At 33.5% G+C, this 57671-nt stretch carries 60 protein-coding genes, 3 pseudogenes and 1 other annotated feature (1 of these 64 running past the window's edge); of the genes and pseudogenes, 10 read left to right on the top strand and 53 right to left on the bottom strand.

What is annotated here, in order from left to right:
- A protein-coding gene (locus tag ACQVV1_RS00315; RefSeq protein WP_063223325.1) for a GAF domain-containing sensor histidine kinase crosses the window boundary here: on the bottom strand, positions 1-646 show its 5' portion. 473 nt of this gene lie to the left of the window's left edge; only the first 646 of its 1119 coding nucleotides appear in the window; the start codon lies at positions 644-646; its stop codon lies off the left edge, out of view.
- Positions 647-804: 158 nt separating this feature from the next.
- Complete coding sequence (locus tag ACQVV1_RS00310; protein WP_063223324.1) at positions 805-1698, bottom strand: mechanosensitive ion channel family protein; 894 nt, start codon at positions 1696-1698, stop codon at positions 805-807.
- A gap of 253 nt (positions 1699-1951) precedes the next feature.
- On the opposite strand from ACQVV1_RS00310, the gene ACQVV1_RS00305 reads away from it, so the two are divergent.
- Entirely contained in the window at positions 1952-2401 is a 450-nt protein-coding gene (locus tag ACQVV1_RS00305) for an NUDIX hydrolase (RefSeq protein ID WP_063223323.1), read from the top strand.
- A 36-nt stretch (positions 2402-2437) separates the two neighbouring features.
- On the opposite strand, the gene ACQVV1_RS00300 is transcribed toward ACQVV1_RS00305, so the two are convergent.
- The 10 genes and pseudogenes from ACQVV1_RS00300 to asnB all read right to left on the bottom strand — a co-directional run bounded on the left by ACQVV1_RS00300 (position 2438) and on the right by asnB (position 10834).
- Positions 2438-2986, bottom strand: a complete 549-nt coding sequence (locus ACQVV1_RS00300) for a cysteine hydrolase family protein (protein WP_242251838.1) — start codon at positions 2984-2986, stop codon at positions 2438-2440.
- Between the two features lie 111 nt (positions 2987-3097).
- Positions 3098-3352 carry a hypothetical protein gene (locus ACQVV1_RS00295; RefSeq protein WP_431168416.1) on the bottom strand — a complete coding sequence of 85 codons (255 nt, stop codon included), beginning with the start codon at positions 3350-3352 and terminating at the stop codon, positions 3098-3100.
- A gap of 66 nt (positions 3353-3418) precedes the next feature.
- The gene (locus tag ACQVV1_RS00290; RefSeq protein WP_242251835.1) at positions 3419-3907 is read right to left on the bottom strand and encodes a hypothetical protein; all 489 of its coding nucleotides are present in this window, start codon (positions 3905-3907) and stop codon (positions 3419-3421) included.
- Between the two features lie 259 nt (positions 3908-4166).
- On the bottom strand, positions 4167-4814 hold the full coding sequence (locus ACQVV1_RS00285) for a nitroreductase family protein (RefSeq protein WP_242251834.1): 648 nt from the start codon (positions 4812-4814) through the stop codon (positions 4167-4169).
- 98 nt (positions 4815-4912) lie between these two features.
- Positions 4913-5788: a D-amino-acid transaminase gene (gene dat, locus ACQVV1_RS00280; RefSeq protein ID WP_242251833.1), complete on the bottom strand. Its 876-nt coding sequence runs from the start codon at positions 5786-5788 to the stop codon at positions 4913-4915.
- 131 nt (positions 5789-5919) lie between these two features.
- Positions 5920-6882 carry an ABC transporter substrate-binding protein gene (locus ACQVV1_RS00275; RefSeq protein WP_242251832.1) on the bottom strand — a complete coding sequence of 321 codons (963 nt, stop codon included), beginning with the start codon at positions 6880-6882 and terminating at the stop codon, positions 5920-5922.
- A gap of 135 nt (positions 6883-7017) precedes the next feature.
- Positions 7018-7871 (bottom strand): annotated as a pseudogene (locus ACQVV1_RS00270) (phosphatase PAP2 family protein).
- Between the two features lie 230 nt (positions 7872-8101).
- Complete coding sequence (locus ACQVV1_RS00265) at positions 8102-8431, bottom strand: hypothetical protein (protein ID WP_431168617.1); 330 nt, start codon at positions 8429-8431, stop codon at positions 8102-8104.
- 48 nt (positions 8432-8479) lie between these two features.
- A complete protein-coding gene (locus ACQVV1_RS00260) occupies positions 8480-8839 on the bottom strand; it encodes a GNAT family N-acetyltransferase (RefSeq protein ID WP_431168415.1) in 360 nt (119 codons plus the stop codon).
- 93 nt (positions 8840-8932) lie between these two features.
- Positions 8933-10834 carry an asparagine synthase (glutamine-hydrolyzing) gene (asnB, locus tag ACQVV1_RS00255; protein WP_063223314.1) on the bottom strand — a complete coding sequence of 634 codons (1902 nt, stop codon included), beginning with the start codon at positions 10832-10834 and terminating at the stop codon, positions 8933-8935.
- Between the two features lie 217 nt (positions 10835-11051).
- Here asnB and ACQVV1_RS00250 point away from each other — a divergent pair, with 217 nt between their 5' ends.
- Entirely contained in the window at positions 11052-11516 is a 465-nt protein-coding gene (locus ACQVV1_RS00250; protein WP_001288083.1) for an Hsp20/alpha crystallin family protein, read from the top strand.
- 34 nt (positions 11517-11550) lie between these two features.
- On the opposite strand, the gene ACQVV1_RS00245 is transcribed toward ACQVV1_RS00250, so the two are convergent.
- Positions 11551-12138, bottom strand: a complete 588-nt coding sequence (locus ACQVV1_RS00245; protein ID WP_098556191.1) for an SCO family protein — start codon at positions 12136-12138, stop codon at positions 11551-11553.
- A 335-nt stretch (positions 12139-12473) separates the two neighbouring features.
- Between ACQVV1_RS00245 and ACQVV1_RS00240 the strand changes: the two genes are divergently transcribed.
- Positions 12474-13448, top strand: coding sequence for an MBL fold metallo-hydrolase (locus ACQVV1_RS00240; RefSeq protein ID WP_242251831.1), 975 nt, complete (start codon positions 12474-12476; stop codon positions 13446-13448).
- A gap of 182 nt (positions 13449-13630) precedes the next feature.
- On the opposite strand, the gene ACQVV1_RS00235 is transcribed toward ACQVV1_RS00240, so the two are convergent.
- The 4 genes from ACQVV1_RS00235 to ACQVV1_RS00220 form a co-directional block, all read right to left on the bottom strand.
- Positions 13631-14473: a DegV family protein gene (locus ACQVV1_RS00235; RefSeq protein ID WP_063223332.1), complete on the bottom strand. Its 843-nt coding sequence runs from the start codon at positions 14471-14473 to the stop codon at positions 13631-13633.
- A 152-nt stretch (positions 14474-14625) separates the two neighbouring features.
- Entirely contained in the window at positions 14626-14877 is a 252-nt protein-coding gene (locus ACQVV1_RS00230) for a DUF2535 family protein (RefSeq protein ID WP_000629012.1), read from the bottom strand.
- 341 nt (positions 14878-15218) lie between these two features.
- On the bottom strand, positions 15219-15959 hold the full coding sequence (gene tatC, locus ACQVV1_RS00225) for a twin-arginine translocase subunit TatC (RefSeq protein WP_063223311.1): 741 nt from the start codon (positions 15957-15959) through the stop codon (positions 15219-15221).
- Positions 15960-16001: 42 nt separating this feature from the next.
- Positions 16002-16187 carry a twin-arginine translocase TatA/TatE family subunit gene (locus tag ACQVV1_RS00220; protein WP_000492443.1) on the bottom strand — a complete coding sequence of 62 codons (186 nt, stop codon included), beginning with the start codon at positions 16185-16187 and terminating at the stop codon, positions 16002-16004.
- Positions 16188-16400: 213 nt separating this feature from the next.
- Here ACQVV1_RS00220 and trhA point away from each other — a divergent pair, with 213 nt between their 5' ends.
- On the top strand, positions 16401-17057 hold the full coding sequence (gene trhA, locus ACQVV1_RS00215; RefSeq protein WP_063223310.1) for a PAQR family membrane homeostasis protein TrhA: 657 nt from the start codon (positions 16401-16403) through the stop codon (positions 17055-17057).
- A gap of 41 nt (positions 17058-17098) precedes the next feature.
- Here trhA and ACQVV1_RS00210 read toward each other — a convergent pair whose 3' ends face one another.
- The 5 genes from ACQVV1_RS00210 to ACQVV1_RS00190 all read right to left on the bottom strand — a co-directional run bounded on the left by ACQVV1_RS00210 (position 17099) and on the right by ACQVV1_RS00190 (position 22414).
- On the bottom strand, positions 17099-17818 hold the full coding sequence (locus ACQVV1_RS00210) for a lysophospholipid acyltransferase family protein (protein ID WP_242251829.1): 720 nt from the start codon (positions 17816-17818) through the stop codon (positions 17099-17101).
- A 111-nt stretch (positions 17819-17929) separates the two neighbouring features.
- On the bottom strand, positions 17930-18565 hold the full coding sequence (locus tag ACQVV1_RS00205; protein ID WP_063223308.1) for an FMN-dependent NADH-azoreductase: 636 nt from the start codon (positions 18563-18565) through the stop codon (positions 17930-17932).
- Positions 18566-18806: 241 nt separating this feature from the next.
- Positions 18807-20792, bottom strand: coding sequence for a penicillin-binding protein 3 (pbpC, locus tag ACQVV1_RS00200; RefSeq protein ID WP_242251828.1), 1986 nt, complete (start codon positions 20790-20792; stop codon positions 18807-18809).
- 157 nt (positions 20793-20949) lie between these two features.
- Positions 20950-21438 carry a dihydrofolate reductase gene (locus tag ACQVV1_RS00195; protein WP_060630671.1) on the bottom strand — a complete coding sequence of 163 codons (489 nt, stop codon included), beginning with the start codon at positions 21436-21438 and terminating at the stop codon, positions 20950-20952.
- A gap of 19 nt (positions 21439-21457) precedes the next feature.
- Positions 21458-22414 carry a thymidylate synthase gene (locus tag ACQVV1_RS00190; RefSeq protein WP_242251827.1) on the bottom strand — a complete coding sequence of 319 codons (957 nt, stop codon included), beginning with the start codon at positions 22412-22414 and terminating at the stop codon, positions 21458-21460.
- Positions 22415-22612: 198 nt separating this feature from the next.
- Here ACQVV1_RS00190 and ACQVV1_RS00185 point away from each other — a divergent pair, with 198 nt between their 5' ends.
- Complete coding sequence (locus ACQVV1_RS00185) at positions 22613-24070, top strand: serine hydrolase (protein ID WP_242251825.1); 1458 nt, start codon at positions 22613-22615, stop codon at positions 24068-24070.
- Positions 24071-24196: 126 nt separating this feature from the next.
- The gene (locus ACQVV1_RS00180) at positions 24197-25480 is read left to right on the top strand and encodes a S41 family peptidase (protein WP_242251824.1); all 1284 of its coding nucleotides are present in this window, start codon (positions 24197-24199) and stop codon (positions 25478-25480) included.
- A gap of 34 nt (positions 25481-25514) precedes the next feature.
- Here the strand turns inward: ACQVV1_RS00180 and ACQVV1_RS00175 are convergent, their stop codons facing one another.
- From ACQVV1_RS00175 to ACQVV1_RS00150, 6 genes and pseudogenes are all read right to left on the bottom strand, one after another.
- Positions 25515-26447, bottom strand: a complete 933-nt coding sequence (locus tag ACQVV1_RS00175) for an aminoglycoside phosphotransferase family protein (protein WP_242251822.1) — start codon at positions 26445-26447, stop codon at positions 25515-25517.
- A gap of 11 nt (positions 26448-26458) precedes the next feature.
- Positions 26459-26821 (bottom strand): annotated as a pseudogene (locus ACQVV1_RS00170) (VOC family protein).
- The gene (locus tag ACQVV1_RS00165) at positions 26808-27449 is read right to left on the bottom strand and encodes an HAD family hydrolase (RefSeq protein WP_431168414.1); all 642 of its coding nucleotides are present in this window, start codon (positions 27447-27449) and stop codon (positions 26808-26810) included. Before ACQVV1_RS00165 ends, ACQVV1_RS00170 begins: the two are co-directional and overlap by 14 nt.
- 105 nt (positions 27450-27554) lie before the next feature.
- Complete coding sequence (locus ACQVV1_RS00160) at positions 27555-28142, bottom strand: YpjP family protein (protein ID WP_063223301.1); 588 nt, start codon at positions 28140-28142, stop codon at positions 27555-27557.
- Positions 28143-28424: 282 nt separating this feature from the next.
- Positions 28425-29624, bottom strand: a complete 1200-nt coding sequence (locus ACQVV1_RS00155; RefSeq protein WP_242251818.1) for an ABC transporter permease — start codon at positions 29622-29624, stop codon at positions 28425-28427.
- Positions 29617-30327: an ABC transporter ATP-binding protein gene (locus ACQVV1_RS00150; protein WP_431168413.1), complete on the bottom strand. Its 711-nt coding sequence runs from the start codon at positions 30325-30327 to the stop codon at positions 29617-29619. The genes ACQVV1_RS00155 and ACQVV1_RS00150 overlap by 8 nt, the downstream gene beginning before the upstream one ends.
- Positions 30328-30480: 153 nt before the next feature.
- Between ACQVV1_RS00150 and ACQVV1_RS00145 the strand changes: the two genes are divergently transcribed.
- Together ACQVV1_RS00145 and ACQVV1_RS00140 are read left to right on the top strand one after the other, a co-directional pair.
- Positions 30481-30912, top strand: a complete 432-nt coding sequence (locus ACQVV1_RS00145; RefSeq protein WP_242251815.1) for a GNAT family N-acetyltransferase — start codon at positions 30481-30483, stop codon at positions 30910-30912.
- Positions 30913-30941: 29 nt separating this feature from the next.
- Positions 30942-31469, top strand: coding sequence for an HAD-IIIA family hydrolase (locus tag ACQVV1_RS00140; protein WP_431168412.1), 528 nt, complete (start codon positions 30942-30944; stop codon positions 31467-31469).
- Between the two features lie 56 nt (positions 31470-31525).
- Here the strand turns inward: ACQVV1_RS00140 and ACQVV1_RS00135 are convergent, their stop codons facing one another.
- From ACQVV1_RS00135 to ACQVV1_RS00110, 6 genes are all read right to left on the bottom strand, one after another.
- Entirely contained in the window at positions 31526-31966 is a 441-nt protein-coding gene (locus ACQVV1_RS00135) for a GNAT family N-acetyltransferase (protein ID WP_242251812.1), read from the bottom strand.
- Entirely contained in the window at positions 31963-32436 is a 474-nt protein-coding gene (locus ACQVV1_RS00130) for an SAM-dependent methyltransferase (RefSeq protein WP_063223296.1), read from the bottom strand. Before ACQVV1_RS00130 ends, ACQVV1_RS00135 begins: the two co-directional genes overlap by 4 nt.
- Positions 32437-32523: 87 nt before the next feature.
- Positions 32524-33222, bottom strand: a complete 699-nt coding sequence (locus ACQVV1_RS00125; protein WP_060630658.1) for an aspartate/glutamate racemase family protein — start codon at positions 33220-33222, stop codon at positions 32524-32526.
- A gap of 185 nt (positions 33223-33407) precedes the next feature.
- Positions 33408-34610 (bottom strand): alcohol dehydrogenase EutG, encoded by a 1203-nt coding sequence (gene eutG, locus ACQVV1_RS00120; protein ID WP_242251811.1) that lies wholly within the window; start codon positions 34608-34610, stop codon positions 33408-33410.
- Between the two features lie 39 nt (positions 34611-34649).
- Positions 34650-36089, bottom strand: coding sequence for a GntP family permease (locus ACQVV1_RS00115; protein WP_309260111.1), 1440 nt, complete (start codon positions 36087-36089; stop codon positions 34650-34652).
- A 207-nt stretch (positions 36090-36296) separates the two neighbouring features.
- A complete protein-coding gene (locus tag ACQVV1_RS00110; protein WP_242251809.1) occupies positions 36297-36962 on the bottom strand; it encodes an HAD family hydrolase in 666 nt (221 codons plus the stop codon).
- Positions 36963-37154: 192 nt separating this feature from the next.
- Here ACQVV1_RS00110 and ACQVV1_RS00105 point away from each other — a divergent pair, with 192 nt between their 5' ends.
- On the top strand, positions 37155-37952 hold the full coding sequence (locus ACQVV1_RS00105; protein ID WP_063223291.1) for a lipid II flippase Amj family protein: 798 nt from the start codon (positions 37155-37157) through the stop codon (positions 37950-37952).
- 24 nt (positions 37953-37976) lie between these two features.
- A complete protein-coding gene (locus ACQVV1_RS00100) occupies positions 37977-38552 on the top strand; it encodes a nucleotidyltransferase family protein (RefSeq protein WP_242251808.1) in 576 nt (191 codons plus the stop codon).
- A 36-nt stretch (positions 38553-38588) separates the two neighbouring features.
- Here ACQVV1_RS00100 and ACQVV1_RS00095 read toward each other — a convergent pair whose 3' ends face one another.
- From ACQVV1_RS00095 to ACQVV1_RS00005, 19 genes and pseudogenes are all read right to left on the bottom strand, one after another.
- Entirely contained in the window at positions 38589-39503 is a 915-nt protein-coding gene (locus ACQVV1_RS00095) for an alpha/beta fold hydrolase (RefSeq protein ID WP_242251807.1), read from the bottom strand.
- A gap of 36 nt (positions 39504-39539) precedes the next feature.
- Positions 39540-40880 carry a sodium-dependent transporter gene (locus ACQVV1_RS00090; protein WP_242251806.1) on the bottom strand — a complete coding sequence of 447 codons (1341 nt, stop codon included), beginning with the start codon at positions 40878-40880 and terminating at the stop codon, positions 39540-39542.
- 115 nt (positions 40881-40995) lie between these two features.
- Positions 40996-41244: a binding site (T-box leader), on the bottom strand.
- A gap of 130 nt (positions 41245-41374) precedes the next feature.
- The gene (locus ACQVV1_RS00085) at positions 41375-41764 is read right to left on the bottom strand and encodes a PepSY domain-containing protein (protein WP_242251805.1); all 390 of its coding nucleotides are present in this window, start codon (positions 41762-41764) and stop codon (positions 41375-41377) included.
- Between the two features lie 108 nt (positions 41765-41872).
- Positions 41873-42832 carry a PepSY domain-containing protein gene (locus tag ACQVV1_RS00080; protein ID WP_242251802.1) on the bottom strand — a complete coding sequence of 320 codons (960 nt, stop codon included), beginning with the start codon at positions 42830-42832 and terminating at the stop codon, positions 41873-41875.
- Between the two features lie 19 nt (positions 42833-42851).
- Positions 42852-44210, bottom strand: coding sequence for a sensor histidine kinase (locus tag ACQVV1_RS00075; RefSeq protein WP_242251800.1), 1359 nt, complete (start codon positions 44208-44210; stop codon positions 42852-42854).
- A 3-nt stretch (positions 44211-44213) separates the two neighbouring features.
- The gene (locus ACQVV1_RS00070) at positions 44214-44897 is read right to left on the bottom strand and encodes a response regulator transcription factor (protein ID WP_242251798.1); all 684 of its coding nucleotides are present in this window, start codon (positions 44895-44897) and stop codon (positions 44214-44216) included.
- 127 nt (positions 44898-45024) lie between these two features.
- Positions 45025-46455, bottom strand: coding sequence for an SLC13 family permease (locus ACQVV1_RS00065; RefSeq protein ID WP_242251796.1), 1431 nt, complete (start codon positions 46453-46455; stop codon positions 45025-45027).
- The gene (locus ACQVV1_RS00060; RefSeq protein WP_242251794.1) at positions 46452-47636 is read right to left on the bottom strand and encodes a glycerate kinase family protein; all 1185 of its coding nucleotides are present in this window, start codon (positions 47634-47636) and stop codon (positions 46452-46454) included. The genes ACQVV1_RS00065 and ACQVV1_RS00060 overlap by 4 nt, the downstream gene beginning before the upstream one ends.
- 455 nt (positions 47637-48091) lie before the next feature.
- Complete coding sequence (locus ACQVV1_RS00055) at positions 48092-48475, bottom strand: immunity 22 family protein (protein ID WP_242251792.1); 384 nt, start codon at positions 48473-48475, stop codon at positions 48092-48094.
- A 3-nt stretch (positions 48476-48478) separates the two neighbouring features.
- Complete coding sequence (locus tag ACQVV1_RS00050; protein WP_087095005.1) at positions 48479-48892, bottom strand: hypothetical protein; 414 nt, start codon at positions 48890-48892, stop codon at positions 48479-48481.
- Positions 48893-48999: 107 nt separating this feature from the next.
- A complete protein-coding gene (locus tag ACQVV1_RS00045; protein WP_242251790.1) occupies positions 49000-50235 on the bottom strand; it encodes an IS110 family RNA-guided transposase in 1236 nt (411 codons plus the stop codon).
- 155 nt (positions 50236-50390) lie between these two features.
- A pseudogene (locus tag ACQVV1_RS00040) lies at positions 50391-51176 on the bottom strand (recombinase family protein).
- Entirely contained in the window at positions 51161-51298 is a 138-nt protein-coding gene (locus ACQVV1_RS00035) for a hypothetical protein (protein ID WP_242251789.1), read from the bottom strand. Before ACQVV1_RS00035 ends, ACQVV1_RS00040 begins: the two are co-directional and overlap by 16 nt.
- A 569-nt stretch (positions 51299-51867) precedes the next feature.
- A complete protein-coding gene (locus tag ACQVV1_RS00030; protein WP_242251787.1) occupies positions 51868-52290 on the bottom strand; it encodes a hypothetical protein in 423 nt (140 codons plus the stop codon).
- An 11-nt stretch (positions 52291-52301) separates the two neighbouring features.
- Positions 52302-52718 carry a tetratricopeptide repeat protein gene (locus ACQVV1_RS00025; protein WP_242251785.1) on the bottom strand — a complete coding sequence of 139 codons (417 nt, stop codon included), beginning with the start codon at positions 52716-52718 and terminating at the stop codon, positions 52302-52304.
- A 19-nt stretch (positions 52719-52737) separates the two neighbouring features.
- Positions 52738-54120: a WXG100 family type VII secretion target gene (locus ACQVV1_RS00020; RefSeq protein WP_242251783.1), complete on the bottom strand. Its 1383-nt coding sequence runs from the start codon at positions 54118-54120 to the stop codon at positions 52738-52740.
- 56 nt (positions 54121-54176) lie between these two features.
- A complete protein-coding gene (locus ACQVV1_RS00015) occupies positions 54177-54614 on the bottom strand; it encodes an SseB family protein (protein ID WP_063223282.1) in 438 nt (145 codons plus the stop codon).
- A 33-nt stretch (positions 54615-54647) separates the two neighbouring features.
- On the bottom strand, positions 54648-55403 hold the full coding sequence (locus tag ACQVV1_RS00010) for a DUF975 family protein (protein ID WP_242251782.1): 756 nt from the start codon (positions 55401-55403) through the stop codon (positions 54648-54650).
- Between the two features lie 164 nt (positions 55404-55567).
- Positions 55568-57671, bottom strand: a 2104-nt coding sequence (locus ACQVV1_RS00005) for a hypothetical protein (RefSeq protein ID WP_431168411.1), incomplete at its 5' end; no start/stop codon positions are given.

Raw genomic sequence — 57671 nt, 5'->3', positions numbered from 1 at the left:
CTTGTGTCATATTTAGAGTACCTTTTGCTGTTAGCATAATAGAAAATAACAATTGTTTTACTGAATCATGTAAATCACGTGCAAGTCGATTTCTTTCAGCTACCACTACGTATTTACGTTCTTTTTCCACTAACTGAATACGTTGTATTGTCGTTCCTATTTGAAATGCAATCGATTCTAATAATGCTAATTCTTCCTCTGAAAAATGTGTTTTTTGAGGAGAGGCGACATTTAATAGACCAAACTTCTCCGATCCAGATCTAAGAGGAATTGTCGCATGATGCGTAACATCTTCGGTATCTCCCCAATTACATTCAATCGCATCCTCTATTCGCTTACATTCAATAATATTTGTCGCTTTTTCCAATCTGCCATTTACAAAACGCTCTACACACCAGCAGTCTCCTTCACACATCGGCTTTTTCTCTTGCCACGTAAGAGCTGGTGGTAAGTTTTGATCTACAAGCATACGGTGCTTTCCACTTTCATCAATAAAAAAGATCCACCCTGTTTGTAAATTCATAACTTGTAACAATGTATGTAACACTTTTTCTAACATGTCTTGTAAATCTGTTGCTTCATTTAATAATTCAGCAATTGCTTTTAATGCTTCTAAACGATGCATCTCTTTTTCTTCAAAGTTCATTTTCATCACCAACTACCATTATAACATTAAGAAATTTCTAAATTCTACAAATAAAGAAAGAACTGAATTCCTTCAGCTCTTTCTTTATATCAAATCATTTTATTATTTTTATTCTATACAATGTTGGAAGCAGAATTTTTTTAACAAACTGTTCTACTTTAGCTGTCCGATAAAGATTGCCCACTGTGGATATGCTGTAAACTTTCAGTAGTAACAACCATATTGGCTGCTGGCATTTGTACTTGATTCTTATGGAACATAGACATTAATTCAAATCTTACTTGTCTAGAAGTTTCAAAATAATCTTCTGGCTTTATTAAACCTGTAATACAAAATTCATATCCAACGTATTTCAGATTCGGGTTTAAATCTGTAACACCAACATATTTAAATGGTTCAACAGCTTCATCATCTACTTTATAAAGACTTGGAGCCAATTTTTCATTACAATTAACACAAACTTCTTCTAACAATTCCTTTACTCTTGTAGGATCTTCCTGATAACTTACCGTAATCCGTTCAATTACTCGCATCCATCCTTTATTAAAATTTTGTATCGTTCTAATCTCTCCATGTGGTATGGTAAGGAGTTTTCCTGACCATTCACGAATTTGCATAAAACGAATACTAATTTCCTCAATCGTTCCTGAGTTTGTTCCGTTAAAAGTAACAAAATCGCCAACACGAAACTCTTTGTCCGCTAATCTCGCAAAGCCTAATATAACATCTTTCAACATCTGTTGTGCAGCAAAACCGATAACAACCCCTGCTATCCCTGCACCTGCAATGATACTTTTTATATCTACAAATTGGCTAATTAAATATATGATTAGACTGATGATAATAATATATCTAAAAATAGATCGAATCACACTTTGAATCGTTTGCTCTACCTCTTCATCAAAAAAGCTTGATTTCCTAAAAAACCAATCAATAATGCGATTTATTACAAAAGAAATAATGATCAGAACTAAAGCAAATAGTAAAAATCTTAAAAGCAAAAACTCCCGTACATAATTAAAAAATTCTTCAGTATACGTTAATAAACTCATCCATCCACTTCCTTAACTAATAAAAATTTCATACAAAACTGATTTATTGTAATACTTTTTGATTTCCTTAAAACTTGTTACACATCCTCCTATAAATATACCCTTTTTCATAATCTAAAGGGAGATTGCAATAGAATTTTTTATAAACGACTTTATTTTATGACCGCAATACTTCCATCAACAAAAAAGGAAATAATAATACCGCGCCGAATAGTTCATTTGAAAATATTTTAATTCGCGGAGGTTACTAACAATGGGCTATATCGAAGAACTAAGAGAAGTTATTGGATCAAGACCACTCAATCTAGCAGGAGTTGCTGTAGCTGTTTTCAATGAACAAGGACAAATATTACTTCAACAAAGACGAAATGGAATTTGGGGTGTCCCTGGTGGATTCGTTGAACTAGGTGAATCAACAGAGGAAGCAGGAAGACGAGAAGTGCTCGAAGAAACAGGGATTGAAATAGGAACTTTACAGTTAATAAGCGTATTTTCTGGAAAAGAATTTTTTGTGAAATTACCGAACGGGGATGAATTTTACCCTATAACGATCGCATATCTTTGCAAAGACCTTACAGGCGGTACGTTAAAAGCTGATGGAATTGAATCATTACATGTACAATTTTTTGATATAAATGCGTTACCAGAAAAAATAAGTCCGTTCCTAAAAAAACTAATCGAGCAAAATGTCGTTTCTATTTAAAAGTAAAAAAGAGACCTTTTTTAACGGCCTCTTTTTTCACTTCACTTCTGCGTTTAAACAAGATTTAAAATGTCCAAGTGCATATTCATGCCCTTGCGCATTAAAAGATGCAACCGCCTTTTCATAAACTACAATTTTAAATCCTTTATTATAAGCATCTACTGCTGTATGAAGAACACAAATATCAGTACATACCCCTACAAGGTGAACCTCTTCAATTCCTCTTTCTCTTAACTTCATCTCTAAGTCTGTTCCTGCAAATGCACTATATCGTGTTTTATCCATGTAATATACATTCTCATCATTTTTATATGTTTCGTATACATCTTGTAATTCACCAAACAAATCTCTTCCATTTGTACCTGCTATATTATGAGGCGGGAATAATTTTGATTCAGGATGATATACATCATTCTCTTCATGTTTATCAATAGCAAAGACAACGTAATCTCCATTTTCAATATAATGCTTCGTTATATGTACAATTTCTTTTTCAATTTCTTGGCCTGGTTTTCCGCAAGTTAAAGCACCGTTTTCCGCTACAAAATCATATGTATAATCAATATTTATAAGAGCTCGTTTCATTACTATCTCTCCTTCTCCTGTTTCACAGTAAACAATAGAAAATTTGTTATTACGACATCGTATGTACTATTCGACATTTCAAATGAAATACCTACATTTTTCTTCTGAAAATTACCTTAGTCCGAGTTTATCATATAATAGATACACAATGGTAAAACAAAGAGCTCCTATTAATAAGTCATGAATTTGATAATTGAGCGTAACTTGAATAACCTCTTGTATCGTAAACCAAAATACTTTCATCACCATACTAATCAAGACGATACGAATACACCGATTCACATCTTCAACCTCTTTCTCTGGCATAGTAGTAATAAGTGATTTCTTCCTATTTAATCGTATTTGAAAACGAAACAAGTTATTCACTATTGCACACTCTAATCCAAACAAAAAAGCACACTACTGTTTGGAGTAATGTACTTTTTACACTTATTAAGATGCAGGTTTTGTCTCAAATGTTGCTTGATTAAAACTAATAACCTTTCCTTTCGGGTCATTATTTTCATACTGAACTGCAGTAATTGTATGACTACCTGTTTCAAGCGTCTTTTCTTTTAATTGTACTGTTGTCTGTGTTGTACTAGTTACTTGATGTTTATCTGCAAATACTTGATCTACAAATACGAATGTTTCTTTATCATTTTGAAAATTAGAAAGCTCTAATTCAACGTGTTGAATTAAAGTATCCTTTTTAATGAATACAGTTGGTATATTACCATTCTCAGAAGTACCATCTGGAGTAATAACTTTCACTTTTCCTTCTCCAACTGGCACTGCTCCTTCAGGAAATACAACTATATTCTCATTACTTGCGTTTACAACTTGTTCTTCCGGCTTTGATTGTGTACCCTCTTTTTCCTTTGGAGCACCACAACCAACTAATAACAATACAGACAATCCAGTGATTATGAATTTTTTCAAAATTCATCCCCCCTGTCATTTCATTATAATTTATTATACAAAAATAACTTTTAAATTTTAAGACTACTTTTAACACTTTCATGAACAAATAGAATCTTGCTCACGATTAATGTATCATACTTTCCTTAATAGAACATTAATTTTTTTTATGAAATAAATAGTAATTCCCTCTTATCTATCATTTTAACCTAACAGATTAATTACATACCTGTCCAAAATAAAAAGACATTGTTCATTCAATGTCTTTTTATTTTAGGCTTTAAAAAACAAACGTTGTAATCTCATCTACTTCTTTTCTTGGAAGTTTCTTCGGTTTATCCTTCGGAAAACCGAGTGAAATAACCATATTTATTTGTTTTTCAGACTCAATTTGTAAATATTGTCGTAGTTCATCTTGAGCTAATAATACAGGTCCTGTCATTGGGCAAGTACCAAGCCCCTTCGCATGTGCAGCCAACATTAAGTTTTGTGCCGCTAAACAGCTACTCTTAATTCCTTCTTCTTCCCAAACTGAATTTGGAACAAAAGCAATTGGATCAAATATCTTTTCACGAAACTTTGATTCATATGGCGTTGCCAAACATACGATTAATACTGGTGCCTCCGAGAAAGCTGTTGCATATGGTCCGAAAGAACGTGTAAGTAATTTCCCTGCTTTCTCTTCTCCGTTTTCTGCAGCTTTTGCCGCAAGTTTATGTAATGCATCCCATGTCATTTGTTCAATTTCTTTAATTTTTTCTCGATTCATAATGACCAAGAACTCCCAAGTTTGTGAGTTCGTATCACTCGGTGCATAACGAGCACAATCAATAATTTCTTTTATATCACTAGCGGATATTTCTTGTTCTGTGAACTTTCTAACACTTCGTCTACCGTGAATTACTTCTTTAAAATCTTCATAATTCATACATTAAATCCCCTTTTTACAGCGTTTTCAAATCTTGTCCTATGCTTGAATTATATCATGAAAAAAAGCTGGAGGAATACCAGCTTTTTTTCATGATATTAGTTCGTAACTTTAAACAAACTAATACTTTCTTCATATGCAACTTGGAGTCTCTTTGTAATTGGCCCTCTTTCGCCGTTTCCGAACTGCTCGTCACCAATTTGAACGACTGGGAATATTTCAAGTGGTGTCGCTGTGAAGAAGCACTCATCGGCCTCATATACTTCTTGAAGTGAAAATTCTCTTTCTTCTACTTCAATATGTAACTCTTTCGCTAATGTAATAACGTAGTGACGTGTAATGCCGTGTAGAATGAAATTGTCAGCCGGATGTGTAATCAATTTATTATTTTTCACCATAAAGAAATTTGAATGACACCCTTCCGTTACAATTCCATCTCGTACTAATATCGCTTCTTGATAGCCTTGTTCATTTATTTTATTTTTAATCATGATATTAGGAAGAAGATTTAATGATTTTATATGGCAAAACTTCCATCTTATATCTTCTTCTACTGTTACCTTGATTCCCGCTTCCATTGAAGCAACTGGTCTTGGAAACGAAACAAGATTTGCAAAATATGTCGGTTGTAAGTCTGACTCATATACATGATTACGTGGTTGAGCCCCTCTTGATATTTGCAAATATACATTCCCATCTTCTTGAAATTGATTTTTTTCAATCATTTGATGTAACTCTTCCACCAACTCTTCCTTCGTAAACGGTGGAATTAATTTTATTTCTTCCATAGAATGAAAGAATCGTTCCAAATGTAAATCTAATAGATGTGGTTTCCCATCATATAGTCTAAATACCTCGTATATACCGTCACCAAATTGAAAGCCTCTCTCCTCTAATGGAATCATCGGTTGTTCTTCCTTCGTATTTACAATTCTCCCGTTAAACAAAATCCAATCTTTATGAGTAGCTTTCATTTATTCCCACTCCTTTATTCCATGATTGTTTTAATTGTACAACTTATCCACACTCAAAAGAAGGAATTTTCTGTATTTTTATAAATAAAAAAGTACATCACCCATTTAAAGTGATGCACTCGATTATTCATTTACTTCAGAAAATATTTTTCAATATCATCTAACATAAGGTTTGCAGCTACAATACCACCTGCTGTATTCCAAATCACTTCATCTACTTGGAATACTTTATTATCTTTAGAAGCCTGTAACTGCTTAAATAGTGGATCTTCTGTCCATTCTTTCGCTAACGTGTTTCCTTCATTATTTTTATCCGCATCTTTATCCGATGTGAAATAGAATAAATAGTCCCCGTCCATATTTGGAATTTGCTCTTTTGTAATTCCTTTAATTGCAAATTCATCTTTATCTTGTAATGGTGGCCGTTTAAATCCAATATCATTTAATACAACGCCTGAGAATGAATTTTTTTGATATATACGAACATCACCAGGGACGAAGCGAATAATTGAAACTTTAGAATTAATTTTATCGCCTAATTGTTCTTTTATTCCTGCAATACGCTTTTTATAATCATTAAGAGCATTTTGTCCTTCTTTTTCTTTATTTACAGCTTTTGTATAAAGTGTAAAGTTTTCTTTCCAATCACCGCGTAATGTTTCAGCATATACTGTTGGCGCGATTTCTTTTAACTGCTCGTATATTTTTTCGTGACGCATTTTATTTCCGATAATTAAATCCGGCTGAAGCTTCATTACTGCTTCTAAATTAATGTCACGCTCAGTTCCTACTACTTTCGTATTTTTTAACTCTTTCGCTACATGAGGATACCATTTATCGCCAGCTCTTGGTTTTGTCGTTCCAACTGGTGTTACTCCAACAGTTAAAAGTGCCTCAGCGCCCTCATTTGTTAAAACAACAACTCTTTTTGGCGTACCATTTACTGTCGTTTCGCCCATTGCATGCTTTATCGTATATGAATCTTTTGCTTTAGCTGATGTATCATTTTCTTTCTTTTCTTCTTTACTACACCCTGCGATTATGATTGTTAGTAGCATAATGCAAAATATAAGCATATTTTTAGTGCGTATCATAAGTCCTCCTAGTTGAAATTGATTATCATTTACTTTTTAAAGAGTAATGTATATCTCATACATTGTCAATAGATATATCAGAAAACTTTTTCAATATATAATTTAGACCTCATTTTTATTCAAAATATTTTGTACTTATTTACTGCTCATATTATTTAACCGTAACATGTGAAAAATAAGTGGACATAAGAAAGTAATTGTCATTCCAGTCAATACATAACGTAAATAATACATATCAGGTATTACTTTTTTAATAGGAGCTGTACCATTAACAAGATACTAAGACCCAATACTGTTTTTGACACTTGTATTTTTAAATTATTAGTTTCATTCATTTTAATAAAATGATTTTCTAGCATGATACCAATTGTAGAACCTGTCAAAACTCCTAGCAATTTAAAATTATCTATTTGGTCCGTCAAAAAATACATAATAAGTGAAACTACCAATACAATTCGTTGTAACAATATAAATTTCCTATCACTTAATTCCACTGTTACTTTCGTATATAAATAAACAACTATGACACTAATTAAAACGGCACCTATTATATCACTGAGCCAATGTACACGTAAATATAGACGAGAAGTAGCAATAAATATAATAAAAATAATTCCAATGATCCAAATGATTCTCTTTTTACATAAAATCATGAATGAGCCCCAAAATGTTGTCGCTAACTGGACGTGCGTACTTGGAAAAGAATAACTTGCGACTGATTTTTCATATAAAGCTTGAATTCCGTCATATGTATACGGTCTTGGGATTTTCATAAATTCTTTTGCCATTATCCCTATATATCCAGAGAAACAAAGCATAACAATCATATGAAATGCTTTTCTTTTAGAAACGCACCAATATAAAATCGAAATTACAACTAAATACAACGTTTCATTTGCAATACTGGATATAAGTTTAAAAAATGTTGTAAGTACACTTTCTTCCAGACTGGTCATCCATTCAAGAAATAACATATCAATATTATACATAAAAAACGATACCTCCAAAAAAAATCCTTTTACTATTTGTCAGCACTTAATATAAACTAGTTGATTAACATTTCAAATTTATACACCCATTTACGTTACAGATTAAGAATACATAGTACCACATACTAAAAACAGATAATATGTTATATACTCTAATCATTTTTATAAATTTTAATGAAATTTTGAGCTTTATATACAAAGCCATTACAATTACAAATAAAAAAACCGCCTTATGTAAGGCGGTTTCTATCATTTTGCTTTAACCAATTTAAAATAAATATATACGATTGATAGTGAATATAACGCATGCAAAATAAAAGAAATAAAAGGGCTATTCCAGTGGTACTATACAGCAAACCGAACTTTAAAAAAATATTTAAAAGCGGCGGAAAGTTCGTTATGTTTTGTAATGTAATAAGCATACAAAATAAAAGGAAAAACACAGGCGCATATTGTAATTCATACGGCTTTCTCTTCTTATTCATTCTTTTTCGAATAAACATATGGCTTAGCTCTGCCGCTAAAAAACACACTCCAATTAATACAAGTCCAGAAGTCATCGTCATACATCCACCTGCCTTATATTTATCCTGCATAAGTACTCATCGTTATATTTTCTTCACATATATTCCATCTTCCTCATTAAAACCAAAGCTCTCAATGAAAGATTTTGCTTGTTCTGTTAATTCCGTTTGTAATACCTTTATCTCTTTCACATTTCTTTCTTTCATCATCGTTTCAAATGTAAAATACGTATTTGTTCCATAACCGTAACTTTGATAATCAAAGTTAATAATTAGCTGAGATAGAATCGCACTCTCCTCTTGAACACGATAATCTATTACACCAATATATGTATCATCGACTTTCACACAATACTGTACTTCTTTCTCACTTAAACTATGTGAGCGAAACATTTCTTTAACAACGCTTTCATTTTCTACAGTAACTTTCTCAAACGTAATCATGTGTTGTCCATCCTTTTACTATTATTGTATCAATAATGCGTCCTATTTATGAAAAAAACCTTAAGACCATATGCGATCTTAAGGTTTTTCAAATTAAACTAAGCTATACGCACGTTTCGTTTCTTCGTGGAACTTATTCGTATCGTATTTATGCTCAACATAAATTTGGTGCCATACCATAAACGCAAGTACAGTCCAAATTTTACGGCTATAATCGCCTTTATCTGCACAATGTGCTTCCAGTAAGTTTAATACATACTGTTTGTCGATTAAATGCTCTGTTTTACTCTCGTTTATAATATTGATAGCCCAATCATGCATTTCGTCTTTTAACCAGTGACGAATTGGTACTGGGAATCCAAGTTTCTTACGATCTAATACGTGATCTGGAACGATTCCGCGTGCTGCTTCACGTAAAATAGCTTTCGTAGTTCCGTTAGCAATCTTTAATTCAGTTGGAATTTTAGATGCAACATCGAATACTTCTTTATCTAAGAACGGTACACGAAGTTCTAATGAGTTTGCCATTGTCATTTTATCAGCTTTTAATAAAATGTCACCGCGTAACCATGTGAACATGTCAATGTACTGCATTTTGCTTACATCATCATAATCTTTAATTTCGTTATACAATGGTTTCGTGATATCCATATAGTTAACACTTTCATTGTAATACTTCATTAATTCCGCTTTCTCTTCTTCACGGAAGATTTTCGCGTTTCCATAGTAACGCTCTTCAATTGGCGTACATCCACGCTCTAGGAAGCTCTTTCCTTTAAAGCCTTCTTTCAGAGCACCACTTAATGCTTTTAGGACGCTCTTTCCTGGGCTAGGAATGTAAGAGAACATTTTTAGTGAGTTTGGCTCACGATAAATGTTATATCCACCAAATAGCTCGTCTGCACCTTCACCCGAAAGAACAACTGTTACATGCTTACGTGCTTCTTTTGCAACGAAGTACAATGGTACAGCTGCTGGATCTGCTAAAGGATCATCCATATGCCAAATGATTTTTGGGAACTCATCCATAAACTCTTTCGCTGAAATGAATACGTTATGGTTTTTAACGCCTAATTTCTCAGCAGTTTCTTTCGCAACATCAACTTCACTGAAACCACGTTGCTCAAAACCAACAGAGAATGTCAATAGGTTCGGATTCATTTCTCTTGCAATAGAAGCGATAATAGATGAATCGATACCACCAGATAAGAATGAACCTACTGGTACATCACTACGCATATGCACTTTTACAGAATCATATAGCACATCACGAATCGCTTGGATATGCTCCTCTTTCGTTGCACTTGAAGCATTGAAATAAGGTTTCCAGTAGCGATGGATTTCCATCTCTTTACCGATTTCTTTTACGAAATAATGACCAGGCTCGATTTTGTTAACATCAATTGTTAATGTTTCTGGCTCTGGACCATATTGGTACGTAAAGTAATGTTGCAGTGACGTTGGATTAACGCCTTTATCTTCCATCACATGCATAATACTTTTCTTCTCAGATGCGAAGAATGTAGTATCACCCTGTTGTGCGATGTATAACGGTTTAATACCGAAGTGATCACGTGCACCGAAAAGTTTCTTCTCTTCACGATCCCAAATCATAAATGCAAACATACCACGAAGATAGTCTACACATTTTTCTTTCATATGTGCATACAATGCAATGATAACTTCTGTATCAGATTGCGTTGCAAACGTTGCACCTTTTTCAAGTAACATTTCACGTAATTCTACATAGTTGTAAATTTCACCATTAAAAATAATTACATATCGATCATTTTCATAAGTTAGCGGCTGATGTCCTGCCTCTAAGTCAATGATACTTAAACGGCGGAAGCCAAATTGTACATGTTCATCACGAAAATATCCTTCGTCATCTGGACCGCGGTGGAAAATCATCGTGTTCATATTTTCAAATTGATGTTTTTCTGCTTCTGAAAACTCTCTAGGGTTTTCACATAAACATCCTACAAAACCACACATACTTCTTACCCTCTTTCAGTTTTCATTCTGTCTCTATACTACTATATCAACCCTATTTATACTAGCATAATCAACTGAATATGGCGACCAAAAACTATAAAAAAATCACTCCATTTCACATTTTTAACAATTTTTTATGAAAACATGAAAACTAGGCACTCACCTTTCTCCGCTTTTGTCATATGATATTGCAAATTGATTTCTAGGAGGGAATACCATGAGTGAAGAAAAAAAAGACTCTTCTCGCCCACCGGTTCGCAATTATTTAAAGCAAATTGATGATTTCTTCGAGCAAACACCACTTCGTAATGTAATCGCTGATTTAAATCATTTTTTCCAAAAAGGAAACCGTTTATTAACATTCCCTGTAGATTTATATGAAGTTGGTGAAGAACTCGTTGTTACAGCTGAACTACCAGGTATACAAAAAGAACAAATTCAAATTGAAATACAAAGTGAATACTTAAAAGTCTCTGTAAAAGAAGAGATACTAGAAGAAGCTGAAGAAGAAACATCTCATAACTATTATCGCCGGGAACGCTCCATTTCAGAAGCATCAAGATTGATTAAATTACCGTACTCCATTAATAAAAAAGCAGCGAAAGCTTCGTATCAAAATGGCGTATTAGAAATTCGAGCACCAAAACTTCCACAGCAACATGATATTTTATCCATAGACTAAGGTAAAAAAAGAAGGGTGCTTTGCACCCTTCTTTTTAATCCACTAATCGCTTCATATCACGTATAATGTCTTCGTACGGCGTATTACTAATGCCACTATACTTTTTCATTACTTTTCCGTTTTGATCAATTAAATAAAATGACGTACCATGTATCACTTGACCATTTTCAGGTTTATCTACAAGTGATTGGAAATTATCTTTTGAAAACTTTGTAATATCTTCTAACGAATAGCCCGTTAATAAATTCCAGTTACTAGTATCCTCTGTAAACTTTTGAATGAAAGCCTTCAAATTCTCCGGCTTATCAAGGTCTGGATCTACACTAAACGAAACAAACTGAACGTCTAATTTCTCTTCTTTTGCCATCTTTTGCAGTTTTGCCATATTAGCAGTCATTGGCGGACAAACTGTTTGACAGTTTGTGAACATAAAATCTGCAACCCAAACTTTCCCTTTTAAATCTTTTGTGCCAAATGGCTTTCCATCTTGATTTGTAAATTGGAAAGTTTCTAAATCCCAATTCAATGGTTTACGAAGCTTTGAACCTGATCCACTACATCCAGCAAGTACAAAGAGACAAAATACAACCATAAGACCAATTACTTTTTGATAACGCTTCATTTATAAACCTCTTTTCTCTATCCTAAATTTAAATAGGTTATGTTTATCATAACAAAAGTTAACACTACGAGAAAATTGTTTACTACATTTGTTCACGAAATCGTACGAATTTACGTATGTTACTTCTTTATTTCAAGCGAATTACTAGACAAAATATATTTTTTCACTATTATTTCTCTACATAGAAGTTGCAAAACTAATTTTATTGGTGCTTTTGTAAATACCTATCCCTATTTTTTTACAATTACTTAAACATTCATCCATGTTATACACTGTATTCCTTAACAACATTTCGGTACAATACAATTACAACGATTTTAAATGAGGTGATGTTCATGGCAAAGCGCTATGAAAATATGGATAATGTTAGCACAAAAAAATCAATTCGCTCTTTTTTACGCTGGCGTAAAGAACGAAAGCAAAACAAAAAAGATTTTTCTTTCTTAGTAGAACAATCACCCGTTAAACAAAGTGCATTTTTGCAAAGTAATGTTGAAAAAACGACTGTCACATGGATTGGGCATTCCACTTTCCTTATCCAAACGAATGGACTTAATATATTAACGGATCCAGTATGGGCCAATAAATTAAAGCTAGTTCCAAGACTTACAGAACCTGGACTTTCTATAAAAGAACTACCTAAAATTGATATTGTCCTTCTTTCACATGGTCATTATGATCATTTAGATTTTTCAACACTTCGCCAACTTAACGATGACGTATTATACTTAGTACCCATTGGGCTAAAAAAATTATTTACTCGTAAAAAATTCAACAATGTAGAAGAGTATAAATGGTGGGAAAGTACGACTATTGATGACGTTTCCTTTCACTTCGTCCCTGCTCAACACTGGACGAGAAGATCATTATTTGATATGAATACTTCTCACTGGGGTGGCTGGATTATTAAGAATGACAATATGGAGGAAACCATTTATTTTTGTGGAGACAGTGGCTATTTCCAAGGTTTCAAAGAAATTGGTAAACGCTTTTCCATTGATATTGCTCTTATGCCAATTGGTGCTTATGAACCAGAATGGTTTATGAAAGTATCTCATGTTTCACCTGAAGAGGCAGTGCAAGCTTATTTAGATTTAAACGCTACGCATTTTATTCCAATGCATTACGGAGCTTTTGCACTCGCCGATGAAACACCCCGCGAAGCAATAACTAGACTTCGAAATAATTGGAATTTGCGTATGTTACCGTGGGAGCAACTGCATGTACTCTTCTTAGGTCAAACTTTCACTTATAATAGCGTAACAAATGATACGCAAGTGAATGAAAAAATTGAAACGTTACATGTATAACTGAGCTACTTATTTTCTATAACTAACATATAATATAGAAAATTATAAAGGGTGCTTTCTATGAATAAATATTTACAGACACGCTATATCATTAGCGGTAGTGCCTGTATAGCCCTACTTATTTCTTACTTTCTATTTACATAAAAAAGCTACTTGAAATATATTTTCAAGTAGCTTTTTTATTACTCTGCTAAATACATAAATCCGATTGCACCCGGACCTGTATGAGTACTAATAATAGGCGTTGTATAGAAAATTTCTGATTGAGCAAACCCACTCACTTTTTCAACCGCCTCTTTTACACTTTCAGCTAAAGGAATTGCTTTCGCATGTGGAATTGCTACAGCTTTTACAACTTTTCCAGCTGTATCTTCCTCAAATAACTTAGCTAACGTTTTTACAATTTGGCCTTGGCTACGCACTTTCGTTACAGGGTTATAAACACCATCTTCAAGGCTAGCAATTGGCTTTATATTAAGCAGTGAACCGATAAATGCTTTTCCTTTACCGATACGCCCACCCTTCACTAAGTTCTCCAATGTATTTACTACTACATATAAACGAGTATTCTTTCTCACTTCATCTACACGTTTTAAAATTTCTTCTAGTGAGCGTCCTTCATTTGCCATTTTCGCAGCTTCAATTACTTGATATGCTAAAGCATGTGTAATAAATTGCGAATCAACAACTGTTACTTTTGTATCAGTCATTGATGCAGCACTATTTGCAGTTGCCACAGTACCACTCATTCCACTTGTCATATGAATGGAAAGTACTTCACTTCCATCTTCACCTAGCTTGTCATACATTTCTACAAATGTACCCATTGCTGGTTGTGATGTTTTTGGTAGTTCCTCTGATTTAAGCATTTCTTCAATAAATTCATCCGGTTGTAGATCTACGCGATCTAAATATGTTTGTCCATTTACAGAGATTGATAATGGTAGAACATGAATGTCATACTTATCAATTACCTCTTGTGATAAATCTGCCGTTGAATCTGTTACAATTTTAATTTTTTGCATATTATATTCTTCCCTTTCCAATACGCTCTCCCTGTTATTATACTAGTATTCCCATTGCTTTCAACAATTTGGAACGAAATTTCATCAAATTAATTATATTTTTATATCTAAATCGAAAAAGACAGAGTTTCTAACCCTGTCTCTACTCTATATCATGCATTTTTTTCAAGAGTATTTGTTTTATATACATTTAAATAATCATTCCACTTCAAACAATTTTGTAAATATTCACGGAAAGAATACGAAAATCTTGGGTGCTTTTGTTTTTGAATTTTTGCAATAAATAATTGAAGACGAGACTGAATTAGAAACGATAATGGATGCTGCGCCTGTAGGACAGGGATTTCAAATATTTTAATACAATCCCCTGTTGAATGAGTGAAATAAAAACTTTTCGTAATCACAATATCAATCCTCTTTTTCATTGGATTTTGAACTTTCTCTACTTTACGCTGTAACACGTGTTTAAAGTGGAGACTCCTATGAATACAACAGTATCCTTAGACAGTCCCTTTAATCCTTATAGTTTGAAGATTTATCCTCTATTCATCTCCACCTAATCCATCCCCCATCCTAAATATCCGTTAAGACAGGAATCTCATTATCCGTAAATTACTTAATACATTCAGTATAAACTTATAAAAGCGCAAAGTTTGTCTAAATTTTGGAGATTCTATAATTTTTTTCTTCTATATATTGTATACGTTTATAGCTAGAGTATAACAAATAAATAAAAAAAGTGCCTTTATAACGAGGCACTTTTCGACTGAATTTCTTCTCTTTTCTTTTTGCGCTTAGTAACAATCTTTGATAGAGCGATACTAATTTCATAAATACAAATAAGTGGGACAGCTACTAAACTGTGTGATAAAAAATCAGGAGGTGATATACACGATGCAATGATAATCAATGCTACGTATGCATACCTTCTTATTTTTATGAGAAATTCCGCCGTCAACAATCCAATACTTGTTAAAAACATTACAACTACAGGTAATTCAAAAATCACAGCAAATGGAACTGTTAAATTAAGAACAAAATGAAAATACTTTTCTGTCGTAAACATCGTATTAAACATTTCGTTACCTATCGTAGTTAAAAAATGAAATAAAAACGGCATTACAACGAAATATCCAAAACATAAACCAGCAATAAATAATATGGACAATACTGGTATATACATCAATGTCATCTTTTGTTCATTTGGATGTAAACCCGGTTTTACAAATAACCAAATTTGTATAGCAGCAAAAGGAATTGTACAAACAATAGCAAATACTGTAGCAATCGAGAAAAAAATCCACAATACATCACTCGGTCCCAGAACTGTTAACTTCATCGGCAAGTCTTTTACGAGCCAAAAATATATATCCTTCGTAAAAGTAAATCCAATAATTAAAAATAGTACAAATGATAAGACTGTATATATTACTCGTTTACGAAGCTCAACAATGTGTTCTACTACGCTCATTTCTTGATCTTCCATCTCGTTCACCACACTTTATTTATCCATTACAAGGAAAATCCATTACATTTTCTCCTTCTTTTCCTTCTCTTGAAATGCGTCATCTGTCAATTCTTTCGTTGATTTTTTAAACTCTTTTAACGTTTCCCCTAAAGCCTTTCCGATCTCCGGCAATTTTTTAGGCCCAAATAAAATGAGTACAGCTACTAAAATTAAAATTAACCCTGGAAAGCCAATATTTGAAAACATTTCTCCATCCCCTTTATTAGTAGATTCCTTGTCCTACTATTACATAATTTTATTTTGTCAAAAAAGTTTGAAAACGTCAACAAATCCATTGCCTTTTGTCAAAAAAATTCAAAAATATAATCAATTATACAAATTTCATTTTCTATTGCCCTTGTGTATGATATGGTAAGGGAAACGACATATTATTTTATGATAGTAGAAAGGATTTGCATTATGACTGAAAAAATGACACGAATGACGCAGTTTGTTAAAGAAGAAATTGCAAATGCAATTACACATGGTATCGGTGCCATTTTAAGCATCCCTGCCTTAATTATATTGATTATTCACGCCTCTAAGCATGGTACCGCATCTGCTGTAGTTGCATTTACGGTTTATGGTGTAAGCATGTTCTTACTGTACTTGTTTTCAACATTGCTACACAGCATTCACCATCCAAAAGTAGAAAAATTATTTACTATACTAGATCACTCAGCCATTTACTTATTAATCGCTGGCACATATACTCCTTTTTTACTTATTACACTTCGCGGAACATTAGGCTGGACGTTACTCGCTATTATATGGACACTAGCAATCGGGGGTATCGTCTTCAAAATCTTCTTTGTACGTCGCTTTATTAAGGCATCAACGTTATGTTATATCATTATGGGATGGCTTATAATCGTTGCCATTAAACCACTTTATGAAAATCTAACTGGACATGGGTTTTCACTACTTTTAGCGGGCGGAATTTTATATTCTGTAGGGGCTATATTCTTCCTTTGGGAAAAGTTGCCTTTCAATCATGCCATTTGGCATCTTTTCGTCTTAGGTGGTAGTGCGATGATGTTCTTCTGCGTACTCTTTTACGTCTTACCTACAGCATAATAAAAAAGGTTTCAGCTTATATCAAGCTGAAACCTTTTTTATTACTTATGTAATTGTGATGCGATAACTTCCTGTGTATGCTTCGTTAACTCTTTAATATCCATATTCGCATACTCTTCAGGTGTAATCGGCTTAGAAATTGTTACTGTTGCACGAGCTGGTTTCATTCGGTTTCCATTCGCTTCAAACATTTTATATGTCCTATCTAATGTTACAGGTAAAATTGCTACACCAGATTTTACTGCAAGGTGAAAACTTCCCGCTTTAAACTCTCCAATTTCGCCACCCTTACTTCTTGTCCCTTCTGGGAAAATTACGATAGAATGTCCATTCTTTAATAGCTCAATTCCATCTTTAATTGCTTGAAGTGATTGACGACGATCGCTACGATCCATAAATACACAATTCATAAGTTCCATCCAAGTTGGTACAACTGGAAACTTTTTAATCTCTGCTTTTGAAACGAATCCAATTGGTTTATTTAAGTAACCTAGTAAAATAGGGATATCCATATTACTCTGATGATTACTTACAACTAGTACCGGCTTGTCTTTCGGGACATTTTCAAGTCCTTTAACTTCTACTGCCCCACCAGCTACACGTACCATTTTCTTACCAAACCAATTTGTCGTTTTGTACACAGCATTATCTTTTTCTTGTGGCGACATCGTATTTACTTGTCTTTTAAGACGCCACATTCTCGGTGTAATCGCTATTACGATTAAAATTAAATAAAAGATTTTAAAAAACGTTTGAATCATACAGAACCCCCACCTATTATCATTCCGACCTTCATTATACTAGACAAACGAAGGAAAAAGAAGAAAAAATGTCCAAACAGCAAGTGTTTGGACATTTTTAAGTATTCTATATTAGAAACGTTTTGCTAATTCACGAGCATTAGCAATTGCTGCTTCTTTAATTTCTGGTGCTTTTTCAGGATTTGCATTCATACCTTCAACTGCAATATATTCAGTATCGTTTACACCGATGAATCCTAATACTGTTTTTAAGTGATTGCGACCGAAGTCTACAGCTGCATATGCTCCTTCAGAATAAACGCCACCTGTAGCTTGAATGTGAAGTGCTTTTTTACCTTCTAATAAGCCAACTGGACCATTTTCAGTATATTTGAATGTTTTACCCGCGATTGCTAAGTTATCTAAGTATGCTTTTACTACTGGTGGATAGCTAAAGTTCCACATTGGAGTTACGAATACATAACGATCTGCATGCATAAATGTTTCTAAGTTTGTGTTCATTGCTGCAACTTTTTGTTGTTGAGCTTCAGTTAAAGTTTCAAATCCTTCACCTGCTGCAAATTTACCCCAAGCAGCAAATACATCTGCATCAATTGCTGGTACAGTAGTATTGAATAAATCAACTGTTACAACTTCGTCTTGTGGATGCTCGTTTTTATAAGCTTCGATGAAAGCTTCTCCTACTGCCATTCCGAAAGAACCTTCTGCTGAATTTGGATTTGCTGTGATAAATAGTACTTTTGTCATTGTATTCTCTCCCTTTTCTCTCTTTACCTTTAATTCAAGATTATTTTTTTAAAAGTTAATAACTTACCTTATGTAAGTATAATACGAAAAGTTTTAATTAATGTCAATAAAAAATAGCTACTTTTTTTTCGTAAGTTAATGATTTATTTTGTTTCTTTAAAATTAATTATATAGATATTAAGAATTTTTTCATACAAAAAGGCTACCTCTACAAATTATAGAGATAGCCTTTTATTACATATTATTTTTGAAAAACATGTTTCACTTTTTCAGCTGGAATATTACTTCCACCTCTACCTTTTACATCTTCAATCATCATTGTAATGACCATGTCTGGTGAATTTAAATCAAATGCAGCGAACCAACCTAGTTCTTTTCCTTCAGTCTCTTTTGATACTTTTAATTCCGCTGTACCTGTTTTCCCAGCAAGAGTCATGCCATCAATTTTAGCAATTTTCCCTGTACCATCTGGATCATTAATTACTTTCGTCATAGCAGTTTTTAATATATCCTGATTGCCTTTTGAAATGACATTCTCTTTCCAAACTTTTGGTTGCTTATCTGTTTTAATAATGTATGGAGAAGGTATGTTTCCATCATTAACAATTGGTGCGTACGTTAATGCTAGATGGAGTGGCGTCATTAATACTTGCCCTTGTCCATAACCTGTGTCTGCCATTTGAATATCATTTTTAATACCATCATTGGCGATTTTAGAAGCTGGGAATCCATATTCAATTGGTAATTTCTCATCGAATCCGAATTTTTTCGCTTCACTCATAAATTTATCTTTTCCGATTTTCAAAGCTTCTTGTGCGAAATAAATATTATCCGAGTATTTCATCGCCTTATCAAAATCAACCGGATTTGCATCTTTTACACGCGTTACATAATAATTACCCCAAGAAGAATCTTTTGTCCATTTTAATCCTTCAATTTTCAACTCTTCTTTTGGATCAATTGTTTTCGTTTCAAGACCGATTGCAGCTGTAATAGGCTTAAATACAGATCCTGGAACTGATAATTGTGTAAATCGATTCGTCATCGGTTTCTTCGGATCACTATTTACCGCATCACGTTGCGCTTTTGACGCCCCTCTTGCGATCGTATTTGGATTATACGCTGGCGTGCTCACAAGTGCAAGTGTTTCTCCAGTCTTTGGATTAATTGCTGCACTTGATCCTACCTCATTTTTCATTTCATTATAAATTTCGTCTTGAACAGCACTATCAATCGTTAAAGTTACATTTTCCCCATCAACAGCATCTGTTTTTGCTAAATTTTTAATTTCTTTTCCTTGTGCATCTTCTACAAAGACACGGCCGCCTTTTTTACCACGTAGCTTTTCTTCCAGTACTTGCTCTAAACCAGCTTTACCTACTGGATCATCAGCTTGATAGCCTTTCTTTTGTAGCGTTTTTAAATCTTCAGCATTCACTTTTCCAATATAACCAGTAAGATGTGCTGCTGCTTCTCCTAATGGATATGAACGAACATTTACTGGTTTTGTTGCAACACCCGGTAAATCTATGTACGTATTTTGTGTTGCTCCTTCAGGCAATATTCCCATTGGTACTAGGTAATTTGGTTTTACCCATTTAGCTGCTAGTTTTTGATCAATTTCTTCTACAGACATATTTAACAACTTCGCTACCGTTTCTTTCGTTTGCGGAGCAGCATCCCCTAGCTGTTCAGGAATCATTCCGATTTCAGAGGCTTTACCATTTACCGCAAGATATTTACCGTTACGGTCATATATTTCTCCTCGTTTTGGTTGCGTCGTTTGCATGCGCACTTTACTATCTTTCGTCATGCCTGGGAATATGAAATCAGGAGTCCAATCTACTTTCCAAGATTCTTTATCTCCATCTTTTTCTTTCACCATTTTTGCTTCATGGCCAAAAGTGATTTTACCACCCACTGTATCCATGCTTACTTTAAAAGGGACAGGACCTTCATCTTTTTTATCTTCTTTTACTTCCCCTGTTTCTACTTTTAAATCTTTCACTTCAATGCCAGAATAAATTTTTTCATATTTCTCAGTGAACTCTTTCTTTGAAATATCTTTTTTTGCCTTTTCTGATAATTGATCATACATTTCTGCAAATTTTTGTTTATTCCATGCTTTCGCATATGTATCAAATGCTTCTTGTGGTTTTTCTTCTTTACCACATCCAACTAACATGAATGTTAAGCAAAGAAAAAGAATCCCCCATATCTTTCTCAATCGATTCTCCTCCTTTTTCTACACAAATACTTTAGAAAATTTTAGCATTTTTACATGCATCTTTCATTATAGCACTATCGAATGTCATCTATAAACTCATATTGATGAATACAAATAAAAAGATTGATGTGAATTTTCACATCAACCTTTATTATTATTATTGCTGCTTCTCATATACATGGTAATAGTACGTATAAGGATTTTTTTCATCTGTTAAACCTTTTTCTACAAAAACTTCTTTCCAATTTGTCATATCGATTTCTGGGAAGAATGTATCTCCTTCAAATGCATGATGGATTTTTGTTATATATAACTTGTCTACGTAAGGTAAAAAGAGATCATAAATTTGCGCCCCGCCAAAAATAAAAATTTCCTCTTCATTTTTGCATAGCTCAAACACTTCTTCTACAGAATGTGCTACTTCACAGCCTTCCACATGATATCCTTCATTACGAGTTACAATAATATTACGTCTTCCAGGCAGTGGTCTACCAATCGCTTCATAGTTCTTTCTGCCCATAATAAGCGGATGACCCATCGTTGTTTTTTTTACATACTGTAATTCACTCGGTAAACGCCAAGGTAAATTATTATCTTTACCAATTACTCTATTCTCGTCCATTGCGACCATAAATGAAACTATCATCTTTTCATCTCCTCTACAATTACACTGCAACCGGTGCTTTAATTGCTGGGTGTGGATCATATCCTTCAATCGTTAAGTCTTCCATTTCAAAATCGAACACAGATTTCACATCTGGATTTAATGTAAGTTTCGGGAATGGACGTGGTTCACGTGCCAATTGCTTTTCTATTTGCTCAAAATGATTTGTATAAATGTGTGCATCTCCAATTGTATGAACAAATTCACCCACTTCAAGACCACATTCATGTGCAATTAAATGTGTTAGTAATGAATAACTTGCAATGTTAAATGGAATTCCAAGGAATATGTCACCACTTCTTTGATATAGCTGACAAGAAAGTTTGCCATCTGCTACATAAAATTGGAATAGCGTATGACAAGGCGGTAATGCCATACTTGGTACATCTTCAGGATTCCAAGCGGAAACAATTAGGCGACGTGAGTCTGGCGTTTTTTTAATCATTTCAATTACATCTTTTAATTGATCAAGCGTCTCACCAGCTGTCGTTTTCCAAGCACGCCACTGCTTTCCGTATACGTCACCTAAATAACCATATTTATTTGAGAAATCATCATTTTCTAGAACGTTCTTTTTAAACAATTCCATTTGCTCATCGTACTGCACTTTAAATTCCTCATCTTGTTGTGAGCGAAGACCGAAATCAGTCATGTCAGGACCAGTATACTCGTCGCTTTCTACCCAGCTCTTAAATGCCCATTCATTCCAAATGTTATTATTATGCTGCAATAAATAGCGAATATTTGTATCACCTTTCATAAACCAAAGCAATTCACTTGCTACAAGGCGAAACGGCACTCTCTTTGTCGTTAATAAAGGAAAACCTTTACTTAGATCAAAACGCATTTGATAACCAAATACAGATACAGTTCCTGTCCCTGTACGATCTTCTTTCTTCGTACCGTGCTCCATTACATGACGGCATAAATTTAAGTATTCATTTTCAGCATGTTTCATATGTAGAAAAACCTTCTTTCAATCTTATATGGAATTTATCATAACATGAAAAACAGCAAATTTAATAATCTTGATTAATAAAATTTATTTCAGTAATTCTTACAAAATTATTAACTTTCCATAATTAAAAAGGTTTTCATTTTCTATTACCGAAAGTATAGGGCGGTAGGGAAAAATTTATATTTGGAGGTTAGAAGTATGTCTAAAATTGAAACTCCTGTAATGACTACTTTACAAACGACAGTTGAAAAAATGATGAAGGATTTAAATGTTCCTGGAGTTGCTGTAGCTATTATAAAAGACGGTGAAGTTATTATTTCAGAAGGTTTCGGCTATCGTAATTTAGAGACAAAAGAGCCTGTTACACCGAGTACTCGGTTCGCAATCGGTTCCTCAACAAAAGCTTTTGGCACACTTTCATTAAGTTTATTAGCACAGCAAAAAAAGTTTAATTGGGATACTCCTGTCCAGTCTTATATACCAAACTTCTCTTTATCTGAACTACTTGCTAGCTCACAAGTTACAGGACGAGATTTAGCTTCTCATCGTACTGGGGTAAGTCGTCATGAGGCTCTTTGGTATAGCTCTTCCTTATCTCGAGAAGATCTTGTTGAAAAAATAAAACATTTACCGCTTGATGCACCGTTCCGCACATCATTTCTGTATAACAACTTAATGTATGCGACAATTAGTTATATTGTAGAAAACATTACGAATCAAACGTGGGAGCAATACGCTACAGAACATATTTTAGAACCTTTAAATATGAGACATACAAACTTCTCTGTTACAGATTCACAAACTACAGATGATTATGCTTTACCTTACATCGAAAATAACGGTGAAGTAAAAGAAGTTCCATTCCGCAACATCGATACAGTTGGGGCTGCTGGTTGTATTAATTCTACAATTGAAGATATGGCCAATTGGGTCCTTCTTCACTTAAAACAAGGGGAATTTGGAGAGCATGAATTAATTTCTCCTGAATTATTACAACAAATGTATACACCGCACAATTCCATTCCAGATCAACCAGTTTTATCACTTCCTGAATCTCCATTAAATAGTTACGGCCTTGGTTGGTTTATTAGCGCTTATCGTGGTAATAAGGTGATTCATCATGGTGGTAATATTGATGGATTTTCAGCGCTTGTTTCATTCATACCAACAGAAAACATTGGCCTTGTCATTTTAACGAATGCTGGAGGCACATTACTTCCTACTTATCTTGCTAATCAAATTTATGACGAGCTACTTGAGTTAGAATCCATTGATTGGCATAAACGTGCTGTAGAAGATACTGAAAAAATGAAGGAAATGATGAAAGAAGCAACTGAATCCATTCCAGAACAAATAAAAGGAACTACACCTTCTCATAAATTAGAGGATTATACTGGTACTTTCGAACATCCGGCATACGGAACATTACAAGTATACAAGCGAGATGATTCATTATTTGTACAATTCATGGAAATGGACATTCAATTAGGGCACCATCATTACGACATCTTTTCTGCAAAAGTTGACTTATTCCAAATGAAAATGAATCTATTATTTGCATATGAAATGAATGTGAACGGTGAATTCCCATCCCTTCAGTTACATGTACCAGCTATGTTAAGTACTCAGCCGCTTGCATTTAAGAAAATTAAATAAATTTTAAATAGAGGGATGATAACACTTCCCTCTATTTCCTTTTAAATCCCCCATCAAAAAAAGGATAATACGTAACAGGCACAGAATTCTATTATTCAACTAATTAAATTACCAGGAGGAAAAGCTGTGTACATAGGAATTTTTAAAGAAATTGTTTCAATTACTCATCACGATTATTCAGGTTGTATAGATAAGAAAGGATGGGACAATCCTACTACTTATTTACAGACAATCGAGAAACTAGAGAAGCAAGGAGAACTAACACCAGTACAATTTACTGAGATTGTACGTGATTACTTATTAGACTTTAAAGATAATCATATGTTTTTCAAAATGATCTCTAACAATCAACCGCTTAACGGTGTTGGCTTTCAAGTAAAAAGATACGAAGACCGCCTATATATTACATCCACTTCACAGGAAATAAGAGTGAAAAAGGGACAGTCTATTCTAGCATTAGATAATATGAAAGTTCCTGAGCTATTAATAAAATATAAGAAGTATTTAAATGAGAATACATATGAACGTGAAAAATGGGATTATGTTTTATTAAAATCATCAAATTGTACACTTATAGATGAAAATGGAGTAACTAAAACCATAACTTTACAAAAGTATAAACAAAGCGAATACACGCCTATTTATTCATTGAAACAGTATAATAAAGATACACTCTTAATTACTTTGACGGATTTTGCAAATATTGAAGCTATTAATAAACTATTAGACTCACACAAAAATGAGCTTAATTCTTTTCCAAACTTAATTATTGATGTTCAATTAAATCGTGGCGGAAGTGATGATGCATTTTTCAACCTACTTCCTTACTTATTTGAAGACAAAGAAATTTCTCTTTTGGATCCTTCAGATACAATGCAATTTAATCATACAGAACGAAACTTTCATTTACGTATGAAAGACATCGAAATGGAAGATTATGATTCTTTAGACGAACTTTCCAAATTATTCACTAATATGTTTATTCAAGATTTAAAAAAGAATTATAAAAAAGGATTCGTTACATTTGATACCTCTGGGTTACCAAAAGAACTTCAATCATTAAAAATACACGGAAGAAAATCACCTAATAGAGTAGTTATATTAACAGATGTTACATGCGGAAGTTCCGGTGATTCTTTTGTAGAAGTTGCAAAAAAATCATTGAAAGTAAAAGTAATAGGTCGTCCTACTGCTGGTGTAAATGATTATTCTAATTTAGCAGTAATGGAATGGGCTGATACATTCGCTCTTTACTACCCTACTTCACGACTTTCAATTATAGATAAAGGCGAAGGAATGTCCGGAATTGGTATTCAACCACATATACATATCTCGTGGACTCCGGAACATATACAAGAAGACGTAGATTTAAAGTTAGCATTACAACTACTTCAAAACGAAGAATGGTAAAAAATAAAGGTAGATGTGACTCACACCTACCTTTCTATTTCATATTAATCTTTTCTGGTTGAAACCAAATGGGCTTTAATAGCTCAAAATCTTTATGATCCTCTAAAACTACAGTAAGACGTTCTAACGTATCATCTAACATATGCGGTGCTGCTCGTAATGTCCAGACAACTGAAGAGAAAACCGTCATGCCAACGTACACCGCATATAATCTCCAGAACTCCTCAGGTATTATTCCGTTATAATATCCAGTAATTTGTCCAATCGCATATGGGATACTAATGTCCCTTGCAAATAGTGCAATTTTTACGAAATCATGGAGTGGGTCGCCCCAATCATAACCATTAAAATCAACAACACCTACATATTTCCCATCCCCTACAATTATATTTTCTAAATGAAAATCATCGTGTTGAAATCGATTCGGGCGGTTTTGTAAATACATTTCATTTTCATCTATAAACTTAATGATTTTATCATCATTTTTTATTTTTATTCCGCATGTTTTGTATGCCTCTACATATTTTTGATGTTTTTTCATTGCTCTTTCATACCATGGAAGTATATCATTAGGAGCTTCATATGTATGCATTTTTGCTAAATCTTTTCCTGCCTCTATACCAATTTCATATTGTTCTTTTGGTGAATACGTAGGCAATAGCTTCTTCGCATCTTCCCCTTCTAAATATGAAAAAATGCCATAGCATAAGCCATCTTCTGCTAATACCCCCATTTCAATTGGTTTTTGAGCTTGCACACTACGCTTTTGCATTTCATTTAAAATTTGAAACTCTATTTTCTTTCTTTCATATTCTTTTATATCGCCTGTCCGCAATAAATATTTTTCATTATTCGCATTCGTAATTACATATTTCTTATCGGGTGAGAAACCTTTAGAAATTTCTTCAATATTTGTTGCATCCTTTATTATTTTTATATTGTTTTGCCCTGCTGTAATTGTCTTCATATTTATTCCCCTTATATTTCTACATTTGGTGTATACGCTATTTCTATAATAAACCCATTCGGATCATAAAAATCCATCGTATAGTACCCTTCCGAATAATGATTCATTTGAATTGGACCACGTATTACGTTCACTTTCGTACTAGAAAGAAACTCTGCTACCTCATCAACACCTTCTCTTTTAATAGCTTGGTAACAAATATGTGTTGGTCCTAAAGTCTTTACAATCTCCCCATCTACTTCTTTAAAATATATTTTACTTTCACCTGTACTATATACATCATTTAACTTTCTCCATCAAATTATTGAAAAAAGCATATCATAAAAAGAAATGGCTTCCTCTTAATTTGCTACCGAAAATTCAATAATATGAATACGCCCCCTGTACTATTTGGACAATTTCCATCGGCGTATTGACCATAAAATCTGGCGCATCTTTTTTTACCGTTTCAATGACATCATATCCCCAAGATACCCAAATTACATTCACCCCAGCCTTTTTACATGCTGCTACGTCTCGCTGTTCATCACCGACATATAACATATCTTTCTCTGTTATCTTTTTCGATTTTAAAAACCTTTTAATCATTTTATCTTTACCGAACAAGTTTTTAGAGCAATATACTTCTTGAATATTTTCTATATCATTATTGTGTAAAAATGCCCGAATATGCTCTTCTGAATTAGAGGATATGACCGCAATTCCATAGCCTTTTTTATGTAGTTCATCTAATACATCCTTCATCCCATGAAATAAAACGAGGTCTTTTATAGCCGGTTGGTACATTTTATAAAACTCCAGCGCTAAAATTGGTAGTTTATACAGTGGTACATCGAGCTTTTTACATCTCTCTGGCATCGTTAATTTACGTAAATACTCAATTTCTTCTTCCCTTACCGTTTTATATCCGTGCTTTTCAGCAAGTTGATTATAAATTGGTACAAATATATTTTGTGAATCTACTAATGTGCCATCAAAGTCAAAAACAATATATTTTTGCATTCCCATACACCCTTTACTTCTTTTTCTAAACCTATCTTATTCAACAACATAGTTGTCTTACCCTTCTATAAAAATAAAAAAGAACAAGATTTTCTCTTGTTCTTTTTAAGAAAGCCATTTTGGTGGTACATTCGTATTCCAATAAATATTTCCTAATTCATGATGTCCTGAGTATCCATCATCAAAACGATGATAGTGGAAATTAAAATAGTAACCATCTTGCGGTGGATGATCTCGTCTTACATGAAATCGAAGTAAATCATTTCCTGATTTCGTATCATAAACGTGAAAAATCTTTTCATTATTTCCACCAGCCGGTCTTTGAGAAATTGCTAATGATTGTAACGACTCCTCTGGTACATCATTTGCAAGTTCAGCAATTGCCTCTTCAATTTTTGGTAATACTACATCTTTAAACTCATCTTCAATTACTGGACCAATTTTAGTACCAAACTTTTGCATAGACTGTTTTTCTGCTTCTTGCATCGCATAAGTAATAAAAGTATCGGTGGTTAACCTGTCATTCGTTTCTTCATATGTATAGGACGTGCTCTCCAAATTTGGTTGCCCAGCTGTGCTCGTAGGCTTGTCCGCAGCTTTGGCATTATCAAGTAATATGGAAGGAGGCGTCACTAAACCAAATGTAAATACGGTAATTAATGCGACTAAGGTTTTTCTAAACCAATTTGGCATTTATGTTCCCTCCCCTTTCACTCATTATATTTTATATAACGGTTGTTTCTTCTATTATACAAAATGATTGTAATTTTTGCACTTTACAATTTTGTTAACGTTCACATATTTTTCACTTGAATATGAAATTGTAAGATTTCATACAATAAAATACAACAACAATGAGGAGGCCACCAGATGACTTTAGATGTCATGTATTCCGCCGCAAGTATACTCGTTTTAATATATTTTATTTATCAATGTGTTACAGACTAGAAAAAGAGCCCTTTTCCGGCTCTTTTTCTATGGTAAGAATACAATCCAAACAATCAATACTATAAAAATAATCCCAGCAATTACAGCTGGTAATAAATAAAAATGAGAAAGTATAACTATTCCATACAAAAGTATTACTGGAAGTAATAAATAGCGATCTGACTTCCATCTTAACAATAGTAATTTACCTTCATCACAATATAAATGAAGAAACATTTTTTTCGTAAATTCATTCCAATAATCACGTGCATAGCGAGAAATTGCAACTAAGGCAAATAAGAGAATAATAGCCGCAATCCACCTCGGACTCATAATAATACTTACTGTGCTTATACATACAATTTGAATATAAAATATTCGTGCACTACTTGTACGGAAAAATTCTTTCAAAAAGGATTCAACAATACGATAATCGTTTTTCTTCCCTAAAAACTTTTTAGAACGAGGAAACATCCACGGTTTTTTATTCGAACTACTCGGTTTAGCTGCATGACCACCAACTTGCATAATCCCACTCGTCCAGCGCATAATTTCTTCTTTCTCTTTCTCAACCTCTTTAAAAAATGAATTTTTATAATTTAGTTTTTCTTTTATCAATACGATAATTAGAAAAACTGCTAGACCGATACATAGTATAGAATAAAATGGATTTTTATAAATAAGAAACAGACTCACCCCAAAAAAGGATAGACTTATAGAAAATATAACATTTTTTATAATCCATAGTAGCCATCGTTTCCCCACACGTACATGAATAAATCTCGTTAACAACGACAACATAAATCGAAATACAGTAAAGAATAGCCAAAATAATACGACTTGTACCTTCGTCACTCCAATACTTTTTATCAACACTGGTAACATGGAAACTACTACCACTACATTCGTTATCGCTATCCGAATAAACGTATATGTCATGCCATACTGGATTAACTTTTGCATGTGTGCGGGATACGAAATTAAAAATAAACTATCCGCTTGCTTAAAAAATGAACGAACTCCTCTTGCATATGTAATCACATAAAATGCCAGTAGACCTAATCCAAAATAAACCGCCTCTCTCATCGATTGTTCTTCTATCCACAGTGAACGATAATAAATCCCTATAAATATAAGTGCTGGAATAATAATATATAGCCCAACTGTCCAATCAGTTATAGAACGTATGGATTTCCATTTCCGCCCTAGTTCATGGCGCAATCTTTTATAAAATTGTTGTTTAATCATGCTGTTCACGCCTTACGATTACATCAAAACAGTCTAATAATGAACTACCCGGCATTTCTGCTAACGTTTGGATAGATTTTAAATGTCCATCTGCGACTAATGTTCCTTGCGAAATGAGTAAAAATCTTTCGCAAATTCTTTCAGCTGTATCTAATACGTGCGTACAAAGTAAAATTCCTGCCCCGCGTTCTTTTTCTTTATATAAATAACTTAAAAATTCTTTCGTAGCTACTGGATCTAGTCCGATAAAAGGTTCGTCAATGATATAAAAATCTGGTTCTGTTAAAAACGCTAATATAAGCATCGATTTTTGTTTCATACCTTTAGAAAACTTTGATAAATACTCATGTTTATGCTTATCCATTCGAAACAGATGTAATAACTCTTCCGCTTTCCTTTCCCAGCTTCCTACTTCGTTTCCTCGAGCAGCCATTAATAATTCAATATGTTCCCAGAGCGTCAAATAATCATAATAAGTTGGATGTTCTGGCACGTATGCATACGGATTTTTCTTTTCACCGAATGATATTTCACCATTCACATTTACAAGCAACCCTAGCATTGTTTTAATCGTCGTACTTTTTCCGGCACCATTTGCGCCAATAAGAGCAACTAATTCACCTTTTTCAATAGAAAAAGCGATATCATGAATTGTTTTTTCACCTATTTCATATCCAGCAGAGCGGATATTTACTTCTAACATACATTCCCCTTCTTTCCATTTCCAATACAAACAAGGAAAAGAATAACATATAACTATCTATATATCATTATAAATTATTTATTTTCGTAGCAGGAATAAATATTTTTTAACAGAATACTTAATGTTTGATTACATTTAATGGGAGTGGATAATATGTCTTTTCAAATTCGTGAAGCGACGATAGACGATATAGATGCACTTTGCTCTTTAACAACAGAACTAAAAGGTTCCTCTATTTCGTATGAAGATATGAACAACCGATTACAATTCGTACAAATGAGCCCTTTTGATTTTTTATATGTTTATGAGGAAGAAAAAACTATATTTGGATTACTTGGGTTTCGTATACGTGAAAATTTAGAAGATGTAACTCGGTATGGAGAAATTTCAATTATTAGCGTTGATTCTACAATACGACGAAAAGGCATTGGACAAGTATTAATGGATTATGCAGAGCAATTAGCAAAGAAGCATAATTGCATTGGCACATGGCTAGTTAGTGGAACAAAACGAGTAGAAGCTCATCCTTTTTATAAAAAATTGGGATATGAAGTAAATGGCTATCGATTTGTAAAATATTTTTAAACTACTTTTTAATGGAAAGGACTATAACTATGGCAAACCTTCAAGCAATTTTCATTGATCGTGACGGTACAATTGGCGGTGACACTACTATACATTACCCTGGATCTTTTACTTTATTCCCCTTTACAAAAGCAGCTTTGCAAAAACTAAAAGCTCAAAATATAAAAATTTTCTCTTTCACAAATCAACCAGGTATTGCGGATGGAATAGCGACTATAGCCGATTTTTCACAAGAATTAGAAGGCTTCGGTTTTGATAATATTTACGTATGTCCTCATAAACATGGTGATGGTTGTGAATGCCGGAAACCAAGTACAGGTATGCTTCTTAAAGCAGCGGAAAAACATGGGCTTGATTTAACACAATGTGCTGTAGTTGGTGATCGCTGGACTGATATCGTTGCAGGAGCAAAAGTGAATGCGACGACAATTTTAGTACGAACAGGCGCTGGCTACGACGCTTTACATACGTACCGAGACAAGTGGGCACATATTGAACCAAACTACATTGCAGAAAACTTTGAAGATGCGACAAATTGGGTTTTAAATCAACTATAATGCAAATTAAAAGAGACGCCTTCAAAATGAAAGCGCCTCTTTTAATCTATTATTATTTAAAACGTTAATTCATAATGGAAATAACGATTATCTCTCAAATATCCATTTTCAGCGTATAATCGCTGCGCTGATAGATTGTCTATCTCTGTTTGTAATTTTACACCTTTTGCACCATTTTCTAAGGCAAATTCTTTCGCAGCTTCTAATAATTTTTTTCCTGTTCCTGCTCCGCGCTTAGCAGCTTGTACAAATAAATCATTTAAAATCCATAATTCTTTCATCGAAATAGACGAAAATGATGGATATAATTGCGTGAATCCAATATATTCACCGTCTTCAACTGCCACGAAAATAACAGATTCTTTTCTCTCCATTCGATTTTGTAAAAATACTTTTGCTCCTTCTATATCAGAATCTTGTCTATAAAACATACGATAGTTATTAAAAACTGATGCTAGTCCATCTAAATCTGCAATTGTTGCCTCATATATTCTCATTTTACTCCGTTCCCCTTCCAATACTGTCTCATTATATCCGTTGCCCATTTAGGCTGTAGAATTTCTTCTTTCGGCATAAACTCTTTCATTATTGGCTTTATATCCAATATAGGGGTGCCATCAATAGCATCTAACCCCTCAACAATGATTGATTTACCTTCTCTTTTAATTACCTTTACAATTGTTGCTCCTATGCGATTCGGACGATTTTTCCCGCGCTGTGCAAAAATCCCTACTTTAGGATAATCATGATTATTTCTAGGATGTCTAGCAACATATTGAATTTGTTCATCAGTTACTTTGTGAAAATAAAAAACTACTTCAATATGAGAAAAATCTTCAATCCCTTGTATACTTTCCTCTGTATACATTTCAGTTAAAGTAATATAGGATCTTACTTCTCCCCACTCATCATCTTTTATTTCCCTTCTTTCATTATGTACAAATGCGATTGGTTGAACTGAAAACATACGCATTCCCCCTTAAATGTAACCACTTACATTATAAAATATTTTCTGAATGTTTTCCACACATGCGCACTAGGTTACATAATATAATTATACTCTATTTTGTAAGGCGAAATTAACTGCTTCAACTGCATGTATATGAGTTGTGTCGAATATCGGAATGGATACGTCTTCCTGCTTTATTAATAATCCTATTTCTGTACAACCTAATATGATTCCTTGTGCTCCTTCTTGTACTAGCTCTTCTATAACTCTTTTATAATATACTCTAGATTGAGATGTTATCTTTCCTAAACACAATTCCGTATATATTACTTCGTTTATCTTATCTCTATCCTTTTCTGATGGGACCATTACTTTTATATGATTCTCTTCAATACGTGACTTATAGAAATCTTGCTCCATTGTATATTTAGTTCCAAGCAAACCAACTGTTTGAATATCTTTTCTTTTAATTTCTTTTGCAGTTGCATCAGCAATATGTACGATTGGAATATGAATATACTCCTTTATTTTTCCAACTACTTTATGCATTGTATTTGTGCAAATAATTATAAAGTCTGCTCCTCCCTTTTGTAATGAATGTGCTGCATTCCCTAGAATTTCTCCTGCACCATCCCAATCACCACTAGACTGATATCGTTCAATCTCTTCAAAATCCACACTATTAATTAAACATTTAGCTGAATGTAACCCACCTAATCTACTTTTTATTTCTTCATTTAAGACTCGGTAATATTCAGAAGTTGATTCCCAACTCATCCCACCAATAAGACCTATCGTTTTCATACAAAAACACCTACCTAAACTATTTTTATACAACTAATAATGATATTTTATTATGTACATTATACACAATAAAACAAGACTTTACGTTTATCATATAAAGTCTTGTTTTTAACTAAATAAGATGTTAATAATGAAGATTAATTCTAAATTCATTTCCTCGGAAATTTTTATTGAATATTCTGAAATTAAAACTTCAATGTTTTTATAGAATCTTCATATCGATAATGAAAACATTCTCGATACAACTGCTTGATTTCATCATAGGATGGTACTCGTGGATTATTTCCTGGGCTACCACTTTCAATTGCATCTGACGCCATTTTAGAAATAGCTTTTTCAAATTCACCTTCACAAATTCCATATTCTTTTAAATTTGGAATACGAAGATCAAAACAAAGTTTTTTTATTTCCCTCAGCGTGTAGTCAGCTACTTCTTCATCACAATCTGAATACAAATCTTTATTTAAACAGCGGCCAATTTCCGCTAATCTTTTTACCGCACTACCTTTTGTATATTCTAAAACTGTAGGTAATAGTATTGCATTCGATATACCATGTGGTACATGAAATAATGCTCCTACTGGTCTTGACATTCCATGAACTAATGTAACAGATGCATTCGAAAATGCAATTCCAGCTTGTAAGGAAGCAATCATCATCGCTTCTCTTGCCTCCATATTCTCTCCATCTTCATATGCAATACGTAAATACTTCATAATACTTTCAATTGCTGAAAGAGCGAGTACATCTGTAAGTGATTGTGAAACTTTAGAAATATATGCTTCGACTGCATGACATAATGCATCTATCCCTGTTGCTGCTGTTATATGAGCTGGTACCGAACGTGTTAAAATCGGGTCAATTATAGCTACTTGCGGGGTAAAACTTGGATGCTTCATCATCATTTTTACATCTGTTCGTTTATTCGTTATTACTGCTACACTTGTTACTTCTGATCCAGTGCCAGAAGTTGTTGGAATTGCAATAAGTGGTAGCGGATCATTGTCTATTTCTAAATTCTTTTGAACATAATCTTCCACTTCTCCACCATTTGTATATAACACCGCAACTGCTTTCGCAGCATCAATACAACTTCCACCACCAAGACCGATAATAAAATCACATTTTCCTTCTTTACATACAGTTAATGCTTCTAACACGTGTATATTTGTAGGCTCTGCATTCACTTTATTATATGTAATAGTAGTAATACCTTTTGCATTTAGTTGTTTTATACACTTTTCAATGTACCCTAATTTCTCCATAATTGTATCAGAAACTATGAAAGCTCTTTTCCCCAATTTCTTTGATTGTTCCCCCAGTTTTTCAAGTGAATTTCTCCCATATAATACAGACTTCGGCATACGAAACTCAGCAACTTCTTGCAAGTACTCCACCCCTTCTTATCATTCATTTATTATCTAATCTTAATAAATTCCTGTTGAAGTATAGAATGCGATAACCAAAAATACAGCAAGCGTTTTCAATACTGTGATGGCAAAGATATCTTTATAAGATTGTTTATGAGTTAATCCCGTTACTGTAAGGATAGTAATAATAGCCCCGTTATGTGGCAATGTATCCATTCCTCCTGATGCCATTGATACGATACGGTGCATTACTTCTAATGGAATATCAAATTGATTAGCTGCTGCAATAAACTTATCTCCCATTGCACTTAAAACGATTCCCATTCCTCCTGATGCAGAGCCTGTAATACCAGCTAAAATATTCGTCGTGACTGCTCCATTCACGAGGGGATTTGTGAATGTGGCAGAGATGCCATCTCGCATAATCGCAAAGCCTGGAAGTGCTGCGATGACACCACCGAATCCAAACTCAGCTCCTGTATTCATCGTTGCAAGTAGCGCTCCACCAATACTTGTATTTAATCCAGCTTGAAACCCTGTTACTACTCGTTTCCAATATAATAATAGCGTTGTTACTATACCTATAATAAGTGCCAATTCTACTGACCAAATACCAACTACTGCACTTAATTCTACTTTTCCAAATGTCTTCATACCAATTGAAGAAAAATCAAAACCGTTCGGATACCACTTCGGTATCATAATAGTAAAAGCTTTATTCATTACACCTACTAAAATAAGTGGAATAAAAGCAATTACTTGCTGTGTTCTTGTAATTTCAATACTTTTAAGTAGCGGCATATCTTTTTGTTCTGCTTGCAAAGATGCTGCCATTTCGATATTCCCATCGTTAAAACCAAAATATCCTTCACCGGCTGCTTTTGCCTTCTTACGTCTACTCTCTAAATATAGTAAACCTAATGTAAGAACAAAAATTGCTCCTACAATCCCAAGTACCGGTGCAGCATAAATATCTGTTTTGAAAAATGTTGTTGGTATTACGTTTTGAATTTGTGGTGATCCAGGTAGCGCATCCATCGTAAACGTGACTGCTCCAAGAACAATCGTTCCAGGAATTAAACGCTTCGGAATATTCGCTTGTCGAAACAACTTAGCTGCAAACGGATATACAGCAAATACTACTACGTACACACTAACACCACTATACGTTAAAATAGCACCCATTAATACAATCGCTAATATTGTACGTTTTTCACCAACTAACTCTATAATTGTCTTTGCAATTGAGTCCGCAATCCCTGACATTTCTACTACTTTCCCAAATATTGCTCCAAGTAAAAACACAGGAAAATATAGTTTAATAAAACCTACCATTTTCTCCATAAAAATGTTCGAAAAGAAAGGTAATACAAAACTAGGTTCTGTCAAAAATACCGCAAATAACGCAAATATTGGCGCAAATAAAATTACAGAAAAACCTCTATATGCTACAAACATAAGTAAACTAAGTGCTAATAATATAATAACTAGCTCCAATTATACCCCTCCTTTAAACAGAAAATTCAAACTATTACTAATAAACTTCTACTACTATCTTTTGATTCTGACATCACTCCTCTTATTCATACAAATTTTTCATGCTAAAAATGTCTAATTATACATATTCGATTACATATAAAAAATCCCTTTAAACAAAAACGATTTCATCGTCATACGTTATAAAGGGATTTTCAGTCTCTATATTTACTTCTTTATCAAACTATTTTCTAAACAAAAATGATGTAGTTCTTTTACATCATTTACTATATGAGTCGCACCCACTTCAGTCAATTCTGTTTCACTACCATAGCCATATAAAACGCCGATTGAAGCAATTCCATTATGGTTCGCACCGATTATATCGTGCTTTCTATCTCCAATCATAACAATCCCTTCTCTATTAAGTTCTTCATTTGTGTGTAAAATATGAGCAATAATCTCTTCTTTTTTTATTCTTGTACCATCTAAATTACTTCCAATAATATCTTCAAAATAATCCGTTAATTGAAAGTGCTCTAGTACTTGCTTTGCAAATACTGTAGGCTTTGAAGTTGCTACAAATAAACGATTAGCTGAACTTTTTAATTGTTGTAAAAGATCTGGAATACCTTCATATACATTATTTTCAAACAAACCACGCTGCTTTAAATATTCACGGAAATAAAAAACAGCTCGTTCAACCTCTCCTTCACTCATATTATATCTCTCTATGAATGATTGCTGAATGGGAGGGCCAATAAATGAATCTAACTCGCTTATATGTAATTCTTCTATGCCAACCTTTTTTAATGCATACAATACTGAATTTATAATCCCTTCTTTCGGATCCGTTAATGTTCCATCTAAATCAAATAGAAATGTTGTGTACATGTTTCATTCCCCCACTCATTTTACTTTATAAGTAACCTATAACATATTTTCCCATTCCCCCTTCTATTATACTATCATTATCTTTTTTCTGAAAAATCACTTTTCCTATGTCACATACTTTCAGTTACAAAAAACGATACATATGATAAAGTAAAAAAGTTACAATTATTTTAATAGAAACTGGTGAAACAAATGTCAATTACATTAATTTTTATAATGGCTTTCACAATTGTCATCCATGCTGTTGAAACTAGCTCTTATAGTATTCGATTAGCTGGTGTACGTTTAAAAAAGATTGCCGTTGCCTTATCCGTCGTAGGAATGGTACTGCTTATTTCAAGAACATCTAACTTACTACAAGCCTTTTTAATCGGTGGTATTGTCGATGAAGCAAAATTAGATTCTTCTATTGATTTAGAGCATATTATACGGCTCGTTCTATTATCTGCTTCTGTTGGTACATTGCTTGCGATTATACTGTATCCAACTTTGACAAAACTATTTGGATACGTCATTCAAAACTTTGAAACAGATGGTTCATTCATTCGAATGATGAAGACGAATAACATTCAAAAATTAAAGTACACAAACAAATATGTACGGTTTCCAAAGTTAGAAATGATTCATAGACTGCGTATCGGTGGTATTCCAAAACGTATTATGCTTATTAACATGTTTGCTACTGCTATTTATACAGCAGGTGTTCTTGCTGCCCTTTACGCTTCTTTTCTAAATCCAGACTATGCAACAAACGCAAGTACAGCTTCTGGTCTTGTAAATGGTTTTGCTACAATTTTATTAACGGTACTACTCGATCCACGCATCGCTCTTTTAACAGAACGTGCTTTACAATCAGAGCATGGTGCTGAATCTATGAGTAAAATGTACGGTTGGCTAATGATTTCTAGACTTTTCGGTACATTATTAGCACAACTACTATTTGTACCAGGTGCTTACTGGATTTTATGGATTATTGAACTAATACATTAATTTACTAGAAAGGTGAGTTTATTAATGAATATACAAACAGAGCAAGATATAGTTCGCTTAATAGAAAACGACGAATGGATGATGAATGTATTACAAATAGCAAAATCATTAGAACTACCTGATTGGTGGATTTGTGCCGGATTTATTCGTTCTAAAATTTGGGATACTTTACATAACTATGAAGCTAAAACGACTATGCCTGATGTTGATGTGATTTATTATGATAGTCTACATGAAGATGAGATATACGAACAATCATTAGAAACGAAATTAATGAATATGGATGCTACTATCCCTTGGTCTGTAAAGAATCAAGCTCGTATGCATGTAGTAAATAATATGCCACCGTATTCTTCTTCTGTTGATGCTATTTCTAAATTCCCTGAAACAGCAACGGCTTTAGGAGTTACATTAGACGAAAAAAACAATGTTATATTAACAGCTCCGTGTGGGATAGAAGATGTACTTTCCTTACAAGTGAGACCAACAGCTCATTTTCTTGAATCGAAAGAACGATTACATATGTACAAAAACAGAGTTATTAAAAAGAATTGGCAAAGTAAGTGGCCTAGCATTACAATCACATATCCAGAAATTTAGAAAGGATGCTTCTTATTTAGAGAAGCACCCTTTTCTTCATTTCAAAAAATGTATGACTGTTTCTGCGAATCTATCTGCTTCCTCATAATGAGGTGAATGACCGCTCTCTTCAAATACGATATACTTGCCGTTTCGAGCATCTTTATTAAATATTTCAATTTGTTTTTCACACGTTACTACATCATGTTTTCCTACTATTAATAACATTGGATTCTGTACATCTTTTATTTTAGATAATAATGACGTATGACATGCTCCTTCTAATTTTAATCTATCAAAATGAATTTTGGAGCGTTTTGAAAATACTTCCCACTCTTGATCACTGTATAAACTCTCATCTGTCCTATCTTCCTTATTATTGTAAATCTCCATTCTTTTTTCTTCTAATTCTTCGCTTAATCTTATATAAGCATCAAGCAACTCTTCTGAACTAGCATCGCTAGATGAATAAGCTATGGACTCTTCTGCTACTTCTTCTTTTCCATACTTTTTTAATAACTCCCCTGTCTTTTGTAACAAAGCTCTACTTGTTAATGCAAAATCGAAAGTTGGTCCTTCAAATATTATTTTCTCTATTGAACTTGGATATATCGACGCATATAACAATGCTAAATATCCACCGAAAGAATGTCCAATTACAGACCACTTCTCAATTTGTAATACTTTTTTTAGTCCCTCACAGTCTTCAATCAAATCTTTTAATCCAAAAGCTTCGTCCTCAGTAATTTCTTCAGAGCGACAAACACCTCTTTGATCAATCATAATTACATATAGAGAATCTTTTAAACGTTCCGCTTGATGAAATGAAAAATCATAGCAACTTTCTCCTGGTCCACCATGCAAGTATAAGACTGGATTCTTTTTAGGATTTCCATGCGTTTCAACGTATAGCTTTTTCCCTCTAATATTCATATATTTCCCTGTTTCTATCAAATGTGCCTTTATAATCATCACCTTCCTTTTTACTGAATATTATAACATTCAATGTTAAATAACCCCTATTACATTTAAAAAGACAATAATTATTGCGAGCGGTGCTACAAATCGAAGTAAAAATGCCCAGCAAGTAAATACTTTCTTTCCATAATTTCCACCTACAAAAAACTCTGCTTCTAGCACCTTCTTTTCCATTTTGAATGAAACGAAAATACTAATAAATAGTGCTCCAAGTGGCATTAATATATTACTAGATAAGAAGTCTATTGCATCAAATATATTCTTTCCGAAAATCGTAATATCACTCCATACTCCAAATGATAACGCTGATGGTATACCTACTAAGAAAATGCAGAAACCGATCATCCATGATAATTTTCTTCTTCTTTCTTGTTCACCATTTGCTAATGCTGAAACAACAGTCTCTAATAAAGAAAATGCTGATGTTAATGTCGCAAATGTAAATAGTGCAAGGAATACTGTTAAGAAAAACCCACCGAATGGAATTTGACTAAATACAGATGGTAATACGATAAATAGTAATCCAGGCCCCTCTGTTGGCTCCATTCCTAATGAAAATACAGCTGGAAAAATAGCAAGACCTGCAAATAATGAAACAAATAAATTCAATCCAACAATTGTTATTGCTGATTTTGGTAAACTTTCTTTTTTATTTAAATAGGAACTATACGTAACCATTATCGAAATCCCGATACTAATCGCAAAGAACGATTGTCCCATCGCGAATAAAATACTTTCTGAAGTAATCTTTGAGAAGTCTGGTTGTAAGAAAAACTTCACACCTTCCATTGCATTATCAAGTGTTAGTGATCGAACAATAAGAGCAACAAATAAAACAAACAATGCTGGCAACATATATTTACTTGCTTTTTCAATTCCGTTTTGTACACCTTTTGATACAACCCAAATCGTAATGAACATAAAAGCGAAATGCCCCATAATCGCCCAAGCGGGATTTCCAATTGTTTCAGTAAATAATGTACCATAATTCTGTCCCGGAGTAATAAGTTGCCCAGTTACTCCTCTGAATAAATAAATTAATACCCATCCACCTACAACACTATAAAACGAAAGTAATATAAAACACGTTCCAACGCCAAGGCGTCCAATCCAGTGCCACCCTGTATTTGGTGCAATACTTTTAAATGCTCCAACTGCTTGTTTTTGTGTACTGCGTCCAATCATAAATTCAGCTATAAGTAGTGGTAGTCCAATTAATACAGTAAATAATATAAAGATTAAAAAGAATGCTCCTCCCCCGCTCTTTCCAGCGATATAAGGAAACTTCCATATCGCGCCAAGTCCAATTGCTGATCCTGCTGCAGCCATTATAAAACCTAATTTCGAAGTCCATTGCTCCGTCTGTTTCATCTTATTTCCCTCCTATAACATCCTTTTATATAGATAAATTAATTTTATAAATTAATTCAAATAAACCCTCCATTTCTATTTCTATAATATAAAAAAATGGCCTAACGTCTCTATATAAAGAGACGCTAAGCCATTTACTTAACGCGGTACCACCCTTATTGATTCCATTATGAATCCACCTTAGTAGTAATCGTTTGATTACAAACCTAATATCGAAGGTTAACCGTTAAGATTTACTAAGAATGTGATTCCGTTCCACCTTACTGCTCCTAGGCGAGTTCAGGATGTCATTTGACTATGTCACACCAACCCATAGCTCTCTGTACAAATATACGACCTTACTACTCCTATTCAACACATTTTAATATTTAGAATATATTTTCTTTTGAAATTAATATGAAGTATATCTGTTATATTAGTAACTGTCAAGGTATATATTATTTTTTTGTCGAAAAGAATGTTCCATTGTAACTTTGTACAATCGGGAAATGTTATTAATCATCTAGATCATCATGATCCACATCGTCTTCATCTTGGTCATCATCTTCATCTTCATTTTCATTTTTTATTAATTCAAATTCCTTTTCCGCTATAATATTTCCATTTTTCTTGTTAATATATATTTTTTCCTCATCTTCGTTTGTTTCTACCTCTATTTCATATACGCCCTTATCGTCCATACGTTCTACATCAATTTTCTCTACAACTCCATTTACCTTTTCAATTGCAATTTGTTTAGCTATTTCTGGACTAAGCTCTTTACTTTCGTAACTTTTTTCTTCTCTCTCTTCATATCGCATTTCTTCATGTTCCATTGCATTTACACCATATGCTGTCCCTCCAGCAATGAAAAGCACCATTACGATTCCAATCCATAATTTCATTTCATGTTCCTCCTCTTCATTTCTTTCTTACTTACATACTAAAATGTTAAAATGAAAGAAATCTGTGAGGAACATTAAAATTTGATGAGAATCCGTTTATTGTTGTGATTATCCTTCGTCATCATCATCTTGATCATCGTTGCTTTCTTCTTGATCATCGTCATCTTGTTGTTGCAATGACTCCTTTTGCTGAATAGTGTTATTTACCGATGTAGTTGATATAATTTCTCCTGTTATTGTATGTACCCTTACATCAACCGTTTCTGTTTGTTTTTTTATAATAATTTGGTAGGTAGCCGTACCATTTATATCAACTATACTTAACTTCTCAATAAATCCACCTTGTACTTTTTGTAACGCAACTTCTTTTGCCTGTTCTTCTGTTATAACTTTTTGTATTTGTGAAGTACCAATAAAAGCGCCTGTAGTTTCTTCAATTTCTACTATTACATTCTCATTTGCACTTTTCTCTATTTCTATTACATATATTTTTTTTTCATTTTTTTGCTCAAGTCTAATTCCCTTTACATTCCCTGGCACTTGCTGCACTGCAATTTCTTTTGCCTGCTCTTCTGTAACTTTTGTCATCGGTTTCTCTAACAATTGAATTCGACCAGTTGTTTTTTCAACCTCAACTACCTTACTTTGCTTATCATTTGTTTCTACCGTAATTACAAACACTTCTATCTCTTTTCTCTTTTCTAATATAGTATGTTTAATTTCACCTTGTACTTTCTGTAGCGCCATTTCTTCCGCTTTCTCTTTCGTTATTGTATTACTTTTTAATGATTTTTCTTTTGCGCGTTTTATCTCTCCATTTTTGGCATCTACTATTATTTCATATGAGCCTTGTTCATTTGAAAGATTTACCTTATAAAAATCTTGTTCCCCTTTATTTACTAATTTCATACTTTTAATTTTTCCAGGATACTGTTCAGATACAATACTTTGAATTTGTTTCTCAGATAATATTGTTTCTCCTTGCTTAGAAACAATACGTTGTGATACAAACGCTACACTTACAACCGCAAAGCAAACTAACAATGCAATTTTCCATTTCTTTTTCATGTTTAAAGCTCCTATCCTTTTATGAAAAATGAGGTAAATTTACTGTAACTTTCGTCCATTCTCCTTCTTCACTTTCAAGTTGTATATCTCCTTCATGAGCATCAATAATTTGTTTGGCAATCGATAAACCTAAACCAGTCCCCCCAGTTTCCCTACTCCTCGCCTTATCAACTCGAAAGAAACGATCAAACACTTTCTGTATATCTTCCTTAGGAATTCCCATACCGTAATCTTGAATAGAAAAAAAGACTTTTTCTTTTTGTATTCCTACTATAATATCTATAGAATCTTTACTGTATTTCATTGCATTATCTAATAAAACTACTAATACTTGTTTTATTTTTTGTTCGTCAATACTTACAACAATTTTTTCTTCCTCTGTTATAACACGAAAATTCCGAGCATATGTTTTTTCTAGTTGCTCAGCAGTCACCTGACATAATCGGACCAAATCTGATGCGTTAGTCTCCAAATTCCACTCCGCACTACTGTTTGCAAGAAGCAGCATTTGATTCGTCATACCTTTCATTCTTACTGCCTCAGAATAAATCGCTTCTACAGATTCTTCTAAAACATCTTGTTTTTTCATTCCCCATCTTTTTAATAATTTCGCATAACTTTCAATAACTGTTAACGGTGTTCTTAATTCATGCGAAGCATCTGAAACGAACTGTTGCTGCTTTTCAAAGTTCTGATGTAATAAATCAATCATTTTATTAAATGTCGTTCCCATTTTGTACAATTCATCTTTTGACTTTTTCTCGAGCGGTATTTTTTTGAATATCCCTCTATCCTGTATATGTTCCATAGTTTGTATTAAAGAGTTTACAGGTTTTAAAATGAGTTTACTTAACATTCTCCCCGCAAAAAAAGACGGAATTAAAACAAAAAGTGACGCAATAACTAATACATTTTTTAACATTTTTAAATTCTCTTGCAAACTATCTAAACGTTCTGTCATTTCTAACGATACAATTTTTCCATCATTCCAAATGATTGGTATTTTTATATATGCAAATTTCTCCTCGTTCTTCTCATAAACTCCGGCTGATTCTTTTCTTTCAAATTTCGTATTTAATACTGGAATTGGTTTTGTACTATCCACTTCTTGCCTAATCGTTACCTTTGAATTTTCATTAATAATTCTAATCATACCGTTTGAAGGTAAGTATGGTTGCAACAAATTTACTGCGTCAATTTCTTTTGCTGAATCCGCGTTCATTCCTTCAATAATATGTAGTGCCTCACGTTTCAATCGTTCTAACTCTCCGTTCGTAGTAACTTTATAAAACAAAAAATATATTGAACTATTAATAATTAATAAAATAAGTAGTAACCATACTGTTGAGAATAAATATATTTTATTTTTAATTTTCATACATTACACCTTTAAGACATACCCAACACCTCGAACAGTGTGAATAAGTGGTACATCCACATTACAATCTACTTTTTTGCGCAAATATCGAATATACACATCAACAACATTTGTATCACCATAATAATCATATCCCCAAACATTCGTTACAATTTGCTCACGATTTAACACTTGATTTTCATGTTTCATTAAAAAGAGTAATAAATTAAATTCACGTGGCGTTAAGTCAACTAGATTATTCCCTCTTTTCACTTCTCTCGTTTTCTCATCTAAATATAAATCTGCAATTTGATAACTACTATTTTCCTCTTCTTTTATTACGTATGAAATTCTTAAACAAGCACGAATCCTCGCTAATAATTCTTCTATTTGAAATGGCTTTGTAATATAGTCACTTGCTCCTTGATCTAAACCACTCACTTTGTCAACAACTGAGTCACGAGCAGTTAGTAAAATGATAGGTATTACAGCATTTTTTAAACGTATTCTTCGAAGAACTTCTAACCCACTTATATTTGGAAGCATTACATCAAGTAATATTAAATCCCAGTTTCCATTGCCGAACTTTTCCATTGCTTCTGTACCTGTTTTTGCAATTTCACTTTCATATCCTTCAAATTCTAATTCTAACTGCACGACACGAGCAATTTTTTCTTCATCCTCAACGATTAAAATCCTTTCTCCCATAAAAACCTCCTACAATATATATTTACACCATTTCAGTATAACAAGTAATAATTTCCTTAAAAAGAAAAAATACCCAATATCTTTTCTCCTTAATGAAAAAATCAGGAATGAAATATATTCCTGATTTTTAAAGTGACAATCCAACCCATTGCCAATATACATAGTAAAATATAACCATTACAAATATATAAATAACGCTTAAATAACTACTTAATTTTAATAAATCTTGCGGCTGAAAAGTTTCTCTATCACTTTCTTGAAATAAAAGTAGTGCTTTAGAACTGACTGGAAAAGTTAAACAATAATTCATTCCAACAATACCTAAAAATAGGACGGCTACTTCATTTAATTGTAGACTACTTGCAAAGTATAGTAGTGGCGGAATGATAATTACTGCTCTCGTAGTGTGAGATGTAATATATAAATGTGATGTTACTGAAAGAAGAACAATTATTAGTAGCACAATGAAAATTGATTGATCATCAATTAATTTTGTTACAGAAAATAACTTCTGCATAATCCATTGCGCTGCACCACTCTCCATTAATGATTTCCCTAATGCAATTGCTGCTCCAACAAATAAAATTAAATTCCACGAGACACCTTTTAAACTTTCTTTCCACTGCATCACGCCAAGTTTTGGTAAAGTTAATAAAAACACTCCTAATATAGTTACTGTTGCAATTTCCAAACCGTGTAACCACTCTGTTAACCAAAAAGCTACCATCGCTATTAAAATACTGATTGTATACTTTTCATTTCGCGATAATTCAAACTTAACTTTTTTCTGTTCTAGTTTTGTTTTTACTTCCTCTTTGTCTAAAAATAAAAATAATATTACACGACAACTTATAAAGCTCATTATGAATCCAAATGGAAATCCCCATATTAACCACTCTACAAATGTAATATCCTTATTATTAAATTCCTTTAACATATCTAGGGCAATTAAATGGGAACCTGCACCAATAATTGTAGAACTTGTTGAAACTAAAATAACAGTAGGCATTAAAATTGCTAATGCTTTCGTAATTCTTCTACTCCCAATTTCTTTTGATATAGCTTGAAAAACAGGTAATACAACCGCTGCGCGTCCAGATGTTGATGGAATAAAGAAAGCGAGTATTTGAATAATCATAGTCAAAATCCCGCACAAGCCCAAAATATTCCGAGCACGATTTACAACAAAGCACGTCATTTTCTCAGCTAAACCGGTAGCTTGAAGTGCCCTTCCTAAAATAAACGAACCGATCATAAGCCAAATGACATCTGAAGCTAACGAATCAAATAAAAGATCTTGCTTTGCTGTTCCTGAAATAATTAGAAATAATACAGAACCGAGTGCAATATAGGCCGAATTTATCGTTGTTGTTGTCCATAATATAATTGCGCAACAAAATCCAAACAAACTCCATTTTGCTTCCAGCGTTAATGACGATGGAAGCAAAAGAACTATTTCTACCATTAATATAAGTGCTATGGGCAGAACCCAGGATGACTTAATTTTCGGAGTATCATTATTATTCACATGTAATTCCACTACATTTTTTTCAATCATGATACATACCCACTTTTATTCAAACGAGATGCGATTTGATAGCCAACTAAAACTGTACGCATCGTACTCTCTGTACAATCACCAAGCCATTTCTCCGCATTAGAAAAAGCATTTTCTAATGAAGATGGCATTGGTAATATGCTTGTATATGCATCAATTCCGTAATCGTAATTAATACGTGCTCCTTTACCGACTGTCCCTACTAACGCTATTACTGGTAATCCATATCTTTTTGCACATTTAGCCACCTCAGCTGGAATTTTCCCACGTGGTGTTTGAAAATCTATACTTCCTTCCGCGGTAAATACAAGATCACACTTTAGCAATAGTTTATTTAAATCCATATACTTCATAATAATGTCGTATCTCGGATGTAGCGTTGCCCCTATTAAAGCTTGCAGTCCAGCACCAAGACCGCCAGATGCACCACTTCCTGGTGTATGATGTATATCTATACCTATATCTTTTTTTATAATAGAAGCATAGCGCTCCAATGCTTTTTCTAGTTCTATTACTTGTGCTTCGTTAGCACCTTTTTGCGGACCGAACACTCTAGCTACTCCCTGTTCGCCGCATAATTGATTAAACCAATTACAAGCAACATCAATTTGGACATGTCTTAATCTAGGATCTACTTGTGACGTATCTATTTTTGAAACTTGTAATAAAGAGGTGCCACCTTGAATTTGTATTTCCTTCTCATCTTCATTAAAAAACTTTACACCTAACGCTTCAGCCATACCAGCACCTCCATCAGACGTACCCGAATCACCACAACCTATTAATATACGATCTACTCCTTTGTTTAAAGCTAATTCGATTAACTGTCCAACACCATGAGTAGTCGTTTTTCTAGGATCACGTAAATCTCTTGGTACAAGGCGTAACCCAGCCGCCGCAGCCATTTCAATAACAGCTGTACGCTCACCATCTCTCGTTTCAAAAACACCAAAATAAGATTGTATCTCATCTCCAACAGGTCCCGTTACTTGTACTTTATACATTTTTCCACCAGTAATATTTATAATTGCCTCTGTAAACCCTTCCCCACCATCAACCATTGATAAAGTCTCTACAGTAGCAAGTGGCATAACTTTTAAAATCCCTTCTTTCATTACATCAGCAGCTTCCTTCGCCCCTAAACTTTCTTTAAATCCTGATGGTACAACTAAAATACGCATGTATTATTTCTCCCTTCACCTTATATATCTTTCGTATCTACGGCTTATATTAAAGGTGAAAAAAGAGAGCACAATTAAGCTTACATTAAAATTTGATGAGAAAGTGCTGAATTTTGCGAACCAAAAAATCCGTTGCACTATTGAATAGCGCAACGGATACATTCCTTTACTCTTTATTCAATTTTATTTCTCTATTACGGGACAATACTTGTACGATTTCGCGTTTCCTGTACTCAGCAAGCAAAATTGCTTTAAGTTTATATTTTGTAAGTTTTGTAGTAACAGTAGGAAAACTTTTTTATATCATGATAACTACTACGTTAAAATTTACGAGTTTATACGAGTTCGTTAGTTTCATATAAATTCCATGTATTTAAATTCATCGCCATATAAAATGTCATCTTGCCTAAGCTCGTACTTCTTTTTCTTTTCACTGTAAATATACTTCATTCGCACTAATCTATATATTCTGCTGTACCAATGAAATCCAACTTGTAGGTAGTCTTATCTACGAAGTTAACAATTTTACCTTCTTTATTATAATCATAATTATAAATTAAAATGATGGTATTGTATTTAGACTTTATCTTAATGTTATTGTACTGTTGTATTAATTGATTATCATATGAAAAATCTACTAACAGCTTTTCTATGTCATCTTCAGCATCAGGAATCCAATCTTTTTCAACTAAGTCCCTATCATAATAACCTAATTTAAAATCTTTCTCAAAAATAGAGGGAATACTATCTCCATCTTCATTATATTTTATTTCAGTGTACGTTTCGAGTTCATCAAAATCACTAAAGCATCCTAACCATAAAGAAACATCGTTTTTCATTTTTTACCTCCTCAAACCTTCTGGTAAATCCATAATGCCATTTTTCATTCTATTTTCAGCCCACTCATTAAGCCCTTTAACAAAACTTTCATAGTCAGAAGCAGAATCAATAATCTTTAACATTTCATTATGTGCTTTTGTCGAGCCTCTTCTTCCATGACGACCAGGTGGATTTACAAATTCAACATCTTTAGTCAGAGACCTCATTTCTTTAATATCATCCATACTAATTCCCCACTGCTTAAATTTAGGAGTTCTTGCTACAAGATGCCACTCATGGTATCCTCCTGGGCGTCTAATCCTATCTTCTATTTTACTTCTCAACTGAGGATTATTCCACATTTCCTCAAATTCTTTTGCTGATAGATTATCAAACCATTTATTAAACTCATTGTTTCTTACTGATGGAATTTTCACATCACTTAAATGCTTACTATTCCCACTAGTACTCTTACTACCTTCACCCGTACCCTATGTTGTAATCTTAAACCCTCACAATAAAAAAGCAAACCATGTACACCTTATTAAACTACTTCTTTTTCTTCTACTATCGGCAACTCATATGCCGTTTTATATTTCATCATGCCATATACAATGTTTACAAGCCTTCTCATAATACATACCAATGCTTGTCCTTTTGTTTTTCCTTCTTTAAGCTTCTTTTGATAGTACGCATGAAACACTGGATTTCGTGGCATCTTACTGCCTTTTGCTACTTGCACTTGCTGTACTGCTAAATTATAAAATAAAGCGTGTAGCGCCCTGTTTCCTTGTTTACTTTTATGTGTCTTACCTTTCCCACCAGAACCAAAGTAAACAGGTGCAATCCCCGCAAATCGTGCTAATTTATTGGCATTTGGAAATCGTCTTACATCCCCAATTTCAGCTATTAATGCTGATGCCGTCACAAGTTCTATTCCCGGCATCGTTTCTAATTGATAATCTAGTAGATTTACTAGCTGTTTTAATTCTCTCTCGATGTATTTCATTTCTTTCTTTTTAAACTCAATGTCCCGTACAATACTTCTTACTAAAAAATCTCGTGTTTCTTGATACTCCTTCATTGTATGTCCATCTTCTTTTACAAGTTTTAATATGTCGCTTGCTTTCTTTACTGAACATGTATTGTTGCTAACATCTAATAAAAAAGCTGTTAATTGCTTTATATTTGCCCCCTCTAAACAAGGGGGTGACGGATATTGCTGCCAAAACGCTAATGCTGTTTTTCCATCTAACTCTGAGAAAAACTTTTTATAACTTGGATAATGGTGGTTTAATTGAATATGTAATTGGTTCTTTAATGCACTTTGTGCTTTTACTAATGCATTCCTTCTTGAAACCAATTGTTGTATCGACCAAAATAAATCGTTTGGCTTTGCATCTGGCAATTGATTAAATTTGTTTACCAATATGCGTGCTACACATTCCGCATCCCAACTATCATTTTTTTGTATCATCACTTGGCTTTTTCGTTCTAAAAATGATAAAGCCGGATTTACTTCTTTCACTATTCGTTCATGATCTACTAAATATTTCGCTAACGCTCTTCCGTAACCACCAACATCTTCTAAACCAAATACAACAGTTATCCCATCACACACATATGTCTCTACTTCTAATAAGAACTTCGAAAATGCAGATGGTTTATTCTCAAATTGTATTTCTCCTAGTTTCTCTTGCCAACAATTAATAATAACAGCCGTATGCTGCTCTTTATGTAAATCTACTCCTACATACAAATAGTTCTGCCTATGATGCATAACTCATCCCTCTATTCAATGATTTAGTCATATATAAAAATGTCGGCAACCTTAGTTCGAGCGTTCATCTTCCGATGCGCATAGGTACGCAAGCCTATCCATTTTCATCACTCTAGTAGTATGTATAGTAAAATGAGCTAATTTTTTAAGTGAGTTTATAAAATAATTGCTGAATGTTTCCCATTTGTCTGTATTTGACCATATGTGTATATCCCTCGATAAAAGCTCTCCCGGTCTAACATGCGTTTCACTTGTACTTTCGTAAACCGTTTCCCTTTCTCTGTACGATAGCCTTCTGCATTCAGTCGTTCTGCCAATTGAGTCAGCGACCACTGCCTAAAAAAGTGTCGTAACTCAAATAGTCTACGTACAACCACTGCTTTTTCTGCATCTACTTCTAACACTTTTTGTCCTTTCTTGACTGTGTAACCAAACATCACACCGCCACCCGCATATCCACCTTGTTCCGCTTTCTTCTTTCTGCCTCTACTCAGCTTCAATGCAATCTCGAGACGTTGATATTGATCTAGTAGTTCTAACATGCCATTTACTAAAAAATCATTTGGGTCATGCGTGTATATACTATAATTGGGTTGTTCAATCGCTTTCACATCAACCTTATGTTTCTTTAGCTCTCGTTGTATTAATACTTTTGCCATATCAGAGCGCCATAACCGAGATGTATTTAATACAATCACGCGCCTCACTTGTTGATATGCCATATCTGACAATAGTTCTTGTAAGCCTTCACGTTCAACTGTTAATCCATTTTCATCAACAGTTGCGCCACTTAGTCCTCTATCTTCATATACATGAAGCAATTGTAAGTTATTTTCCATACAGTAACGTTCGATTTCTTCTACTTAATACGTTAAGCTATAACCTTCACGTACTTGTCCTTCTGTTGAAACTCGTACATAACCAACTACTTTCTCTTCCATATTGAGTCCTCTCCCGTTACAGCAATTACAATCCCTGTAACGTTTACCCATTTTTTGCGGATAACATGTGCATAACGTTCATCCGTTAAAACGTACTTTACGATGACTTCAAAAAATAACACAACCCTTTATTTTTCCCTCTACTATCGTCGTACACTGTACATAGCCATTACAGTCTATAAAACAACAATAAAAATTTAACACTTAATGCACTTATAAAATTATAACGCTCTTTTAAATTTCTACACTAAAACGCAAAAAAGCACTTGTTGCCTTTAATTGACAATCAAGTGCTTTAAGTTCATATGTTTTTAAGTAACATAAATTTGTAAGTTTTATAGTAAGCGTATGGAACTTTTTGTATGTCATGACAAATATTATGTTAAAACTTACGAGTTTGTACGAGCTTGTTAGTTTAATATACATTCCATGTCTTTATATACGTCGCACAGTAAAATGCCATCTCGCCTAAGCTCGTACTTCGTTTTCTATTCTATCATTGCACACAGTACTCTATGATGGTACAACCATCATGGAGTACGTACTTTCTAACAGCCTATTATTTTCCTGTACACTTCATAATATGTTTTAAATTAATTACAGCCAATACTTTGTCACTCCTGTATGCAAATGCTGTAACCTTTATAAGTCACTAAATCTATCTTTAAATTCCTTTTACGCAGCTAAACATTTAACTTTTCAAAAATTTAAGATACTTAGTATTCTTCGGATTCCCAAAACATCTACCTTCTGATTTTGTATTGGCAATGCTAAAAAATTCTTTTGCGGTTTCTAAATCATCTAATTCAAAAGCAACTTTCCCTGCAATAAATTCCTTGTCACCGGAATCTATACGTGCAAATCCAGTTAAAAATATTTTATCTGCCCACTCCTTTGCTTTTTTTAAATCATTTACCATAAAACAAGTAGAGATAATATCCTTAACTAAATGGTAACTCTCTTCACAATAAATACCTTTAGGATTAGGTATTATATCCCATGCCTCTTCTAATAACACAATAGAACCATTATAGTTACCATTATTAAATTGTTCATTACTTTTTTCCAAAAGACTTTCAAATTCTTCTTTTATAGGTGATTGTAAAATAGCCATATTTATCCTCCTCAAATCATATCCTTAATCAATTCAAAATACTTTTCATCCTCATTATAATAGAGTTTATAGCCTTCTAAAATGTAAGCTCTTAACAAATACTCCTTAGCTTTATCAAGCTCTCCACACTCGAATAAACTCTCTCCAAGTCTCAGTAAAATAAATGGATTTGAAATACCATCCGGACAATTTAGTGCATTATATAAATTACTTTTTGCTTTCTCATACTCACGATTTAAAAAATAAGTATCTCCTAATGCTGTATAAATCCATGTACTTGTTTCCCAATCGGTCTTCGGCAACGGAACCAAATCCAGAGCAGCTATATAACTCTGTATTGCCTTATCATCTTTCCCTTTTTCAATAAAAGCATTTCCCTCGTTACATAATTTTACAATTCGATCATACACTTGATCGTTGAGTTCCAATATAAACCCCTCCCAATAATCATTTATTTGGTGACAAGTAGGTTTCATTTAACTTTGCACCTGCGGATCGATTTAACCTATAATGATCTAATACATAATTATTGGAGTCTAACATCCATTCTCTAACTTCTGGGGACTTCGCTCCATAATATCTACCTGTACTGTTCCACCATGAAACTGCATCTGTTAAATGAGCCATATCTGCTTGATCTATTGGATACCATTTATTATCACTTGCCATAAATTCTATTTCACCATCACGTGTTGTACGGATTTTTGGTGGAATTTCATTTTCCATTCTTTCCATTACTTCTTTACCCGTTTTGGAGCCTTTTCCAGGCGTATTCCCCATATATTCCAAGCGTTTTGTTATGCCACTTGGTTCAGGTAAACCCACTTCTTTATTACTTGCGTAACCCCCATCTGGTCGGTGCCATTTTCCATTTACATCTTGATAATAACCTTTAGGAGTTTCACCCGTACCCTTAACAACCTTACTCTCCATATACTGATAAGCCTCTTTCAGAGAATACTGTCCTCCCCCTGAGACATTTCCTACTCCAGCCATGGCGAAGCCTTTTCCCTCACCTGGGATCCATTTGTATTCCAGTAATGTTTTTACTGCGTGCTGGATTTTTTCATTCCCCTGCAAGAAAGTTGTTTTTACGGTTGTGGCGCCTTTGTTCCATAGGCTTCCGATTTTGTCGGCAAATCCTTTTGCTGTGGAGGCTACAAAGTTTACACCCTCTTTTACTTTGTGGCTGGCTGTTTTTATACCATCGACAGCTGCTTTCCCAGCTTTTCCGGCTACCATTGTTACGCCTTCGCCTAGTCTTTTTCCTGCTTTTACAATCGTCTTCCCAAAGCTAGAAGCGACATACTTTATTCCTTTTCCAGCAAGACTTGCCACTTTTCCAACAGGAACAAAGTTTAGGAGTGTCCATCCTGCGGCGATGAGTCTTTCTTTTGTTGATAATTCTTTTCCTGTAATAGGGTCTTTACCGGTAACTGCACGAATTGCATCATTTACTCCGATGAATTCAGCTGCTCCTTCTATTCCCTTTTCCCACCATGATTTTTCATGTTTCTTTTCTTTTTTATGGGCTTCTTTCAATTTTTCATTTTGTTTCTTTTGATATTCTTCATCAGCTTGACGAAACTTTTGAGCGATACGCCGTAATTCTTTTTCTGTAACTTGTAAGTTACGTATGTAAGATTCCATGAGTCTCATTGATCTCATATATTCCCCATAAAAATGTTGACTCGTTGCTCCTTGCCATTGCATTTGAATACTAAACATAGATTGATTGAGATTTTGTTGTATGTTCTGGCTGTGTGTTTGCATCTCTGATATGTTTTTGGCAATTTGTTCGAGTTGTTCAGGTTTGACCTTAATTTCCAAACCTTCTCCCACCTTCCTCTATTTTATACCAAAAAGAAATAGAACTGCATCAATTTTTACTTATTCCCTTTAGAAAAAACATCAAAAATACTGTTATCACAAATCGCTTCAATTTCTTCCTTTACAAATAATTTTTGAAATTTTGTTCCTGGGTTTAATATTACATTTGCCTCTAAATCTATCGTCTTTAATAATTCAACTGCATTCATAGAAACATACGGACATTCTTCTGGAATAACCATTTCTAAATGTTTCAAATCAGAATACAGTGGTAACATTAATCCTTCTTCCATTTCAAAATAATGAATTTGCAATTGTGTATTTTCAGTTGAAATCAAATTCCCTTCTTCATCTACAGTTGTATCTCCCTCTACAGAAGCAACAACGTACAAATTTGATTTCTGTAATATCTCATAAAAATGAACTCTTTTTTCTTCATTCTGTAAAGCTTCCACTAACGCCTCATCTAATGGACAAATTTCTACTAAACTCATTGAACTTCACTCCTTATGCGAAATTTAAATTCGTTATTTTTGAATATTGATTACTGGTACTTCTTTTGAATCATTAGTTCTATTCACTAGATTTAAGTAGAAATGTGATACTGTAGTAGTATAATATGGCGAAATCCAAAGGTATGGGAGATTTAGTGTAAACATTCCCACCAATGAACCTAAAATAAACCAACCAATGAAACTTAACCAAGTGATAAATAAATCTAACTTATGTCCTTTCATCATCATTTTACTTTTTTTAATTGCTTCACTTGCTGTACATTCTGGATCCTCTAACATAATGTAGTAAGCCATAGAATAAGAGAAAAATTTAATAATACCTGGAACAATGAACAAAAGACTCCATAAGCTAATAAATATTGTTTGTAAGATACCTAGTTTCATAGCTCTAAATATATTATTTGAATTGAAACCAGCAAATAAATCACCTATTGTGGTAGATTCATTTTTTGCTAAACGTAATGTAATTGTATAATAGCCGTAACTCATAACACTTTGTACAACAATATAAAGAATAAAAATAATAGCCCATACAATAATTTGAGATAAAATAAAACCAAAATTAATTTGAGGTTCGCCGTATGCATAATATACAAAGTTCTCGGGTCCTATAACGTCTATAAACAAACCAAAAATTAGAAATACTACTATACCAATGATATACATACTTGCTACGGGAATGAGGTAATTAAGAAACGTTGAACCTACCCCTAATCCCCAATGGCCTTTCAATGAGGATAATGCTTCCCTTTTTAAATTGCTAATCATCTTTTTTCCACCTTTCAAATTCTCCATTGCGAATAGCGTGACTATGATGAATAATTAATGAGTTTAGTAAAATTCAAATTTCTACTAAACTCATTAATATTTACTCCTTATGCGGAATAATTTCGCCATCTTACGCAAAGTAAGATGGCGAATGTTAAATCCAATTATTTTTTAACGTTCATAGCTTTAATTTTTTCTACATTCTCTTTTGCTTGTTTCGTTATTTCTCCATTAATAGCATTTGCATATTTATCACGACTTAAAAATTCAAAACATTTATATGCATTATTCGTATCAGTTGCAGACATATATCCTGCACCTTTATTAAACATTTTTAGAGCTACCGTATTCATCCATTCTTTTGCATCTGCTTCTGGATATCCTAGTTCCATAGAATGATAAGTTAATTCAATTGCTGAAGCTAAATCTTCAATCGTATCTTTATTCCCGCTTACCTTTGCAGCTTCAAATGTACTCAAATACTCAATTGCCGCTTTTACCCCATCTTTAATTCCTAATTCTTCGATACCTGGTGTTTTATATAAAATTTGATAGTTGTTTAACGCTGATTTATATTGCGTTTTTTCTAACTGTTTTGCTTCTTTAATTACAAGACCAGCAACATTAGAAAATCCTGTTTTGTCAACAACACCGCGTGAAGCTGCTTGACCATAATAATGTAAAGCATTATAAAGGCTCGTTTGTCCTTCTTTATTTGCTTCATCACCTGCTAATTGAATAAGTTGAATTCCCTCCATTTTTTTGGATGCATTATCAATCATATTCATACCGCTAATTTGGCCAATCGTTTTATCAATATCTTTTAACTGTGCAAGTAATGCGTATGACGGTAATAACGTTTTACCTACTTCACTTTGCCATCCTGTCGTTCCATTCATTTTATTCCATTCATTTTCTGTATCTGTCCATAATTTATTCGCATAATTCACCATTTCTTCTCTTGAACGTTCCAATGGGTGCTTTGTACGAATTGCATTTGCAATATTTAATACCGCTGTATAATATTCTCCATTATTTGCAGCATCGTTTGCTTTTCTTTCAAACATTAGCGGCATTAATAACTTATGAGATTCATCTTGAACAGATTTTTCTACTCTTGCCGTATTTGCTAATAAATTCGCTTTATTTATAGCGTCTTCCACTGTAAATTTAGGATCTTTTATTTGTCCTCGAAGTCCCTCTACAGCCACACTAAATTGCTGCTCTAATTTTTCTTTTTGTTCTCCTGTTGCCCCGTCAACATACTTATTTGCTAATAGTAAAGCATTTTCATATTGTGGATTCGCTGGATTTAAATATGTTTCTATTTCATCGATTTCTTGACTAAATGGTTCAGATTTTACTTGTGCTTTTTGAGTACTTGAATCGATTTTACTTGTTTTCTCGTTATTTTTGGCACCTTCAGTCTTTGCATCTTTTTGGTTTTTCTCAGTTGCTATACTTGTTGCCTCATTTTCTTCTGTAACTGCTTTTTCTTCATTACTACTAGTATTTTCTTTTACCGCGCTTGCTTTTTCTTTTGTCTCAGTTGCAGACATCACTACTGATGTTTGGATATTAAGGTTCTGTAATTCTTCTTGTAATAGCTTATTGAAAATATCTTCTACATCTTGATTCGCTTTTTCTACTAATGCAGGATCTACGCTTTCAAGTACTGATGTAACTAAATAAAATTTACTTAATGCTTGTTCTAAAGATGCTACATCCCCTGTATTTGACCACTCTCTTTTTTCTTCTGTTGCTGTTTGATAAACTTTTTCTGCTACAGATTTAATATAATCCTTCTTATTTTCACTTAAATATCTTTGTAGCTCTTCTGGTGTAGTAACCGATTCATTTAGTACATTCATTTGATTACGTAAATAGAATAGTGCTCTCTCATTTGAATATTTACCACTTGTAAGAATTTGTTCTACATTATCTAATGTTAACTTATGTTCAGCTATCGATTTTGATTTTGATGGTGTATTCAATTGACTAACAAGCGTCCAGTCTTCCTTTTTACTATAGTAGTTCGTTAAATTATTTAATGCATTTTCATCTAGTTCTTTTTGACTCGTATAAAAATCATTAAAGAAAACAGATGAGTAATATTTTCCATTTCCAGCGTACCACTCAACTAAAATATCGCCCGTTTTTGGCGATACTGTAATTGTTGGGTGTGTTGGTTCTGGTGGCTTTGGATCTACCACTGGTGGCTTTGGATCTACCACTGGTGGCTTTGGATCTACCACTGGTGGCTTTGGA

It is taken from the genome of Bacillus basilensis, assembly GCF_050630465.1.
GTDB lineage: Bacteria > Bacillota > Bacilli > Bacillales > Bacillaceae_G > Bacillus_A > Bacillus_A basilensis.
The sequence above is the reverse complement of the archived record's forward strand: the minus strand, read 5'-3'. Positions and strand labels throughout refer to the sequence as shown.

Coding starts and splice junctions, on each gene's coding strand:
- ACQVV1_RS00310 (WP_063223324.1), bottom strand. CDS start 1,698: ATGAGTTTATTAACGTATACTGAAGAATTTTTTAATTATGTACGGGAG.
- ACQVV1_RS00305 (WP_063223323.1), top strand. CDS start 1,952: ATGGGCTATATCGAAGAACTAAGAGAAGTTATTGGATCAAGACCACTC.
- ACQVV1_RS00300 (WP_242251838.1), bottom strand. CDS start 2,986: ATGAAACGAGCTCTTATAAATATTGATTATACATATGATTTTGTAGCG.
- ACQVV1_RS00285 (WP_242251834.1), bottom strand. CDS start 4,814: ATGAATTATGAAGATTTTAAAGAAGTAATTCACGGTAGACGAAGTGTT.
- dat (WP_242251833.1), bottom strand. CDS start 5,788: ATGAAAGCTACTCATAAAGATTGGATTTTGTTTAACGGGAGAATTGTA.
- ACQVV1_RS00275 (WP_242251832.1), bottom strand. CDS start 6,882: ATGATACGCACTAAAAATATGCTTATATTTTGCATTATGCTACTAACA.
- ACQVV1_RS00265 (WP_431168617.1), bottom strand. CDS start 8,431: ATGACTTCTGGACTTGTATTAATTGGAGTGTGTTTTTTAGCGGCAGAG.
- ACQVV1_RS00260 (WP_431168415.1), bottom strand. CDS start 8,839: ATGATTACGTTTGAGAAAGTTACTGTAGAAAATGAAAGCGTTGTTAAA.
- asnB (WP_063223314.1), bottom strand. CDS start 10,834: ATGTGTGGTTTTGTAGGATGTTTATGTGAAAACCCTAGAGAGTTTTCA.
- ACQVV1_RS00250 (WP_001288083.1), top strand. CDS start 11,052: ATGAGTGAAGAAAAAAAAGACTCTTCTCGCCCACCGGTTCGCAATTAT.
- ACQVV1_RS00245 (WP_098556191.1), bottom strand. CDS start 12,138: ATGAAGCGTTATCAAAAAGTAATTGGTCTTATGGTTGTATTTTGTCTC.
- ACQVV1_RS00240 (WP_242251831.1), top strand. CDS start 12,474: ATGGCAAAGCGCTATGAAAATATGGATAATGTTAGCACAAAAAAATCA.
- ACQVV1_RS00235 (WP_063223332.1), bottom strand. CDS start 14,473: ATGCAAAAAATTAAAATTGTAACAGATTCAACGGCAGATTTATCACAA.
- tatC (WP_063223311.1), bottom strand. CDS start 15,959: ATGGAAGATCAAGAAATGAGCGTAGTAGAACACATTGTTGAGCTTCGT.
- ACQVV1_RS00220 (WP_000492443.1), bottom strand. CDS start 16,187: ATGTTTTCAAATATTGGCTTTCCAGGGTTAATTTTAATTTTAGTAGCT.
- trhA (WP_063223310.1), top strand. CDS start 16,401: ATGACTGAAAAAATGACACGAATGACGCAGTTTGTTAAAGAAGAAATT.
- ACQVV1_RS00210 (WP_242251829.1), bottom strand. CDS start 17,818: ATGATTCAAACGTTTTTTAAAATCTTTTATTTAATTTTAATCGTAATA.
- ACQVV1_RS00205 (WP_063223308.1), bottom strand. CDS start 18,565: ATGACAAAAGTACTATTTATCACAGCAAATCCAAATTCAGCAGAAGGT.
- ACQVV1_RS00195 (WP_060630671.1), bottom strand. CDS start 21,438: ATGATAGTTTCATTTATGGTCGCAATGGACGAGAATAGAGTAATTGGT.
- ACQVV1_RS00190 (WP_242251827.1), bottom strand. CDS start 22,414: ATGAAACATGCTGAAAATGAATACTTAAATTTATGCCGTCATGTAATG.
- ACQVV1_RS00185 (WP_242251825.1), top strand. CDS start 22,613: ATGTCTAAAATTGAAACTCCTGTAATGACTACTTTACAAACGACAGTT.
- ACQVV1_RS00175 (WP_242251822.1), bottom strand. CDS start 26,447: ATGAAGACAATTACAGCAGGGCAAAACAATATAAAAATAATAAAGGAT.
- ACQVV1_RS00165 (WP_431168414.1), bottom strand. CDS start 27,449: ATGCAAAAATATATTGTTTTTGACTTTGATGGCACATTAGTAGATTCA.
- ACQVV1_RS00160 (WP_063223301.1), bottom strand. CDS start 28,142: ATGCCAAATTGGTTTAGAAAAACCTTAGTCGCATTAATTACCGTATTT.
- ACQVV1_RS00155 (WP_242251818.1), bottom strand. CDS start 29,624: ATGATTAAACAACAATTTTATAAAAGATTGCGCCATGAACTAGGGCGG.
- ACQVV1_RS00150 (WP_431168413.1), bottom strand. CDS start 30,327: ATGTTAGAAGTAAATATCCGCTCTGCTGGATATGAAATAGGTGAAAAA.
- ACQVV1_RS00145 (WP_242251815.1), top strand. CDS start 30,481: ATGTCTTTTCAAATTCGTGAAGCGACGATAGACGATATAGATGCACTT.
- ACQVV1_RS00140 (WP_431168412.1), top strand. CDS start 30,942: ATGGCAAACCTTCAAGCAATTTTCATTGATCGTGACGGTACAATTGGC.
- ACQVV1_RS00135 (WP_242251812.1), bottom strand. CDS start 31,966: ATGAGAATATATGAGGCAACAATTGCAGATTTAGATGGACTAGCATCA.
- ACQVV1_RS00130 (WP_063223296.1), bottom strand. CDS start 32,436: ATGTTTTCAGTTCAACCAATCGCATTTGTACATAATGAAAGAAGGGAA.
- ACQVV1_RS00125 (WP_060630658.1), bottom strand. CDS start 33,222: ATGAAAACGATAGGTCTTATTGGTGGGATGAGTTGGGAATCAACTTCT.
- ACQVV1_RS00110 (WP_242251809.1), bottom strand. CDS start 36,962: ATGTACACAACATTTCTATTTGATTTAGATGGAACATTAACGGATCCG.
- ACQVV1_RS00105 (WP_063223291.1), top strand. CDS start 37,155: ATGTCAATTACATTAATTTTTATAATGGCTTTCACAATTGTCATCCAT.
- ACQVV1_RS00100 (WP_242251808.1), top strand. CDS start 37,977: ATGAATATACAAACAGAGCAAGATATAGTTCGCTTAATAGAAAACGAC.
- ACQVV1_RS00095 (WP_242251807.1), bottom strand. CDS start 39,503: ATGATTATAAAGGCACATTTGATAGAAACAGGGAAATATATGAATATT.
- ACQVV1_RS00090 (WP_242251806.1), bottom strand. CDS start 40,880: ATGAAACAGACGGAGCAATGGACTTCGAAATTAGGTTTTATAATGGCT.
- ACQVV1_RS00085 (WP_242251805.1), bottom strand. CDS start 41,764: ATGAAATTATGGATTGGAATCGTAATGGTGCTTTTCATTGCTGGAGGG.
- ACQVV1_RS00080 (WP_242251802.1), bottom strand. CDS start 42,832: ATGAAAAAGAAATGGAAAATTGCATTGTTAGTTTGCTTTGCGGTTGTA.
- ACQVV1_RS00075 (WP_242251800.1), bottom strand. CDS start 44,210: ATGAAAATTAAAAATAAAATATATTTATTCTCAACAGTATGGTTACTA.
- ACQVV1_RS00070 (WP_242251798.1), bottom strand. CDS start 44,897: ATGGGAGAAAGGATTTTAATCGTTGAGGATGAAGAAAAAATTGCTCGT.
- ACQVV1_RS00065 (WP_242251796.1), bottom strand. CDS start 46,455: ATGATTGAAAAAAATGTAGTGGAATTACATGTGAATAATAATGATACT.
- ACQVV1_RS00060 (WP_242251794.1), bottom strand. CDS start 47,636: ATGCGTATTTTAGTTGTACCATCAGGATTTAAAGAAAGTTTAGGGGCG.
- ACQVV1_RS00055 (WP_242251792.1), bottom strand. CDS start 48,475: ATGAAAAACGATGTTTCTTTATGGTTAGGATGCTTTAGTGATTTTGAT.
- ACQVV1_RS00045 (WP_242251790.1), bottom strand. CDS start 50,235: ATGCATCATAGGCAGAACTATTTGTATGTAGGAGTAGATTTACATAAA.
- ACQVV1_RS00030 (WP_242251787.1), bottom strand. CDS start 52,290: ATGGCTATTTTACAATCACCTATAAAAGAAGAATTTGAAAGTCTTTTG.
- ACQVV1_RS00015 (WP_063223282.1), bottom strand. CDS start 54,614: ATGAGTTTAGTAGAAATTTGTCCATTAGATGAGGCGTTAGTGGAAGCT.
- ACQVV1_RS00010 (WP_242251782.1), bottom strand. CDS start 55,403: ATGATTAGCAATTTAAAAAGGGAAGCATTATCCTCATTGAAAGGCCAT.